This is a genomic window from Nitrosomonas sp. TNE100 (assembly GCF_055387135.1).
Map to the genome: position 1 here is coordinate 2,313,332 of NZ_AP040997.1, position 57,671 is coordinate 2,371,002.

At 46.8% G+C, this 57,671-nt stretch carries 48 protein-coding genes, 3 pseudogenes and 2 riboswitches (2 of these 53 running past the window's edge); of the genes and pseudogenes, 20 read left to right on the forward strand and 31 right to left on the reverse strand.

Annotation, left to right across the window (positions count from 1 at the left end):
* Positions 1–218, forward strand: partial view of an FAD-binding oxidoreductase gene (locus tag ACZ5EJ_RS11125; protein WP_074456129.1) — the end only. 1,150 nt of this gene lie to the left of the window's left edge; the window shows 218 of its 1,368 coding nt (coding positions 1,151–1,368); its start codon lies beyond the left edge, outside the window; the stop codon is at positions 216–218.
* A 92-nt stretch (positions 219–310) separates the two neighbouring features.
* Here ACZ5EJ_RS11125 and cyoE read toward each other — a convergent pair whose 3' ends face one another.
* The 7 genes from cyoE to coxB form a co-directional block, all read right to left on the reverse strand.
* A complete protein-coding gene (gene cyoE / locus ACZ5EJ_RS11130) occupies positions 311–1,207 on the reverse strand; it encodes a heme o synthase (protein ID WP_011635371.1) in 897 nt (298 codons plus the stop codon).
* Between the two features lie 90 nt (positions 1,208–1,297).
* The gene (locus ACZ5EJ_RS11135) at positions 1,298–1,597 is read right to left on the reverse strand and encodes a hypothetical protein (RefSeq protein WP_242500178.1); all 300 of its coding nucleotides are present in this window, start codon (positions 1,595–1,597) and stop codon (positions 1,298–1,300) included.
* A gap of 256 nt (positions 1,598–1,853) precedes the next feature.
* A complete protein-coding gene (locus ACZ5EJ_RS11140; RefSeq protein WP_011635373.1) occupies positions 1,854–2,573 on the reverse strand; it encodes an SURF1 family protein in 720 nt (239 codons plus the stop codon).
* Positions 2,574–2,665: 92 nt separating this feature from the next.
* Positions 2,666–3,511, reverse strand: a complete 846-nt coding sequence (locus ACZ5EJ_RS11145; RefSeq protein WP_011635374.1) for a cytochrome c oxidase subunit 3 — start codon at positions 3,509–3,511, stop codon at positions 2,666–2,668.
* A gap of 192 nt (positions 3,512–3,703) precedes the next feature.
* Positions 3,704–4,222 carry a cytochrome c oxidase assembly protein gene (locus ACZ5EJ_RS11150; protein WP_011635375.1) on the reverse strand — a complete coding sequence of 173 codons (519 nt, stop codon included), beginning with the start codon at positions 4,220–4,222 and terminating at the stop codon, positions 3,704–3,706.
* A 134-nt stretch (positions 4,223–4,356) separates the two neighbouring features.
* Entirely contained in the window at positions 4,357–5,934 is a 1,578-nt protein-coding gene (gene ctaD, locus ACZ5EJ_RS11155) for a cytochrome c oxidase subunit I (protein ID WP_074456127.1), read from the reverse strand.
* A gap of 59 nt (positions 5,935–5,993) precedes the next feature.
* Positions 5,994–6,836: a cytochrome c oxidase subunit II gene (gene coxB / locus ACZ5EJ_RS11160; protein ID WP_074456126.1), complete on the reverse strand. Its 843-nt coding sequence runs from the start codon at positions 6,834–6,836 to the stop codon at positions 5,994–5,996.
* A 600-nt stretch (positions 6,837–7,436) separates the two neighbouring features.
* On the opposite strand from coxB, the pseudogene ACZ5EJ_RS11165 reads away from it, so the two are divergent.
* The 6 genes and pseudogenes from ACZ5EJ_RS11165 (at position 7,437) to rfbD (ending at position 12,875) form a co-directional block, all read left to right on the forward strand.
* A pseudogene (locus tag ACZ5EJ_RS11165) lies at positions 7,437–8,059 on the forward strand (Bax inhibitor-1 family protein).
* A 199-nt stretch (positions 8,060–8,258) separates the two neighbouring features.
* Positions 8,259–8,477, forward strand: coding sequence for a heavy-metal-associated domain-containing protein (locus ACZ5EJ_RS11170; RefSeq protein WP_074456125.1), 219 nt, complete (start codon positions 8,259–8,261; stop codon positions 8,475–8,477).
* 123 nt (positions 8,478–8,600) lie between these two features.
* The gene (locus ACZ5EJ_RS11175) at positions 8,601–9,569 is read left to right on the forward strand and encodes an acetyl-CoA carboxylase carboxyltransferase subunit alpha (RefSeq protein ID WP_011635379.1); all 969 of its coding nucleotides are present in this window, start codon (positions 8,601–8,603) and stop codon (positions 9,567–9,569) included.
* Positions 9,538–10,917 carry a tRNA lysidine(34) synthetase TilS gene (tilS, locus tag ACZ5EJ_RS11180; protein ID WP_074456124.1) on the forward strand — a complete coding sequence of 460 codons (1,380 nt, stop codon included), beginning with the start codon at positions 9,538–9,540 and terminating at the stop codon, positions 10,915–10,917. Before ACZ5EJ_RS11175 ends, tilS begins: the two co-directional genes overlap by 32 nt.
* Positions 10,918–10,920: 3 nt before the next feature.
* On the forward strand, positions 10,921–11,982 hold the full coding sequence (gene rfbB, locus ACZ5EJ_RS11185; RefSeq protein WP_011635381.1) for a dTDP-glucose 4,6-dehydratase: 1,062 nt from the start codon (positions 10,921–10,923) through the stop codon (positions 11,980–11,982).
* On the forward strand, positions 11,979–12,875 hold the full coding sequence (gene rfbD, locus ACZ5EJ_RS11190) for a dTDP-4-dehydrorhamnose reductase (RefSeq protein ID WP_041353591.1): 897 nt from the start codon (positions 11,979–11,981) through the stop codon (positions 12,873–12,875). The genes rfbB and rfbD overlap by 4 nt, the downstream gene beginning before the upstream one ends.
* 9 nt (positions 12,876–12,884) lie before the next feature.
* Here rfbD and ACZ5EJ_RS11195 read toward each other — a convergent pair whose 3' ends face one another.
* From ACZ5EJ_RS11195 to ACZ5EJ_RS11205, 3 genes are all read right to left on the reverse strand, one after another.
* A complete protein-coding gene (locus ACZ5EJ_RS11195; RefSeq protein WP_011635383.1) occupies positions 12,885–13,838 on the reverse strand; it encodes a S49 family peptidase in 954 nt (317 codons plus the stop codon).
* 27 nt (positions 13,839–13,865) lie between these two features.
* Entirely contained in the window at positions 13,866–14,528 is a 663-nt protein-coding gene (locus ACZ5EJ_RS11200) for a YiaD family glycine zipper/OmpA-like lipoprotein (RefSeq protein WP_011635384.1), read from the reverse strand.
* A gap of 211 nt (positions 14,529–14,739) precedes the next feature.
* A complete protein-coding gene (locus tag ACZ5EJ_RS11205; RefSeq protein ID WP_240142311.1) occupies positions 14,740–15,411 on the reverse strand; it encodes an SH3 domain-containing protein in 672 nt (223 codons plus the stop codon).
* 367 nt (positions 15,412–15,778) lie between these two features.
* Between ACZ5EJ_RS11205 and ACZ5EJ_RS11210 the strand changes: the two genes are divergently transcribed.
* Positions 15,779–16,654 (forward strand): alpha/beta hydrolase, encoded by an 876-nt coding sequence (locus ACZ5EJ_RS11210; RefSeq protein ID WP_011635387.1) that lies wholly within the window; start codon positions 15,779–15,781, stop codon positions 16,652–16,654.
* A gap of 14 nt (positions 16,655–16,668) precedes the next feature.
* Here ACZ5EJ_RS11210 and ACZ5EJ_RS11215 read toward each other — a convergent pair.
* A pseudogene (locus ACZ5EJ_RS11215) lies at positions 16,669–16,800 on the reverse strand (IS5/IS1182 family transposase); the annotation flags it as partial.
* 68 nt (positions 16,801–16,868) lie between these two features.
* On the opposite strand from ACZ5EJ_RS11215, the gene ACZ5EJ_RS11220 reads away from it, so the two are divergent.
* Both ACZ5EJ_RS11220 and ACZ5EJ_RS11225 read left to right on the forward strand, forming a co-directional pair.
* Positions 16,869–17,831: an IS481 family transposase gene (locus ACZ5EJ_RS11220; RefSeq protein WP_049753080.1), complete on the forward strand. Its 963-nt coding sequence runs from the start codon at positions 16,869–16,871 to the stop codon at positions 17,829–17,831.
* Between the two features lie 40 nt (positions 17,832–17,871).
* Positions 17,872–18,664 (forward strand): IS5 family transposase gene (locus tag ACZ5EJ_RS11225; protein ID WP_166484975.1). Its coding sequence is split into 2 segments (ribosomal slippage): positions 17,872–18,131 and positions 18,130–18,664, totalling 795 coding nucleotides; the frame shifts between segments, so codons are not numbered across the junction.
* Between the two features lie 20 nt (positions 18,665–18,684).
* Here ACZ5EJ_RS11225 and ACZ5EJ_RS11230 read toward each other — a convergent pair.
* A pseudogene (locus ACZ5EJ_RS11230) lies at positions 18,685–19,231 on the reverse strand (transposase); the annotation flags it as partial.
* Here ACZ5EJ_RS11230 and ACZ5EJ_RS11235 point away from each other — a divergent pair.
* The 3 genes from ACZ5EJ_RS11235 to lolD all read left to right on the forward strand — a co-directional run bounded on the left by ACZ5EJ_RS11235 (position 19,214) and on the right by lolD (position 22,658).
* Positions 19,214–20,605, forward strand: coding sequence for a PEP-CTERM sorting domain-containing protein (locus ACZ5EJ_RS11235; RefSeq protein WP_107818407.1), 1,392 nt, complete (start codon positions 19,214–19,216; stop codon positions 20,603–20,605). The pseudogene ACZ5EJ_RS11230 and the gene ACZ5EJ_RS11235 sit on opposite strands and share 18 nt — an antisense overlap.
* Before the next feature lie 138 nt (positions 20,606–20,743).
* Positions 20,744–21,991, forward strand: a complete 1,248-nt coding sequence (locus ACZ5EJ_RS11240; protein WP_011635460.1) for a lipoprotein-releasing ABC transporter permease subunit — start codon at positions 20,744–20,746, stop codon at positions 21,989–21,991.
* The gene (lolD, locus tag ACZ5EJ_RS11245; RefSeq protein WP_464557095.1) at positions 21,984–22,658 is read left to right on the forward strand and encodes a lipoprotein-releasing ABC transporter ATP-binding protein LolD; all 675 of its coding nucleotides are present in this window, start codon (positions 21,984–21,986) and stop codon (positions 22,656–22,658) included. The genes ACZ5EJ_RS11240 and lolD overlap by 8 nt, the downstream gene beginning before the upstream one ends.
* Before the next feature lie 27 nt (positions 22,659–22,685).
* Here the strand turns inward: lolD and ACZ5EJ_RS11250 are convergent, their stop codons facing one another.
* The 7 genes from ACZ5EJ_RS11250 to sdhC form a co-directional block, all read right to left on the reverse strand.
* A complete protein-coding gene (locus tag ACZ5EJ_RS11250) occupies positions 22,686–23,963 on the reverse strand; it encodes a replication-associated recombination protein A (RefSeq protein ID WP_193565748.1) in 1,278 nt (425 codons plus the stop codon).
* Positions 23,964–23,994: 31 nt separating this feature from the next.
* Positions 23,995–24,615 (reverse strand): outer membrane lipoprotein periplasmic chaperone LolA, encoded by a 621-nt coding sequence (lolA, locus tag ACZ5EJ_RS11255; protein WP_464557097.1) that lies wholly within the window; start codon positions 24,613–24,615, stop codon positions 23,995–23,997.
* Between the two features lie 59 nt (positions 24,616–24,674).
* Complete coding sequence (locus tag ACZ5EJ_RS11260) at positions 24,675–26,981, reverse strand: DNA translocase FtsK (protein ID WP_011635456.1); 2,307 nt, start codon at positions 26,979–26,981, stop codon at positions 24,675–24,677.
* A gap of 216 nt (positions 26,982–27,197) precedes the next feature.
* Positions 27,198–28,172: an ankyrin repeat domain-containing protein gene (locus tag ACZ5EJ_RS11265; RefSeq protein ID WP_011635455.1), complete on the reverse strand. Its 975-nt coding sequence runs from the start codon at positions 28,170–28,172 to the stop codon at positions 27,198–27,200.
* Positions 28,173–28,249: 77 nt separating this feature from the next.
* On the reverse strand, positions 28,250–30,013 hold the full coding sequence (gene sdhA, locus ACZ5EJ_RS11270) for a succinate dehydrogenase flavoprotein subunit (protein WP_011635454.1): 1,764 nt from the start codon (positions 30,011–30,013) through the stop codon (positions 28,250–28,252).
* 1 nt (position 30,014) lies between these two features.
* Positions 30,015–30,368, reverse strand: coding sequence for a succinate dehydrogenase, hydrophobic membrane anchor protein (gene sdhD, locus ACZ5EJ_RS11275; RefSeq protein ID WP_011635453.1), 354 nt, complete (start codon positions 30,366–30,368; stop codon positions 30,015–30,017).
* Positions 30,362–30,754, reverse strand: coding sequence for a succinate dehydrogenase, cytochrome b556 subunit (gene sdhC, locus ACZ5EJ_RS11280; RefSeq protein WP_011635452.1), 393 nt, complete (start codon positions 30,752–30,754; stop codon positions 30,362–30,364). The genes sdhD and sdhC overlap by 7 nt, the downstream gene beginning before the upstream one ends.
* A gap of 181 nt (positions 30,755–30,935) precedes the next feature.
* Here sdhC and ACZ5EJ_RS11285 point away from each other — a divergent pair, with 181 nt between their 5' ends.
* From ACZ5EJ_RS11285 to ACZ5EJ_RS11300, 4 genes are all read left to right on the forward strand, one after another.
* Positions 30,936–32,630, forward strand: a complete 1,695-nt coding sequence (locus ACZ5EJ_RS11285; RefSeq protein ID WP_011635451.1) for a CTP synthase — start codon at positions 30,936–30,938, stop codon at positions 32,628–32,630.
* A gap of 288 nt (positions 32,631–32,918) precedes the next feature.
* Positions 32,919–34,205: a phosphopyruvate hydratase gene (eno, locus tag ACZ5EJ_RS11290; RefSeq protein WP_011635450.1), complete on the forward strand. Its 1,287-nt coding sequence runs from the start codon at positions 32,919–32,921 to the stop codon at positions 34,203–34,205.
* Positions 34,202–34,483 carry a cell division protein FtsB gene (gene ftsB, locus ACZ5EJ_RS11295; RefSeq protein WP_074456065.1) on the forward strand — a complete coding sequence of 94 codons (282 nt, stop codon included), beginning with the start codon at positions 34,202–34,204 and terminating at the stop codon, positions 34,481–34,483. The genes eno and ftsB overlap by 4 nt, the downstream gene beginning before the upstream one ends.
* A gap of 59 nt (positions 34,484–34,542) precedes the next feature.
* Positions 34,543–34,785 (forward strand): PP0621 family protein, encoded by a 243-nt coding sequence (locus ACZ5EJ_RS11300; protein WP_074456064.1) that lies wholly within the window; start codon positions 34,543–34,545, stop codon positions 34,783–34,785.
* Positions 34,786–34,977: 192 nt separating this feature from the next.
* On the opposite strand, the gene rpmE is transcribed toward ACZ5EJ_RS11300, so the two are convergent.
* The 4 genes from rpmE to ACZ5EJ_RS11320 form a co-directional block, all read right to left on the reverse strand.
* Positions 34,978–35,190, reverse strand: a complete 213-nt coding sequence (gene rpmE / locus ACZ5EJ_RS11305; RefSeq protein ID WP_041353600.1) for a 50S ribosomal protein L31 — start codon at positions 35,188–35,190, stop codon at positions 34,978–34,980.
* Between the two features lie 173 nt (positions 35,191–35,363).
* Positions 35,364–36,623, reverse strand: coding sequence for a transcription termination factor Rho (rho, locus tag ACZ5EJ_RS11310; protein ID WP_464557099.1), 1,260 nt, complete (start codon positions 36,621–36,623; stop codon positions 35,364–35,366).
* 213 nt (positions 36,624–36,836) lie between these two features.
* Positions 36,837–37,163 carry a thioredoxin TrxA gene (gene trxA / locus ACZ5EJ_RS11315; RefSeq protein WP_011635447.1) on the reverse strand — a complete coding sequence of 109 codons (327 nt, stop codon included), beginning with the start codon at positions 37,161–37,163 and terminating at the stop codon, positions 36,837–36,839.
* Between the two features lie 281 nt (positions 37,164–37,444).
* Complete coding sequence (locus tag ACZ5EJ_RS11320) at positions 37,445–37,591, reverse strand: hypothetical protein (protein WP_176752587.1); 147 nt, start codon at positions 37,589–37,591, stop codon at positions 37,445–37,447.
* A gap of 143 nt (positions 37,592–37,734) precedes the next feature.
* Between ACZ5EJ_RS11320 and mltB the strand changes: the two genes are divergently transcribed.
* The gene (mltB, locus tag ACZ5EJ_RS11325; protein ID WP_074456063.1) at positions 37,735–38,808 is read left to right on the forward strand and encodes a lytic murein transglycosylase B; all 1,074 of its coding nucleotides are present in this window, start codon (positions 37,735–37,737) and stop codon (positions 38,806–38,808) included.
* Between the two features lie 70 nt (positions 38,809–38,878).
* On the opposite strand, the gene ACZ5EJ_RS11330 is transcribed toward mltB, so the two are convergent.
* The 5 genes from ACZ5EJ_RS11330 to ACZ5EJ_RS11350 form a co-directional block, all read right to left on the reverse strand.
* On the reverse strand, positions 38,879–39,322 hold the full coding sequence (locus ACZ5EJ_RS11330; RefSeq protein WP_011635445.1) for a universal stress protein: 444 nt from the start codon (positions 39,320–39,322) through the stop codon (positions 38,879–38,881).
* A 131-nt stretch (positions 39,323–39,453) separates the two neighbouring features.
* Positions 39,454–41,787 (reverse strand): 5-oxoprolinase/urea amidolyase family protein, encoded by a 2,334-nt coding sequence (locus ACZ5EJ_RS11335; RefSeq protein WP_074456062.1) that lies wholly within the window; start codon positions 41,785–41,787, stop codon positions 39,454–39,456.
* Between the two features lie 53 nt (positions 41,788–41,840).
* Positions 41,841–42,506: an urea amidolyase associated protein UAAP2 gene (locus ACZ5EJ_RS11340; protein WP_464557101.1), complete on the reverse strand. Its 666-nt coding sequence runs from the start codon at positions 42,504–42,506 to the stop codon at positions 41,841–41,843.
* A complete protein-coding gene (locus ACZ5EJ_RS11345) occupies positions 42,503–43,231 on the reverse strand; it encodes an urea amidolyase associated protein UAAP1 (RefSeq protein WP_464557102.1) in 729 nt (242 codons plus the stop codon). The genes ACZ5EJ_RS11340 and ACZ5EJ_RS11345 overlap by 4 nt, the downstream gene beginning before the upstream one ends.
* 14 nt (positions 43,232–43,245) lie before the next feature.
* Entirely contained in the window at positions 43,246–44,784 is a 1,539-nt protein-coding gene (locus ACZ5EJ_RS11350) for an APC family permease (protein WP_464557104.1), read from the reverse strand.
* A gap of 266 nt (positions 44,785–45,050) precedes the next feature.
* Positions 45,051–45,152, reverse strand: a riboswitch (guanidine-I (ykkC/yxkD leader).
* A 212-nt stretch (positions 45,153–45,364) separates the two neighbouring features.
* Positions 45,365–45,468: riboswitch (guanidine-I (ykkC/yxkD leader) on the forward strand.
* Between the two features lie 248 nt (positions 45,469–45,716).
* On the opposite strand from ACZ5EJ_RS11350, the gene uca reads away from it, so the two are divergent.
* Positions 45,717–49,337, forward strand: coding sequence for an urea carboxylase (uca, locus tag ACZ5EJ_RS11355; RefSeq protein WP_074456057.1), 3,621 nt, complete (start codon positions 45,717–45,719; stop codon positions 49,335–49,337).
* Here the strand turns inward: uca and ACZ5EJ_RS11360 are convergent.
* From ACZ5EJ_RS11360 to ACZ5EJ_RS11370, 3 genes are all read right to left on the reverse strand, one after another.
* Positions 49,325–50,689, reverse strand: coding sequence for a transglycosylase SLT domain-containing protein (locus ACZ5EJ_RS11360; RefSeq protein ID WP_464557105.1), 1,365 nt, complete (start codon positions 50,687–50,689; stop codon positions 49,325–49,327). The genes uca and ACZ5EJ_RS11360 overlap by 13 nt on opposite strands.
* A gap of 147 nt (positions 50,690–50,836) precedes the next feature.
* Positions 50,837–51,970, reverse strand: a complete 1,134-nt coding sequence (locus ACZ5EJ_RS11365; RefSeq protein WP_011635437.1) for a ribonucleotide-diphosphate reductase subunit beta — start codon at positions 51,968–51,970, stop codon at positions 50,837–50,839.
* A 51-nt stretch (positions 51,971–52,021) separates the two neighbouring features.
* Positions 52,022–54,895, reverse strand: coding sequence for a ribonucleoside-diphosphate reductase subunit alpha (locus ACZ5EJ_RS11370; protein WP_143032847.1), 2,874 nt, complete (start codon positions 54,893–54,895; stop codon positions 52,022–52,024).
* 246 nt (positions 54,896–55,141) lie between these two features.
* Between ACZ5EJ_RS11370 and ACZ5EJ_RS11375 the strand changes: the two genes are divergently transcribed.
* Positions 55,142–57,671, forward strand: partial view of an acyl-[ACP]--phospholipid O-acyltransferase gene (locus ACZ5EJ_RS11375; RefSeq protein ID WP_464557107.1) — the 5' portion only. Its footprint extends 911 nt past the window's final position; 2,530 of the gene's 3,441 nt are visible here — the first part of the coding sequence; the start codon lies at positions 55,142–55,144; its stop codon lies off the right edge, out of view.

Below are 57,671 nucleotides of genomic sequence, written 5' to 3' on the forward strand. Positions count from 1 at the left end.
ATCCTGGAGAGAGTGGGCGCGCGTATAAATGCCTGAATCAGATATTTGATCTGGTGATCAGCCTTAATGGAACACTTTCTGGTGAGCATGGTATCGGTTCTGAAAAGCGACCTTATATCAATAAAGAACTCAATGAGGCTACTTTGACTTTAATGAAGCAGATCAAATTAACATTTGATCCTTGTAATATCTTGAATCCAGGGAAATTATTTCCTTGAATGTTTTTCAGCCAGATAAACAAAAAAAACAGCTCGATAAAAATTACATCTTTACCGGGCTGTTTTTTTAGAGAATTCGTTTGTTTCTGGTATCAGAAATAAAAATAGTGATCCACCAATAGCGCGGTAAACAGCAACGCCAGATAAATTATAGAGTAGCGGAAAGCCTCCCTGGCAATTTGGTCAGTGTAGTGCAAGTAGATCCTGATAGCGTAATAAAGAAATATTGCATCAAGAATCAGCACACTTACGAGATAAATCAAGCCACTCATCTGAGTGAGATAGGGCAAAACTGTAGCGATACAAAGAATGATTGTATAAAGTAATACATGCAGGCGAGTAAACTCCTCACCGTGTGTTACCGGGAGCATTGGCATCCCAATTTTTGCATAATCTGACTTACGGTAAAGCGCCAGTGCCCAGAAATGTGGAGGTGTCCAGGCAAAAATAATGAGGAACAATAACAAGGCATCAGCTGAGATTTCCCCTGTAATTGCTGCCCACCCCAATACAGGTGGCATAGCGCCAGACGCCCCCCCAATGACGATATTTTGTGGTGTGAGTGGTTTGAGTATTACAGTGTATATAATTGCATACCCTACAAATGTGCCGAGAGTTAGCCACATGGTCAAAGGGTTTATCCATTGGTGGAGAATGAAGAGCCCAAGCCCGCCAACCATTACCAGAAAGAACAGCGTTTCAGGAACACTTACTTTTCCCTGGGGTAAGGGTCGTCCCTTTGTTCGAGCCATGATTGCATCAAACTTATACTCAACCAGGCAATTAAGCGCGGCAGCTGCGCCGGCAACAAGTGATATTCCAATCGTACCCAGGAGCAACTTGTCTAGGGGCACCGCGCCAGGGACCGATAAAAACATACCAATCACAGCAGTGAAAACGATTAGAGAAACTACTCGTGGTTTAGTAAGTCGGTAAAACTGCTGAATACGCACAGTCGCCTGTTGCCAGACTAATGGATTTGTTGACATCACTCACTCCTTATGAAACTAATTCATAGTTACAGATGTTATGGCACCTGTTTGCTTTCTTTCACTAATATGCTATCTGGGAATCTTCAGCTAATACTCGGGATGTGAAAGTTTTAGCAATCTTTTCAAATCTCCAATCATCTTTTTTGGATCTGGATCCTTGGGATATCTCATCATTAAATTCCCCATCGGATCGATAACATAGATGTGATCATCCTGTCTGCTCACAAAGGGGAATTCATCCAATAGATTTCTTCCCTGTGCAAGAACCAATCTAGTACCTTCATATTTATCCATTATTTCAGGATCAGGTTTGATATCGTCATTAATTAACCATATTCGCTGAACCTTATCCTTATCAACATTCTGAGCCAAGCGAATTTGTCTCATTATGTAAAGTTTTTCCTGACAATATCCATCACACTTTCCCGAGTCAATCGTCAATAAACTCCACGTGCCTTTTAATTGACGACTTCGGAAGATTGTGTTGTCTTTGAGATTTGTTGCTGTCCCCTGTAATGGTTTGACTTCCAGTAACTCACCATAATTTACGGTTTGGTCCGGACGGAAATCCCATCGGTGCAAGATGGATGAGATTACGATTGGCGATAATATCACCAGTATTAATATAATTAGAGTAAGTCGACTACGCGTTACTTTTTCGTTTGACATTTAATACAATGTAGATGATAAAAGTCATTGCGGCGAATGAGAACCACTGAAGAGCGTAACCTGTATTTCTTGAAGAACCGGAATCCGGATTTCCCCATTGCCTAATTAAACCATCGTCTGTTGCATCATTTTGCTGCAATAGTAACAAAGGTTGCAAGGTAAGACCGGTCATGCCTTGATAAGTATCCAGGTCAAAATTTTGCCAAACGTTACCTTTAATATCATCGTCTGAAAGCGATAGCGTTTTGATTGATGGTGATACTACGATTCCGAGGATATGAACCAATCCTTTTGGGGTGCGAATATTGGGCAAAACTGACCGGTCATTACCTACAGCTACCCAGCCCCGATTGACCAATATATCTATTGAGCTGTTCGCTAATCGTAGGGGCGTAAGTACATGATAGCCCGCAATTCCCTGATGAATTTTGTTATCAAGAAATATACTCCGCTCCGGATCAAAATACCCATCAACTTCAACTCGACGATATAAATAATCGTTTAGCTTTACAAGTGATTCTGGAATTATAACGGGTGGTTGCTGGGCATAGTATTCTATAAGAGAAAAACGATTATCTTTTTCCTCTGCTCTGGATAATTGCCAAAAACCCAGTTTCAAAAAGACAGCGATCGCAAATATAGTAACTATTGTTGACCATAGCGATGGCTTGAATTGTTGTAGAAAACCAGGCATCAGATAGCCTTGTACACAACCATATAAATTTTTAAGGTTCGATTCTTTATCTGACAGAATCGAACCTTTTCTCCGTTATTTACTTCTACGAGTTACAGTAAATAGACAAATATAAACAATGCCAACCAAACAACGTCAACGAAGTGCCAGTACCAGGCTACCCCTTCAAATCCAAAATGGTGTTCCGGCGTAAAATGGCCGTTCAAACTTCTGAAGAAGATTGCGATCAACATAATTGTGCCAACCGTTACGTGGAATCCATGGAATCCCGTTAACATGAAGAAAGTTGATCCATATGCACCACTGGTCATCTTGAGGTTCAGATCAGCATATGCATGTCCATATTCATATATCTGGAAACCAAGGAACGTGATACCCAATGCTATAGTCGCAAATAACCATAGCTTTAAAGCACCGCGGTCATTCTTTTTTAATGCCCAATGTGCGAGAGTGATAGTGATACCAGAAGTCAGCAACAACGTCGTATTGATGGCAGGGATTCCCCATGCTCCCATAGGGGTAAATTTCTCATCAAATCCCGGCCCGGCTGTAGGCCATCCTCCGGCAAAATCAGGCCAAAGCAGCTCCTGTCCGGATCCAGCCAGCCAAGGTACTGAAAGAACACGCATATAAAACAATGCACCAAAAAATGATGCAAAGAACATAACTTCGGAGAAAATAAACCATCCCATACTCCATCTGAAGGATTTATCTTCTTGAACCTTATACTTGCCTGCTTCACTTTCAAGTGCAACTTCTCGGAACCAGCCATAAATCAGGAAGGCGAGTATGGCCAACCCAGTGAGCAACATGCCATATCCAAGAGGCAATTTACTCATAGTAAATGCAGCCCCAAACGCCATGAAAAAGAGAGCCGCTGTTCCTATGATTGGCCACTTGGATGGAGAGGGTACATAATAACCCGTTCCTTGACTCATATAATCTTCCTCCTCATTATTAAACTTAACCTGCTACAAGCCCGACTATTGATAATTAATTTAAAATAAAACTGCATGCTATGCAAAGTTACTGATTATTGTTGAACTTGGTATAAATAAAGCCAAACAATCTCTGTAACTTGAAATAGAAGAGTACCACTTAATAATACCTTTATTTGTGCACACCCCTGTTTAATTAGCTTTAACTTTGAAAAAGGTATATGAAATTGTCGCGGTATGAATATCGTCAGGCATTTCTGGATCTATCAGAAATCTGACTGGTAATTGCTTGGTCTCCTTACCACCGAGTTCCTGTTGTGAGAAACAAAAACACTCAACTTTTTTCAAATATCTTTCAAGGTTTTTGGGGCTGTAACTTGGGATAGCCTGCCCAATTTGAGGCTCTTCAGATTCGTTACTGATTTCATACATAACTTCTGTAAGTTTGCCAGGATGTAAACGAATATGAGATTGCAGTGGCTTAAATTTCCAGGGAAGTCCACGTATATTTGCATCTAACTGTAAATTGATCTCCCTTGTAATATCTACTTTGATCTTTTTAGATACTGTATCCGGACGTTCTAGCTCGTATATACCGGTTACTTCACAGAATTTCTTGTATATAGGTACAAGCGCGTAACCAAAACCAAACATAACCACACTAAAAATAAGTAATTTTTTTAATATATCTATGTTGCTGGTCTTGGTCACGTCTTGTTTTATTCCTATTTAGATACAGCGGTTACTATAAAAACTACTATTACCAAGATAACTAGAATTGATGCAGTACGTAATTTTCTGCGTTGTAATTCTGTATCCTTATTTTCAGTCATTTCTATACCTGCTTATTTAACGACAGGTGGTGTTTCAAAACTATGGTATGGAGCTGGTGAAGGCAAATGCGTCCATTCCAAAGTATGTGCCCCTTCCCATGTTTTATCTGCAGCCTTTTCTCCACCACGTACACATTTAACAACAATGTATACAAATAGCAGCTGTGTCAATCCGAATCCAAATGCACCAATACTGGAAATCATGTTGAAGTCAGCAAATTGGAGTGCATAATCCGGGATTCTACGAGGCATACCAGCTAATCCAAGGAAATGCTGAACAAAGAATGCTACATTAAAGAAAATCATTGACAGCCAGAAATGCCACTTACCCAATGTTTCGTTGTACATATGACCAGTCCATTTTGGTAACCAGTAGTATGCACCTGAGAATAATGCAAACAATGCCCCCGAAACCAACACGTAATGGAAGTGCGCAATGACATAGTATGTATCTTGTACTTGCACATCGATTGGGACTATTGCGCAAACAACACCGCTGAATCCACCAATAACGAACAGAACGATAAACCCTATTGAAAACAACATCGGTGTTTCAAAGGTCAAAGAGCCTCGCCACATGGTTGCGGTCCAGTTAAAGACCTTAACGCCGGTTGGTACAGCAATCAACATCGTTGCGTACATGAAGAACAGTTGTCCAGTAACAGGCATACCAACAGTAAACATGTGATGCGCCCATACAAAGCAAGATAACAATGCAATTGCGGCAATCGCATAAACCATTGATGTATAACCAAACAAAGGTTTACGTGAAAATGTTGTAATAACCTCGGAAACCACACCAAACGCCGGTAATATCATGATATATACCTCCGGGTGTCCGAAGAACCAGAAGATGTGTTGAAACATAACCGGGTCACCGCCGCCAGCAGCATTGAAGAAGCTTGTACCAAAGTTACGATCTGTAAGGACCATTGTCACAGCTCCAGCCAATACCGGCATTACCAATACAAGTAGGTATGCAGTAATTAACCAGCTCCACACGAACATTGGCATCTTCATCAATGTCATGCCTGGTGCGCGCATATTCAAGATGGTTGTAATGATGTTGATAGAACCCATAATTGAAGACATTCCAAAGACATGCACTGCAAACAACATCATGTCCGTCCCCATACCACCTTGTGTGGATAGTGGTGGGTAGAATGTCCAGCCACCGGCCGCTGCCCCGCCGGGCACAAAAAATGAAGTTATTAATAACAATGCTGCAATCGGCAACAACCAGAAACTCCAGTTATTCAGACGAGCAAAAGCCATATCTGGGGCACCTATCATTAATGGTATCTGCCAATTCGCAAATCCCACCCACGCTGGCATTACGGCACCAAATACCATGATCAGGCCATGCAATGTGGTAAATGAATTAAATACTTCAGGCTCCAATATCTGAATACCAGGCATAAAAAGTTCTGCTCTGATACCCATGGCCAAAAAACCACCAACAAACAACATAGCCAGACTAAAACACAAATAAAGCGTTCCGATATCTTTATGGTTGGTAGTGGTTAGCCAACGCATTATACCGGTCGGATGATCATGTGTATGGCCATGTACATCTTGTATTACCGCCATTATCTTCTCCTTTTTTAATCTAATTTGATCTATATCCCGACTAACCGTATCTGGATATATCAGTTTTTACTCGCCTCATTTTTAACGAGCGCTGTATTCACAACTGCAGCTGATGCGGTTTTTTGCCTCTCCGCAACCCACTGACTATATTTTTCCTGTTCCATTACTTCTACGACTACCGGCATAAATCCATGTTCCTTGCCACAAAGCTCAGCACACTGGCCACGATAGATACCTGGCTTTTCGACTTTAAACCATGCATCACGAATAAATCCAGGTATAGCGTCTTGCTTTACGCCAAGCGCAGGTACCCACCAAGCATGGATGACATCATTGGCTGTCATGAGTACTCTAATTTTCTTGCCAGTTGGTACTACCACACGATTATCCACTTCCAGCAAATAATTTTCCCCCTTAGGCGCCTGGTTACGGATCTGATCCTGAGAAGTAGACAACTGACTGTAAAAACTGATTCCCTCACCTTCTCCTTGAATGTAGTCATATCCCCACATCCACTGATATCCTGTGGCCTTGATGGTAATGTCTGCTTCACTTGTATCTTTCATTGCAATAATTGTTTTGGTTGCTGGCCATGATATTGCGATTAAGATCAATACAGGAATAGCTGTCCACACCAGCTCAACAACCGTGCTGTGATGAAAATTTGCTGCTTTATAGCCAACCGATTTACGGTGCTTGACAATGGAATAACCCATCACACCGAATACACCGACAAATATTATCAGACAGATCCATAAAGCCATTATGTGCTGATCATATATCTCCTGTGCAATCGGAGTCTGTGGTTCAGGCAGGTTATACTTGCTTGATATCGCCAGCCCTGAATAAGAACCAAGAACTACAAAACTTGATAGCAACGCCATCAACTTACTACCCTTCATATCTTACCCCCCACATTAATTACCAAATCAATTTCAGCAGCTCGCCTGTGATCCTGTAGCATCTCCACGCCTCACAATTAGCTGCTCATAAGAATATTTGCCTAGCCGTTTAGCCGAACCAACAAACAGAAGCAGGAGCCGAGTGACGATTTTTTTGGGGCAATCTTAGCATCCAGACGCTGCTTGCACAAGAAGGAAGATGCATGATTTTTATAGAAAAAATATCCATGTAATTATCATGGATATTGCTCTTTTTATCTTCTTGTATCCCAATACCCTTTGCTGCCTTGAGATATTTTTTATTTTGTCATTTTGTATGGAGTTTGTTCGTCTACAAATATAGAGAATTTGATAAATAATTTACTAAAACCCTTGTGATAAAGTGGATATATGCGGCAGCTTGAGAATCGAATTGCAACTTTTGTCTCCTCAAGGTAGCCTAAGTTGCTCACATTCATTTAATTTTTAGTGAAGATAAAGGATATGCAATCTGATTCCAAATATGCAGTTCCTGTATTCCTGATTCCTGTATTAAAGGCATTAAGTCCAAATATACGTAACAAGGTGTTGAGAAATACTTATTTGATGCGTGCATTAACCATGATTCCAACCATAGCTGGCTCAGCTATTGGCGTTAATACAGATTTTTCGTTCTTGGCACAATCTCCAATTATGGGTTCACATATAATGCTGGCCGCAATGATTGGTTTAATGTTTGCTGTCAGTGCTACACGCAACAGCATTGGAGGCGTAATTCTTCTTTCCTTGTTTACCTTTGTTGCCGGGTGGTGGTTGGGCCCTTTGCTTCAGTATGCGCTACAGTTTAACAATGGTACCCAGCTGATTGGTCTTGCTGCTGCAGGAACCAGTATCATTTTTTTACATTGGCAAGCGCGGCAACGGTAACTCGTAAGGATTTCGGGTTCCTTGGTAATTTTTTGCTGGCCGGACTGATATTGGTTATTTTAGCTTCTCTGGTTAATTTATTTCTGGTAATCCCGGCAATTTCACTGGCTATTCCAGCTGTAGCAATACTGGTTTTCTCTGGGTTTATCTTGTTCGATGTAAGCCGGATCATAAATGGCGGTGAAACCAACTACGTTATGGCGGCACCGGGTATTTATCTCAGTCTATATAATTTGTTTATAATAAATCTGGTGCAGTTATTGCTTGCCTTGCTGGGTGAAGAGGCTGAAGTTAATAGCTTGATGAAAAACAAATAAACTGTCTGCATTAATTACTGAAGCGCTGTTTGTTGAGAGGGCGAGGTTTACCGCATGTGCCAAAAATAATCTGTAAGAGTTGTGTGGGGGCGTATGTGATCTTGATTTGGCCGTATCAGCAATCATCAGTTCAGCTCTGTTAAAAATTCTGGCAAGCAGGAACTTTGTTTATTTTATCTTTTAGCAAGAGGAGTTTTTTATGCCAACGACTATTGTTCATATCAAGGGAATGACTTGTGGAGGGTGTGTCAGCAGTGTCAAGGCCGTATTAGAAAAGCTTCCCGGGGTAAGCAATGTTGAGGTATCTCTTAATAATGGACAGGCAGTCGTTCAGCATGATGGCTCGTGCGAAGATATAATTTTTAGCCAGGTAATTGAAGGCGCCGGATTTGAAGTGGTCAGACAGCAACTGTCATAATGATATAGAGGTAATTGGCTTTCGGTGTTGCATGCCCGCTCGATTCTTTTAGACATCAATGAGTGATACAGGTTAATCCTGTATCATCGCGCTTTTTCACTTCTTTCAATCTTATCAATCTGCATGAAAAACGTCTTTCTGGACTTTGAAAAAGGCATTGAGGAATTTGAGGCAAAAATAGAGCAATTGCGCTTTGCCCAGGATAATTCTGCATTGGACATCTCGGCTGAAATCACTCGCTTACAAGCAAAAAGCCAAGGACTGACCAAAAGTGTTTATGCAAAACTAACACCTTGGCAGATTTCACAAGTGGCACGTCATCCTCTACGCCCGTCCACGCTTGATTATATAAAACATCTATTTACAGATTTTGAAGAATTGCATGGTGATAGAAATTTCGCGGATGATCGGGCTATTGTTGGTGGACTGGCGCACTTTAACGGTCAGACTGTTATGCTGATTGGGCACCAGAAAGGACACGATACCAAGGAAAAAATCTATCGTAATTTTGGCATGCCCAAGCCGGAGGGGTATCGCAAAGCACTCCGACTCATGCGTCTTGCAGAAAAATTCTCGATTCCACTGATCACCTTTGTTGATACACCAGGCGCCTATCCAGGTATAGATGCCGAAGAGCGTGGGCAATCTGAAGCTATTGGTAAAAATCTTTATGTTATGGCAGGGCTTAGGATCCCTATTATTTGTATTATTATCGGCGAAGGTGGATCAGGGGGGGCACTGGCTATTGCTGTGGGTGATACCAGTCTGATGCTGCAATATTCAGTCTATTCAGTAATCTCGCCGGAAGGGTGTGCATCTATTTTATGGAAAAGTGCGGACAAGGCATCCGATGCAGCTGAGATACTGGGTATTACTGCCGACCGCCTCAAAGAAATGGCCCTAATCGATACCATCATTCCCGAACCTGTTGGTGGTGCACACCGTGACTACCCGGCTGTGATGCAATCCGTCAGGCAGGCATTGCAAGAATCACTACGGAAATTGCAGGATATTCCTTTGGAAACATTACTGCAGAAACGCCTTGATCGGCTGCTTGGATATGGCAGATTCAAAATCAATAAACCCGATTAATGATATAACCAGCTGTTTTTTCCATAATCTGAATGCACAAATCAGGCCTGGTGATTGTCTGGTAGTTGCTCTGAGTGGTGGCGTAGATTCTGTGGTATTGCTACACCTGCTTATAAAGTTTTCCAAATTAATGCCACTGGATGTATCTGCAATTCATGTTGAACATGGTATCAGCACATATTCAGGTCAATGGAGTGATTTCTGCCAAACACTTTGCGACAGTGTTGCTATTCCCTTATCAATTCATCGATTAAAGATCAGCAAGCAGCCACAGGAAAGCCTGGAAGCGATTGCCAGAGAAGCTCGTTATCAAATATTCAGGCAAATTCAGGCAGATTATGTCTTGTTGGCGCAACATCAGGATGATCAGGTTGAGACATTGCTACTGCAGCTATTGCGTGGTGCAGGTGTTAAAGGGCTCAGTGCTATGCCGACAGTCAGATTATTTGAATCAGGCAAAGCCATCAAATTACTCAGACCCTTACTTAATGTTCCGCGCTCAGAAATCATGAAATATGCAAAGTTGCATGGTTTGTCATGGGTAACCGATGAAAGCAATCTGGATGTTTCTTATGACCGTAATTTTTTACGGCACCGGATTTTACCTTTAATAGAACAGCGCTACCCCTCTTACCGCAAGATATTGTCCAGATCTGCCCGACATCTTGGTGAAGCAGCTCATTTACTGGATGAACTGGCAAAAATAGATGCTGAAAATACTATGATCGTAGATAAATTGAGCTTGCGAGGGCTGCGTGAGCTTGATCTAGCCCGTGCTGGGAATTTGCTGCGTTATTTGTTAGCACAGCAAATGGTGCGGTTGCCAAGTTCCGCAAAACTGGAAGAGATTTTGCGTCAGCTGCATAACATACAAGCTGATACCCATTTTCAGTTCGAGGTAGATGCTTTGGAAATTCGCTGCTACCGTGGACTAATCGAATTTCTGCCTGCTGATTCCCTGTCGGAATCAATATCGCCTGTTATCTGGCAAGGCCAGCAACGCTTGGCTATTGAACCATTGAAAGGCATACTTGAGTTTACTCGGCAAGACAACGCGGGAATTGACCTGGCCAAACTGGATCAGCAGATTGTTACAATCCGTTCACGATCCGGTGGAGAACGATTCCAGCCAGATTGTAAACGTCCTCGTCGCAGCCTGAAAAAAATTCTACAGGAAGCCTCACTTCCTCCGTGGAAGCGCAACACATTGCCGTTACTTTTCTGTGGGGATCAGCTTGTCTGGGTAGCTGGAATCGGCATCGACTGTAACTTTCAGGCACCAATGGGAAGAGCCGGGCTAGTGGTAACATGGCGCCCCGATCAGACCAATCAATCTTCAATTCACTGATATATGTCAACGATCTTGATTACCGGCGGCGCCGGTTTTATAGGAACAAATTTCATACTGGATTGGGTCAAGAATACGGATGAGAATATCGTTAACCTTGACAAATTGACCTACGCTGGAAATCTGCATAATCTTGTTTCACTCACCAATAATCCTCAGCATATCTTTGTGCAGGGGGACATCTGCGATAGTGAGAGAATATCCACTCTCCTTGAACGCTATCAACCTCGTGCCATTATTCATATGGCGGCAGAAAGCCATGTGGATCGCTCTATCCATGGGCCCGAATATTTTATTCAGACCAACATCACCGGCACATTCCGGTTGCTGGAAGCAGCTCGTCATTACTGGGGAGATTTGTCTGTCTCACGCAAGGAAAATTTCCGATTCCTGCATGTTTCTACAGATGAGGTTTTCGGCACATTAACCAAGGATGCTCCTGCATTTACTGAAAATCACTGCTTTCAACCTAATAGCCCTTATTCCGCCAGCAAGGCCTCCAGTGACTGTCTTGTCCGTGCCTACCACCATACTTATGGCCTGCCGGTACTGACTACACATTGTTCCAACAACTATGGGGCATATCAGTTTCCTGAGAAACTGATTCCTCTGATGATCGTCAATGCTCTAGCAGGCAAACCGCTGCCTGTTTATGGGGATGGCCAGCAGATCCGCGACTGGCTGTATGTAAATGATCACTGCCAAGCTATTCGTGTTGTTCTGGAAAAAGGACAACCAGGGGAAACCTACAATATTGGAGGCTGGAATGAAAAAAGTAATCTTGAAATCATACACACCATTTGCGACGTACTTCAGCAATTTCAACAAAAAGATTATCGCGCACTAATTACTCATGTGGCTGATCGCCCTGGCCACGATCGTCGCTATGCGATCAACGCACATAAAATAGAACGAGAACTTGGCTGGAGGCCGCTGGAAACATTTGAGACTGGTATCCGTAAAACTATTCAATGGTATCTGGAAAATCATGACTGGGTTGCAGAAGTGCAATCGGGCGACTACCGGAAATGGGTTGAAATTAACTATACCGGGCGATCACAGTGAAAATATTGCTCTTTGGTAAAAATGGCCAGGTCGGCTGGGAGCTACAGCGTAGCCTGGCTCCGTTGGGCAAATTGATTGCGCTGGATCGACGGGATTTACACTATTGCGGCGATCTGACAAATCTGGCAGGAATGACACATACGCTGCAGGCTATTCGCCCTGACGTTATCGTCAATGCAGCAGCGTATACCGCGGTTGACCAGGCAGAAAATGAGCCAGAACTAGCTTTTCGCATCAATACCGAGGCGCCTGAATTACTAGCGCAACTGGCTGAACAAATGGGTGCCTGGCTGATTCATTATTCTACCGATTATGTATTCGATGGTAGTGGTGAGCGCCCATGGTTGGAAACAGATCCAACTTTACCCGTTAATATTTATGGCCAGAGTAAATTACGGGGTGAAGAATCAATCCGGAAATCAAACTGCAAGCACCTGATTTTACGCACCAGTTGGGTCTACGCAGCTCGCGGAAAGAATTTCATAAGAACCATTTTGCGACTCGCGCAAGAAAAAGAGCAGCTGACAATTATTGATGACCAGATCGGAGCGCCTACAGGTGCGGAACTACTGGCTGATGTAACAGCTCAGGCCATTCCACAATTACTGAGGCATCCTGAAAAATCAGGTATCTATCATGTTACGGCTAATGGAGAAGTTTCCTGGTGCAACTACGCACAATTTTTGCTGAACTTTGCTTGTGAACACAATCTTCTGGTCAAGGTCCGCCCAAGTGCAGTCACTCCGATTCACAGCAAGGCTTTTGTAACGTCTGCCAAACGCCCTTTAAATTCGCGTTTGAATACAGATAAGTTGCGCAATACTTTCAATCTCTATCTCCCACACTGGCAAACCGGAGTGACTCGTATGCTAAGTGAAATTTACTCACAGTAAAACCAGCACTCAGCGGATAAGCCACGCAAATCTAGTATCGGTCAGTAAATCTGTTGCGACCCGACCAAACCGCTTGGCAAAGCGTTCTGTAATCCCTTCCTGAACGGTATAATCAACGATACGTTCTGCCTGAATCACTTCGCGAGCAACATAATCCATGCTGCCTAAGGCATCGGCCAGACCCAACTCTATACTTCTAGCTCCTGTCCAGACCATACCGCTAAAAATCTCAGGATTGTCTTTCAAGCGATCCCCTCTGCCATCCTGAACGACCTGGATAAATTGCTGATGAATTTCCACCAGCATTTTCTTGGCGTGTTCTCTCTGTCCAGGGTCGGAAGGCGAGAAAGGATCAAGAAACCCCTTGTTTTCTCCAGCTGTCAACAAGCGACGCTCTATCCCCAATTTTTCAAGCGTCCCGGTAAATCCGAATCCATCCATGAGTACGCCAATTGATCCTACGATACTGGCCTTATCTACGAAAATTTTGTCCGCTGCAACAGCGATGTAATAACCTCCCGAAGCGCAAATATCTTCAACTACGGCATATAAGGGAATATCAGGATGCTGTGTACGCAACCGATGAATTTCATCGTTAATAGAGCCAGCCTGAACCGGGCTGCCACCAGGGCTATTAATCCGTAATATCACAGCAGCTGTATTTTTATCTTCAAATGCTTTTTTCAGTCCGGTATTAATATTTTCTGCGCTGTTTAAACCATCCGCAGTAATTTCACCGCGCAAATCAACCAGTGCAGTGTGCTTGCCAAAACCACCTGTTGCTTCGGTATCTAACCAACCTAACCCCCAAAAAAGTAGCGTAAATAAATAAGAAAAGGTTAGCAAGCGGAAAAAAATACCCCAGTTGCGTGCTTTTTTCTGCTCCTTCAGAGAGGAAAACACCAAATCCCGCAGTGTTTCTCTCTCCCATTTTTCCTTGTTGGTATTTTCTGTATCAGCCATAAATATTAGTCACTCACCCCGGTCAATTTATTGAACTGATCCACCCCGTGTTTCCGAAACGTAGATCTCTACCCTGCGATTTCTTGCTCGACCTGCGGCGGTATTATTCGAAGCAACCGGCTGATACGAGCCGCGGCCATCAATCTGGATTCTCTGAAAAGGAACGCCACGACCTGCCAGGTATTCACGCGTACTGGCCGCACGATTTACGGATAGAGGATTGTTGACAGCATCGCTACCAGTATTGTCGGTGTGCCCGACGATAGTTACGTGAGTGCCGGGATTATTCAATAAACTAGTTGCAAAACTGTCCAAAATTGGACGAAAACCTGGTTTGATCTGGGCACTCCCTGTATCAAATGAAATATCACTGGGGATGTTCAACATCAGTCGATTATCTGCTGTTTGCGACACCATCACACCTGTACCGGCAGTGGCATTTTCCATCTGAATTTTTTGTTCTTCCATTCTTTTAGACCACAAATAACCGGCACCAGCTCCTAATGCAGCACCAGCACCGGCACCAATCGCGGCACCTTTTCCACCTCCGGCCAATGCTCCTATTGCTGCGCCTGTGCCTGCGCCAAGCAATGCACCTGTGCCGGATCCTCGCTGGGTTGCGGTCATGTCGGCACATCCAGAAACAATAAATCCAACCAAAGATGCTGTTATTACTATTGCTTTATACATAAATCCACCTCTCTTTTTGAAAGAAAATCTAGTTGTACTGTAACAGAAGTAATTGGAAAAATAATTAACTATCATTTTTTCTTTCAGTCTGGTTATTTGACCCGGAATTACTAAAATAAAACCACCAGCTTGAGATCCTCACTAAATATCTAGCTAGCTATTATCCGGAATGGTACAGTCCAGGTAAAAAAATCTGTATTTGGAAAGACATCTATTTTTCAAAATTCTGATCGTTGATCTGTATATCCACCGATAGACTCTGAATCCAGCCGGACAGATTGTCTTTAGTTTGTACATGAAGCCAATTACCGTGGTAGGAAGTGGCGGTTAGATGTGTATTTTTTTTCAGTAAGCTGATCACCTTGGAATGGCTGTCTGGATCTGTTCGCAGGCTGCTGTCCTGGGTGACAAGCAAGAGAATTGGGGCGTGAAAAGATAATACAGCATCTTGTGACTCCAGATTTCTTCTTGCTGAATTGCTTATAGCATCAATAAATTCGCCAGATTGTGCTGCGTGATTCATTGCGTTGCTGTAATCTTTTTGTCTGTAGGCTTCCATCGCCGCATCCAGCGAGCGTTGTGCCAGGGATTGGAAAGCAATATCTGCTTCACTTTGCCTGGTTTGTTTAAGCGCAGCCATGGCCACCTCAACCTCAGCTATTTTTGAGGCAGTTTCTGGTTGTGTAGCCAGTCTGTGCAGCTTGTGTTTGGCACGACTGATTTCACTGGCTGTTTCCTGCAAAGCCTGCACTTGATCCAGCTCGCGGGCATTTAGCTTCCGGATCAACTCATCTCTTTCTTCAAGCATCTGTTTTAGAACAACAATTTCTTCTTGATACAGCCGATGGCAGGGTAACTTCTCCGGGATCGGAATAATTTCCATTTTCTCTGTTTTTTCTGCATTCGCTGATTTAAGATTAATAGATTGTCTTGATACAAGAGGTTTTTGCTGCAGATAAGATGCACACCCTCCCATCCCCGATCCCACGGATATCAAAATTAATACAGTTAGTAATTGTTTGTCTTGGGATTGACAAAACCTTGGCATCTTTGCTTAATCTCTTTAAATTAATATATAACGAAAAGCGCTGATGGACCCACTCATCTAAATCGGCTATCTGAAGTTAAACTTTAGCGAGAAAATAGAAAATATTTCTGACCCAAATATTATTTACATAAAGTTTGCCGTGTTTTTCAGACAACACATCAATTTTTATCATCATTCTAATTTTTAACCACTACAGCTTGAAATGCGCTATCAGATAATTCGCTGGATATTAATCCAGCTTGTCTCGGTATTGGTAATTGTTACTGCTGCAATTATCATACTGGGCGAGATTGTGACTGGATCGGCACCTACTGCCGTGGAGACCTTGCTCCCGGATTTCCCGGTGGAAGCGATCCAGATCCCTGTGAATAATGATTATGTTGTACATGGCTGGCTGGCACGTGGGATAAACGGGCATGGTGCCGTTTTGCTTGTACACTCGATGCGCAGTAACCGGCTTGAAATGCTGGGCCGTGCGAGATTTCTCAATAGCCTAGGCTACCATATACTCATGATCGACCTGCAGGCACACGGAGAGACGCCGGGAGATCGCATCACCTTCGGCGCGCGCGAGTCAGCAGATGTCGCTGCTGCAGTAACCTATCTCCGGGACACTTTTCCGCATGATTGCATCGGCGCCATTGGCGCAACACTTGGCGCAGCAGCTATTGTGCTGGCTGATCCTCCGTTGAAACTCAATGCCATGATACTAGAATCATTACACCCCACTTTCACGGAAGCAGTTGCAAATCGGCTTAGATTGCATTTGGGTGAATTTGGGGAAAGCCTTCAGTTTCTGCTGCTTCCTTATTTTTCCTTTTTGCTTGAGCTGCCGGTGGATAACTTAAATCCCGTCGAACGGATTGGCAACCTCGCCGTTCCCGTGCTGTTCATCACGGGAACGCTTGACGAACATACAACTCAGTCTGAAGCAAGAAGGCTGTACGACGCAGCGCTGCCTCCAAAGGAGCTCTGGATTGTCGAGGGTGCGGGTCACTATAATATGCATACCTATGCAGGTGAAAGTTACGAAGAACATATCGCTGATTTTCTTTCGATTTATCTGCAAAGACGATAATTCTTAGAACTCATTCAAACGCTTTTTGGCAGGATTGCCAGAAATGCCAAATGAATGAACTGTAAGCTGGTATTGAGCAATCGCTCACAGTTTTTCCACAGCCGCCGATTCTTTTCTAGCCACACGAAACTACGCCCCATAATCCATATGACCTTAGATGTTTAGTCCCACGGTGTGCTGGTGTAACATATAACCAGCTACGGAGGGATGATTTATGGGACAGATATTACACGGAAGCGCCCGCACGACAGCGGCGGTACGTCGAGCGATACAAAATAGTCAAGAGAGTCTGAATGTTCTGGCCAAGCGGCATGGGATTAATCCAAAAACGGTAGCGAAGTGGCGGAAGCGGGAATTCACCCACGATGCACCGATGGGCCCCAAAGAGTCGCACTCGACTGTTTTAAGTCTGGAAGAAGAAGCCGCTGTTGTGGCGTTTCGCAAACATACGCTTCTACCGCTGGATGATTGTCTATATGCCTTGCAACCAAGCATTCCGCATTTAACCCGCTCAAGCCTGCATCGCTGCTTTCAACGGCATGGCATCAGTCGGTTGCCGGAGGTTGATGGTGACAAGCCAAAGAAAAAGTTTAATGCCTATCCAATTGGCTACTTCCATATTGATATTGCCGAAGTTCGTACGAAGGAAGGTAAACTCTATCTTTTTGTAGCCATTGACCGGACATCAAAGTTCGTTTTTGTTCAACTCCAGAACAAAGCCAACCGCAACACGGCAACCGCCTTCTTGAAGGCCGTGATCGAGACTGTTCCCTACAAGATCCATACAATCCTGACTGATAACGGTATCCAGTTTACGTTCCCGGCGCGTTATCGGAATGGGCCAACGGCTCAGTATGTAACGCATATGTTCGATAGGTGTTGTCAGATCAACGGCATCGAGCACCGTCTCACCAAACCCAACCATCCCTGGACCAATGGTCAGGTTGAACGCATGAATCGAACCATCAAGGATGCGACTGTAAAACGGTATTATTACGACTCACACGATCAGCTGAAGGCCCATCTCCATCGCTTTGTGATGGCTTATAACTTCGCCAAAAGACTAAAAGCTCTCAAAGGCCTAACACCCTATGAATACATCTGCAAAATCTGGAAAAATGAGCCAGATCGTTTTATCTTTGACCCATTCCAGCACACCGTGGGACTAAACACTTAGAACCTGTTCAAAGTCTAGGGGAGTATGAGAAACTCGGAAGATGAGAAGAAGTTACCCGAGCGACATCAGTCGTGAACAATTCGAGCTTATCAAGCCTTTGCTGGAGAGCGCGCGCAGGAAGACCAGCCCTCGACGAATAGATCTGTACGATGTTTTTTGTGCGGTGCTGTATTTGCTCAAGAGCGGCTGCCAGTGGCGAGCCCTGCCTAATGACTTTCCCAAGTGGCGCACTGTCCACTCATACTGGGCCATCTGGAGTGAGCCGCGCGAAGGAGGCAGCCTGCTGGAGCAGGCATTAAAAAAATCAGGTTGGCGAGGTTCGTACCAGACAGGGGCGCAACGCCTGCACGTCATTCTTGATCGTGGACGCGCAGAGCGTGAAGAACACGGACACGGCGAGCCAGAAGGGCTATGACGCAGGCAAGAAGGTATCGGGCATCAAGCGTCATATCGCGGTCGATACCCAGGGTTTGCCGCATGCCATTGCGGTGACGACAGCGGAAGTGACCGATCGCAAAGGTGCGTTGCAGGCTTTCCGGCGTTGTCGTTCAGGCCTGGGCCGGGTGGTGGCGGTGTTGGCGGACAGCGGTTATGTGGGAGAGCCGTTTGCTCAAGGTGTACGCGATGTGCTGAGCGAGACTGTCGCGGTTCAGATCGCCAGGCGCAGTGAGTTGCATACCTTCGCCGTTATCCCCAAGCGTTGGGTAGTGGAACGCAGCTTTGCCTGGTTGGAGAAGAATCGACGGCTGTGGAAGAACTGTGAGCGCTTACTCAACACCAGCTTGCAGTTTATTCACCTGGCCTTCCTGGCCCTTCTACTCAAAAGACTTTGAACAGGTTCTTAGAGAACCTGCTGCTGCAACCCCTGTTTGCAACGACGCAGCCGCCAGCAAAGCTCCCTTACGGCCTGTCACCTCAGTCATAGTGACTGCTGCGGTTGCATGAGGTAATTCCTGCTGGGTATCTACCGCAATGTGGCGTTGAATCCCCGAAACTCTCTTACCCGCGTCATAACCCTTTCAACCGTGCTGTGTCGGTATTTTTGACACTTTGCGCGTCCACAATCAAGAACATGTTGCTAGCGGTGCGACCCAGTTTCTCTCCAGCGACGCCAACCTGATTTTTTAAAGCCTGCTCTAGCAGAGCTGCCACCTTCGCGTAATTCGCTCCAGATGGAAAAGTACGGGTGTACTTGCGCCATTTGGGAAACTTTTCGAGCAGCATGCGCCATTGGCAGGCACTCCTAAATAAATACAGAGCACCGCTCTAAATACCTCAGACAAGTCTATGCGTCTGGGATAGGTCTTCCAGCACAAGCGCTCCAGCAACAGCTTGATAATTTCAAATTGTTCACGACTGATGTCGCTCGGATAATTTTTCTCATGCCGCAAGCTTCTCATACTTCCCGAAACTTCGAACAGGTTCTGAGATCATCTGGACGGCTTGTCGATTTTTCTTACATGGCGCTCAAGGTAGTAAGGGTCATTCCATTATTACTTAATTTAAATCAGATAGATGCGATTAATGGCACAAAAATTGCATCGTTAATGCATGAGGTATTAATTCCTCAATATTGTTGCGATAGCAGCAAAGGCAAATCCAGGCACCTCATCAGAACACTACCAGGTTATTTCAGTGTTGCTGTGGTGCCTGTCGAAGCCGACAGGTTGCCGGCAAATACCGGGAGGGCCAGCAGCAGGACATTAAAAATGCTTTATCGATATTTATTGTATTTTTATGGAAATTCTGAAATGAAGAAAACAATTACCAGAATAGTCTGTGCCGGAATATTTCTGGCTGCTGCACTGGCCCTCGGACAAAAAATGTTTATGGAGAATCAAATCACTGCTAGCAATCAGGCTGACGCTCGCACCGATCTCACTGCCAGTGAGATCGGTGATGGCTATAGCAGAAACAGGTTGAGTGCCCATAATAGTGTGGAAATAACCAATATTGGTGACAGCATCGGCAGCTCTGCTGTTGAAAGTGACACTACTGCCTTTACTAGTACTGATGAAGATTCTGTCCATAAGAATGAAGATGACGTTATCGGCAACGATTATACCAATAACATATATCACGCTGAAGCCGGTGAAAAAACTACGGGTCATTCCGGCCGCAACAACAATAACTCTAACCATGCCAGTTCAGGCACAAGTGCGGGCATTGGAGCAGGTATTGGCCGCAGAACAGCAGATTCACCTCCAGGAAGCGGTGGCAGCTTTTTTCCAGGCAGGGGTAGTATAGGTGGAGGTGCTGCCCCCCATACTGGGAAAGATGGAAAAAATACGGGCAGCAATGACAATGCCAACAAAGAATACTCTGGTAACGCTGCTGGCACGAGTACCGGTGCAAATCCGAATCAGGACAATACTGCAGATAAAAACAACTCTGACCAAGGTAGCGCGCCCAATAATAACAAGGGCAATCCACCGCCAAATATAAGGGATTTGAATCCAGAGCACAAAGATAAGGATAATTCAGAACAAGGTGATAGGCCTAGTGACAACGATCACGATGACAAGCCGATCGGTTTCAGCTCGCCAGATACAGAAACTCCAAAATATTACGATGGCCCTCCCGGCAATGAGCCGTATGATCCCTCCCAGCCGCACACCCCCACTGCAGGAAATGATCATCCGAGTTACATCGATAAAGGAATGTCTGGAGAAGTTGGCGAAACTGCAGCTAGACCTATCCCCGAGCCTGTCAGCATTTTTCTGATCGGGCTGGGCAGTATGATATTGCTATGGGCGCGCCGACGTAGTACCTGAAACTGATTTAGCCGTGCCAATATTCAAATACCGGTAGATATGCATCAGACATATCTGCCGGGTCAATGACACAAATCTGCTTGAAAGATATGTCATACTCCTTCTTTACTTTACTCTGTTTCGGAGGAGTGTTTTTTCGTGGCCAGCTATGAATTCCTGATCGGCTTACGCTACACACGCGCCAAGCGCCGCAATCATTTTATTTCCTTTATTTCACTGATCTCATTACTAGGGATGACACTGGGTATGACGGCACTGATCACCGTCATGTCGGTCATGAATGGCTTCCATAAGGAAGTGCGTGCCCGAATTCTTGGCGTTGCATCACATGCCCAGATTAGTAGCTATGAAGGGAGCCTGTACGATTGGGAAAAAATTGAGGAAATCGTCACTCGGAATCCGCAGATTGTCGCGGCTGCGCCTTACATTGATGCACAGGGCATGCTTTCCCACGACAATATGGTGCACGGGGTAATGGTACGAGGTATTTTGCCGGATGATGAAAACAAAGTTGCTGATTTTGGCGACAAAATGATCATGGGCAAACTGGATCAGCTGGTACCAGGAGGGTTCGGTATCGTTATTGGCCGGGAGCTGGCACGCAATCTGAATGTTTTTCCAGGTGACAAAATCGTGCTGATCTCGCCCCAAGGGCAAATCACACCAGCCGGGATACTCCCACGCCTGAAACAGTTCACTGTCATAGGTATTTTTGAAGTCGGACACTTTGAATACGATTCCGGGCTGGCATTGATCCATCTATCAGATGCACAAAAGCTTTACCGCATGGCACCTAATCAGGTTTCCGGCATCCGGCTCAAACTGCACGATATGTTTGACGCACCACAAGTCATCCGGGATCTGGCCGAGATATTACCCCCCGATCTCTATTTCACCGACTGGACACAACAACACGCCAACTATTTCCGGGCGATCCAGATTGAAAAACGTATGCTATCGCTGATTCTTGCGTTAATCATCGCAGTGGCAGCATTCAATATTGTTTCCACGCTGGTGATGGCGGTAACTGATAAACAATCGGATATCGCAATCTTGCGTACACTGGGAGCAAGCTCTGGCAGCATCATGAAAATATTCATCATCCAGGGTGCACTGATCGGTATTCTGGGAACTTTGCTGGGATTACTGGGGGGGGTGTTACTGGCCTATAATGTGGGGGACGTTGTTGCATTCATCGAACATATGTCCAACACTCAGTTTTTATCGCAGGAAGTCTATTACATCAGCAAGATTCCTTCTGATCCACAATTGGCCGATATTGCAACCGTTGCGGTTGTTTCCCTGATTTTGACCCTGCTGGCCACGCTCTATCCCAGCTACCGGGCATCAAAAGTCAATCCGGCCGAGGCATTGCGCTATGAGTAAAATTATCATTGCCTGTCGCAACTTGTATAAAAGTTACTATCAGGGTGATCTTGAAGTACCTGTGCTGCACGGTATCAATCTACAAGTAAATGAAGGTGAAATGGTTGCCATTGTTGGTGCTTCCGGCTCGGGAAAGAGTACCTTGCTACATTTGCTGGGCGGCCTGGATAAGCCAACGCGCGGGGAAGTACTTTTGCTGGACAGGGAATTCACCGCGATTAGCGAAGTAGAACGAAGCACGCTACGCAACCATGCACTCGGTTTCATTTATCAATTTCATCATCTGCTACTCGAATTCAGCGCACAGGAAAATGTAGCCATGCCGCTGTTCATCCGCCGCATGGACAAAAAAGCAGCAATGGAACAGGCAGCCGAGATACTGCAGCGAGTGGGTCTGGGCCATCGGCTAACCCATACTCCCGGGGAATTGTCTGGGGGCGAACGCCAGCGAGCAGCTGTTGCCCGTGCACTGGTTACCCGGCCGGCCTGTGTACTGGCTGATGAACCAACTGGCAATCTCGATCGGCACACAGCCGGGGCGATATTTGATCTCATGCTGGAACTTAACCACGAAGCCAATGCAGGACTGGTGATCGTCACCCATGATACCCAACTGGCTAGCCGGGCAGATCGAGTATTACATTTGATGGATGGTACGCTGCAATAATAGAATCAATCTGCGGTAATTCTTACGTCAATCCTGTGTTTTCCTCGCTTTTTCGTCGAGTGAGCGTAAATAAGAGAGCTTCTCGCTTATTCTGATTTCCAGACCATGAGCAGTAGGCCGGTAGAACCGAACGGCGGACATATCATCGGGGAAATAGTTTTCACCGGCAGCATAAGATTCCGGTTCATCATGGGCATAGCGGTACTCACGCCCATAACCCAGCTCTTTCATTAACTTGGCAGGCGCATTACGTAAGTGGACCGGAACAGGATGAGAGCTATTCTCTTTTATGAAGCTCCGCGCCTGCTTATAAGCAGTGTAGGCAGCATTGCTTTTCGGCGCACAAGCCAGATAAAGTGCAGCTTCGGCCAATGCCAATTCACCTTCGGGGCTGCCCAGCCGCTCAAATACCTCACAGGCATTCAGTGCCAGCGTTAATGCACGCGGATCCGCCAGCCCGATATCTTCGGCAGCCGTGCGAACCAGTCTTCTGCCAATATAGCGTGGATCAGCACCGCCATCGAGCATGCGGCACAGCCAATACAGTGCAGCATCGGGAGAAGAGCCGCGAATAGATTTATGTAGCGCCGAAATCTGATCGTAAAACGCATCCCCTCCTTTATCGAATTGGCGTACATTGCGCATCAGCACTCTGTTTAAATAAGCAATATCAATTTTTACAGTTTTTTCAGTATCTGCGGCATGCTTTACCTGCTCCAGCATGTTCAGCAGGCGGCGCGCATCACCATCTGCAAATTTAACCAATAATTCAACAGCGTCTGGATCAAACTGTAAATTGGAGATCGCGATCTTGCAGGCTCGTTCAAACAGCTGATGCAACTCCGGATCAGTCAATGCATTCAGTGTGTATACCTGGGCACGGGACAACAACGCGCCGTTGACCTCAAACGAAGGGTTTTCGGTAGTTGCACCGATGAACGTAATCAATCCCTGTTCCACATGGGGCAAAAAGGCATCCTGCTGAGCCTTGTTGAATCGGTGGACTTCATCCACAAACAACAATGTCGATCTGCCAGTATGCTGCAGCGTAAACCGAGCACGCTCAATTGCTTCCCGAATATCCTTAACACCCGACAATACTGCAGAAATAGCGATAAACTCGGTATCAAATGCCTGTGCCATGAGTCGCGCTAGCGTAGTTTTGCCACTGCCAGGCGGCCCCCAGAGAATCATGGAATGTGGTTTGCCAGATATAAAAGCAAGTCGCAGAGGCTTGCCGGAACCCAACAGATGAGGTTGTCCGATAACATTATCCAAGGTCTGCGGGCGCAACCTTTCTGCCAGCGGAGCTGCTGGATTATGCGTAGAACAAAAATCAGTTACTGATCACGTCCACCCCTTCAGGCGGCGTAAACTGGAATAAATCAGGCGTGAGTACTGGATTTTGTTCTGTCCCGGAAAAAATTAACCATGTCACCTGATCAAAACTGTCGCGCAAAATCATTTCACGCAACATGCCTGTTTGTGAGAAACCCAGCCGGATCAGCTCAAATGCGTTTTCCTGATTTTTGGGAATTGCCTCCAGCCATTCTGTTTCGCCCTGCACATCGATTTCCTGCAGATTAAAATCACGTTCGATGGTATTACCTCCTGCGAGCAGTGCAGCCGGGGTGCTACCCAAAGTTTGATCAAGCCGATGTACTGTAACCTGCGCAAGGTCCTGATCATAAAACCACACCTGCTTACCATCACCGACAATCAGCTGCTGATAGGGCTGGTCGTATACCCAGCGAAATTTACCAGGGCGCTCAAACATCATGCTGCCACTGGCTTTTTTAACGACCTGGAAGTTTTTGTCGAGTAGTGTCTGTGAAAAATCGGCTCGGAAGGTCAGCGCTTTATTGACGAAAGCTTTCAGGCTTTCAACGGCACTTGCCTTTGCTGACACGGGTAACAGACAGATTGATAACGCGAAAACGAACAGTAAACGGGACATGATAAATTATCTGTTTAAGTTGATTGATCGGAAACGAAACTGTATGAACCAGATTTTACTTATTCATTTCGCTCGGGAACCAGTACTTCCCGGTTACCATTACTTTGCATGCTGGAAACGAGACCGGTACGCTCCATTTCTTCAATCAACCGGGCAGCACGGTTGTACCCAATACGCAACTGCCGTTGCACCAGTGAAATTGAGGCGCGACGGGATTTGATCACGATACCGACTGCTTCGTCATAGAGCGGGTCCGCTTCTCCACCAGCAGATTTGCTGTTATCACTGCTATTTTCATCAGTGCCTCCTCCCTCCTCACCAGCCTGAAGAATTTCCTCAACGTAGTTCGCCTCACCATGCTGTTTAAGGTATTCCACCACCTTGTGCACTTCATGATCTGCCACAAATGCACCATGTACACGCTGGGGGTAGCCGCTGCCAGGTGGAAGATAAAGCATGTCACCTTGTCCAAGCAGTGCTTCTGCCCCCATTTGATCAAGAATGGTCCGGGAATCAATCTTACTGGAAACCTGGAATGCGATACGTGTTGGGATATTGGCCTTGATCAACCCCGTAATCACATCCACCGACGGGCGTTGTGTCGCAAGCAGCAAATGGATACCGGCAGCGCGTGCTTTCTGGGCAAGCCGTGCAATCAGCTTCTCGACTTTCTTACCCACAATCATCATCAGATCAGCAAGCTCATCGATCACCACCACGATCAAAGGCATTTCTTCCAGCAGTTCGGGAGAATCGGGTACCGAGCTGAGCGGATTGGTCAGCGGCTCCTCATTCTTTGCCGCTTCTCGCACTTTCTGGTTGTAACCGGCCAGGTTGCGCACGCCCAGAGCCGACATCAACTTGTAGCGTCGCTCCATTTCAGCAACGCACCAGTTGAGCGCACTGGCAGCATCACGCATATCGGTAACTACTGGGGTCAACAAATGCGGAATACCTTCATAGACGGATAATTCCAGCATTTTCGGGTCAATCAAAATCAGGCGGATATTATCCGGTGAAGCTTTGTAGACCAGGCTTAGAATGACAGCGTTGATCGCGACAGATTTGCCGGAACCGGTCGTGCCAGCCACCAGGGCATGCGGCATTTTAGCCAGATCAGACACCACAGGGCGCCCACTGATATCCTTGCCAAGCGCAATGGTCAGAGGAGACGAGTTATCCGCATAGACTTTGGATGCAAGAATCTCATGCAGGCGAACCATCTGGCGTTTCGGATTGGGGATTTCCAGTCCCATGACGGTTTTACCCGGAATTGTTTCCACAACACGAATACTGGCGACCGTCAAGGCACGCGCCAGATCCCTGACTAGATTGACGATCTGATTACCTTTGACGCCAACAGCCGGTTCGATTTCATAACGTGTAATGACCGGGCCAGGGTAGGCAGCTACCACCTTGACTTCCACACCAAACTCCATCAGCCTGCGTTCAATTAGGCGCGAGGTATATTCCAGTTTATCACTGGATAATACTTCAACGTTATCCTGCGGTTCATCCAGCAAATAAAGCGGGGGGAGAATCGCATCGGGTGAATTGGAAAACAACGGAATCTGTTTTTCCTTGTTGCTGACCCGCTGAGATTTGGGAATAGCAGTTTCAGGCATTTCAATATGCAGCGGAACGGAGGGAAGGGATTGCTTCCTGATCTCGCCAGTCTGAAACTCCGACACACCGGACAAAACCCTTCCAGCCCGCTGATCCAGCCATCTCACACATGCATCCCTGACAGAAAAACAGGCGGCCTCGACTGCACCACCGATTTTTTCGGACAGGCGCACCCATGACAGTCCGGAAAACAAACTGAGCCCGATTGCAAAAATAATCATCAGAGCCAGTGTCGCGCCGGTAAAACCGAGCAATAACGATAGCTGTTTGCTGAGCATTTCTCCCAGCAGGCCACCGGGAGCCAGCGGAAGTGATAGGCGCAACGTATGGAAACGTAGCGCCTCAATTCCACTGCTGGCGGTCAGTAAAGTGATAAATCCTGTAAAAGACAGCATGAGTACACGTGGATCATATACGCTGGCAATATCAATGCGTCGATAACCCCACCAGACAGTGGCGAAAAAAAATATTACCCACCACCATGCTGAAATACCGAAAAAATAAAGCATCATATCTGCCAGCCACGCACCGGCACTACCCCCTGCATTACTGATCTGCTGGAATGTGCCGCTATGCGACCAGCCTGGATCGGTACGATCAAAGCTGATCAAAATCAGGGTGAGGTAAAGTGCGATTCCACCCAACACCAGAGAAACTGCTTCACGTAACAATCGGCTGGTTCTGGGTGGCAAAGGATTGCTGGCAATTTTTTTCGCCATCGGTTTGTCCGTGAAACTCATGTATACATCATCTTTAACTTCAAAATTCAGGCCGGTTCACAAAACCAGCTGTGCTTTTATGTGCCACAGAAAAAACTACGCCGCTATGAGAACGATTTTCTGAATGTTTTAACAGCGGCACCAGTATAGATGATCGTGAGTGGTTTTATGACTTGTCTGTATACCATCTGCTCCTGGGGATCGGATCAAGGTTTATTCAATTCCGAATACAAAAAATTAATTTTTGGCAGCCTTGAGCAATTCAATGATGTCAGGAAGTTTAGCAATATCCAACGCAGTTTTGTCGGTGGCAGTTTTAAGTTGTGTATCTGCCCCTTTTTCCAGCAGCAATTTGACTGTATCGATATTTTCATTCAATACGGCCGACATCAGTGCAGTCATTCCATCCTTGTTTTGAAAATCGATATGAGCACCTTTATCCAACAGCGCTTCGATAACCTGATTTTGACCATTCTGCGCCGCCAAGATCAGTGCGGTAAAGTCATTGGAAGCTTTCAGATCCGGTCGCGCACCCTGATCGAGCAATTTCTGGACAATTGCTAAATGACCGGATAATGAAGCCAGAATCAATGCAGAAGCCCCGTTGGCATCCTGCAGGTCAATTTTGGCGCCCTTTGCCAGCAGCATGTCAACGATATCCGCATAATCGTTCATTGCAGCCATATGTAATGCCGTAGTCTTGGCGTCGTTTTGCAAATCTGGTTGAGCCTGGTGATCAAGCAGGGATTTGGCTATACCGGCATAACCTTTCACGGCCGCTAACATCAGAGGCGTCAGTCCACTTTTATCCTGCAAATTGGGATTGGCACCCTTTGCCAGCAACAAATCAACAATCTCCTGGTGATTATTTTTACTGGCCAGTAGCAGAGCAGTTCCTCCCTGGACATTGGCCAGGTCAACTCCAGCCTTTCGTTCCAGCAGTAGCTTGACGACATCCTGATGGCCATTCTGTGCCGCAACTGATAATGCAGTAAAGCCCTCGGGGGATTGCAGATCTATTTTGATGCCTTCGCTCAACATCTTCTCCACACCTGCGACATCTCCCGTCAAGGCCGCCTTAAGAAACTCTACATCCTTGTCAGTATCAGCATACGCATGCGGGATTAACAGGAGAAGGAATAAAGCTGCAATGCCTGCCAAGCAGGATTGTTTCAATACGGCAAAAAATAATATGCTTTCCGTTGATTTCATTTGAATGTTGGTATTTTTTATAAAGAAATAGGTTCTGTTGATAAATAAGCCAAGGTTGCTTTTCAGAGGATGGTTGTTCAATAGGTTCTCGCTTTGGGCGGGAAAGATTCAACGGTCAGCGGCTTTAGTCGTACCGGTTTATAATCCAGGTGTTTATCCTTGCTGAAAAACAGAGAGTGCTTGAGCCATTTCTGGTCATCCCGCTCGGGAAAATCATCACGAGCATGCGCTCCCCGACTTTCATGGCGTGCTTCCGCTGAAATCATGGTAGCTACAGCTACTTCAATCAAGTTATCCAACTCAAGCGCTTCCACTCTGGCGGTATTGAACACCCTGCTTTTGTCCTGAATTTCAGTGTACTTAACCCGTTCGGCGATTTCGTTAATTTTTTCCACACCCTCTTTCAATACGTCAGAAAAGCGGAAGACACCACAATGCGTCTGCATGGTTTTACGCAGTGCCGCATTCGTTGCAGCAACACTTTCTCCATTCTTCTGGGTTTCCAGACGTGAAAGCCTTGTCAGTGTTTGTTCTGCTACATCCTGTGGCAATGATTTGTGATGACTATTTTTGGTCAGATCTTCAATAATTTGATTACCGGCAGCACGTCCAAACACGACAATATCCAGCAGCGAATTCGTACCCAGCCGGTTTGCACCATGTACTGACACACAGGCGCATTCGCCGACCGCATAAAGCCCCGGCACGGCTTCTTCCGGACTGGTTTTATAGGGAGCGACCACCTGGCCATGATAATTAGTGGGAATACCCCCCATCATGTAGTGCGCAGTCGGGACAACCGGAATGGGTGCCTCAATAGGATCGATATGCGCAAATCTGAGCGAGATTTCCCGGATGCCGGGAAGTTTGGATTGGATGGTTTCTGCACCTAGATGATCCAGCTTTAACAGCAAGTGATCACCGTCCGGGCCGCACCCTCTGCCTTGCATAATCTCCGTAACCAGCGCACGCGATACAACATCCCGGCTGGCCAGATCCTTGGCATGGGGTGCATAACGCTCCATAAAACGTTCACCCTCAGCATTCAGCAGATAGCCACCTTCTCCGCGCACTGCCTCACTAATCAGCATGCCTGCACCATACACGCCTGTTGGGTGAAACTGCCAGAATTCCATGTCTTCCAGTGGAATACCTGCTCGCGCAGCCATTCCCAAGCCATCGCCCGTATTAATGAGCGCATTGGTACTGGCCTCAAAAATGCGACAAGCTCCTCCCGTGGCTAGTAGCGTTGCACGAGCCTGCAAGATCATGACTTCACCAGTTTCCATTTCCAGTGCCGTGATTCCCAGCACTTCGCCTTCATGATCGCGGATCAAATCCAGCCCCAACCATTCCACGAAAAACTGGGTGTTGGAGCTGACATTACGCTGATACAGAGTATGCAGCATGGCATGGCCGGTACGATCAGCAACTGCACAGGAACGGCTGGCCTGCTCTTCACCAAAGTGTAGGGATTGTCCGCCAAACGGGCGTTGATAAATCTTACCATTCGCCAATCTGTCAAATGGCATTCCGAAATGTTCCAGCTCATATACAACTTCAGAAGCGTGGCGACACATAAATTCAATCGCATCCTGGTCGCCGAGATAATCCGAACCCTTGACGGTATCATACATGTGCCACCGCCAGTCATCTTCAGTTATATTGCCCAATGCTGCAGCAATCCCCCCTTGTGCTGCCACGGTATGTGACCGGGTCGGGAAAACCTTGGATAAAACCGCAACCTTGAATCCAGCCTCGGACAACTGCAATGCGGCACGCATACCTGCTCCGCCCGCGCCGACAATGACCACATCAAATTTCCTTTGTTTAACTTTCACGTCAGCCCCACAAAATATCCAAGAACCATATCAGATAGCCCAATAATGCCACGATACACATGACTTGCAGTGTCAGACGAATAAACATCGGGTGAACATAATCCATCAGGACATTGCGCACGCCCACCCAAGCATGCCAGCATAGACCGGCAAAACAAAGCAATGAAGCAATTTTTACCCACTGAATGGAAAATAGCGATTTAAATTCTTCGTAACCTTCAGGTTGGTAAACAACCACAAGTACAATCAGTAATCCGGTATAGACCGCCATTATTACAGCGGTCACTCGCTGCACAAGCCAGTCCCTTAAACCATAATGTGCCCCAGTTATAATACGGTTTACAGGTTTTACCATAACCATATTCCCGCCAATACTGTTAAAATCGCCCCGAAAATCAGCACCAGTTTGCTACTCAGGCGAGCGTGCTGTAATTGCAAGCCGTAATGCATATCAAGCCCCAGATGACGAATACCGGCAAACAGATGATGTAGGAAAAACCAGGTTGCGAACAGCAGAAACAGCCTGCTCAGCGGATGAATTAGAATTGATTGCAAGCGGGCAAAACTCTCCGGTGATTCCAACATCATTTGCAGCCCGCAGAGAAATAACGGGATTCCCGGAAAAAAAAGCAATACGCCGCTAATGCGATGCAGAATGGAAACGATGGCGGGAAGAGGTTCTCTGATTTTAAACAGATTCAGATACTTGGGGCGTCGTCTCCCCGGATATTGAGTTTCCATAAATAATCAATCAGACCAGATAAATTTATCGGTGGGTGGATAACCCCAGCAGCTACTCAAGTTTTCTAGTTTAATCCGTTCCATGCCAGCAGACAACTTAACCTGTCAGCTGGAAATTTACCTTTGCCAGAGCTGGTGTGCGCATTGTTTCGATATATCAATACTGTTAAAATCACCTCCCATGACTAAATTTGTCTTTGTGACTGGTGGCGTGGTGTCTTCCCTGGGCAAGGGAATTGCTGCCGCTTCTCTGGCAGCCTTGCTTGAAACCCGTGGTATCCGGGTAACCATACTCAAGCTGGATCCTTATATCAATGTTGACCCCGGGACTATGAACCCGTTTCAGCACGGAGAGGTATTTGTAACAGACGATGGTGCTGAAACCGATCTGGATCTGGGACATTACGAACGTTTCATTAGTACCAAAATGACCCGGCGCAATAATTTCACTACCGGGCAGATTTATGAAAGTGTAATTCGCAAGGAACGTCGCGGAGATTATCTTGGCGGGACTGTGCAGGTGATTCCGCACATTACGGATGAAATCAAACTGTTTATTCGCAATGGTGTTTCCGATGCACAAGTTGCAATTGTAGAAATTGGCGGCACAGTTGGCGACATTGAGTCTTTGCCGTTTCTGGAAGCAATCCGGCAAATGTCAGTCCAGCTCCCGCATCACGATACCTGCTTCATTCACCTGACACTCCTGCCTTACATCAGCTCGGCCGGCGAACTTAAAACCAAACCTACTCAGCACTCGGTCAAGGAGCTCCGTGAAATCGGCATTCAGCCGGATGTGTTGCTTTGCCGCTCCGATCGCCCGCTTCCACTGGACGAGCGGCGAAAAATCGCACTGTTTACCAATGTTCGCGAGGAATCGGTTATTTCCGCCATTGATGTGGATAATATCTACAAAATTCCGGCACTATTACACGAACAAATGCTGGATGAAATTGTGTGTCACAGACTGGGTATCCTGGCAAAACCAGCCAATCTGACAACCTGGAAAAAATTGATCCACGCACTGGAACATCCGGAACATGAAGTTTCTATAGCGTTAGTCGGAAAATATGTTGATCTGACCGAATCGTATAAGTCGCTGTCGGAAGCATTGATCCATGCGGGGATCCATACACGCTGCAAAATAAATATTCATTACATCGATTCGGAAAATATCGAACGACATGGAACCGGCTGCCTGGCAAACATGGATGCAATCCTGGTGCCCGGGGGATTTGGTAAACGCGGGGTGGAAGGTAAAATCATGGCAATCAGCCATGCCCGCAATCATCAGATTCCTTATCTAGGCATCTGCCTCGGAATGCAGCTTGCAGTCATTGAATTTGCCCGCAATTGCCTGCAGCTTGAAAATGCTCACAGCACTGAATTCAACCCGGATACACCCTATCCTGTTCTCGGTTTGATCACTGAATGGCGTGATCGTCGCGGGCAAATCGAGAAACGTTCTCCCCAGACGGATCTGGGAGGAACCATGCGCCTGGGAGGGCAGGAATGTCTGCTGAAACCACACACCCTGGCGCGCAAAATCTATGGAACAGATAAAATTATTGAGCGTCACCGGCATCGCTATGAGGTTAATGCCGAGTTTATTCCGCAGCTGGAACAAGCCGGCCTGCAGGTAAGCGGCCTATCTGCTGCTGAAAATCTTTGTGAGATGATTGAGTTACCACAATCCAGACACCCTTGGTTTGTTGCTTGTCAGTTTCACCCGGAGTTCACCTCTACCCCCAGAAACGGCCACCCTCTATTTAACGACTATGTCCGGGCTGCCATCAGTTTTGCCGATAAATCCGGCCACGCAAAACTTCGTGACCATAACATGCAGAAAAATGTCGCAACAGACAGTACACACTGATTCATCAAAGAAAATGGCTGCATGAATATTTTATTTTGACAACCCCTTTTATCTTAAATAGATAAGCAGCAATAACCTATCAACCTTATTCTCCAGTTGAATGAAACAGCCTGTTTCCGACAGTAAACAAGATAAGTAAAATAAGCGCAATTACGCTGTCATTTTGTGAAATCTCAAAAAATCATGAAGTACGTCATAATAACAATGCTCCCGGAACATATAGCAGCAAGGTAGTTTGTATATTCTAAAAATTCTCCCATCACTAATGAATAACACAAGGAAAGCAGCATGAGTGCAATCGTAGATGTAATCGCCCGTGAAATTATCGATTCTCGCGGCAACCCGACCATAGAGGCCGATGTATTGCTAGAATCGGGTGTGCTCGGGCGTGCTTCAGTGCCATCCGGTGCATCTGTCGGGACACGAGAGGCTGTCGAGCTGCGTGATGGCGATACACAACGCTATTATGGAAAAGGTGTACTAAAAGCGGTTGAAAACGTCAACGGTGAAATTTCTGAAGAAATCATGGGGCTGGACGCCACAGAACAATGTTTCATTGATAAAACGTTAATTGAACTTGATGGCAGTGAAAATAAATCCAGACTTGGTGCCAACGCGATCCTTGCCGTTTCACTCGCAGTAGCAAAGGCAGCAGCAGAAGAATCCAGCCTTCCCCTTTATCGTTATCTGGGTGGGACTAACTCCAAGTGGTTGCCTGTTCCAATGATGAACCTGATTAATGGTGGTGTACACGCAAATAATCGCCTGGATATGCAGGAATTTATGATTATACCGCTGGGTTTGCCAAGCCTGCGGGAAGCTGTGCGTTGTGGTGCAGAGGTATTCGGCAAACTCAGAACATTGCTCCACAAAAAAAACTTGCCAACGACGGTTGGTGATGAAGGTGGATTTGCCCCTGGTTTCGCACATAATGAAGAAGCATTGGGCTTGATTGTACAGGCCATAGACGAAGCGGGTTATCAGCCTGGTTCAGAGGTGGCAATCGGAGTGGATTGTGCCAGTTCAGAATTTTTCCGGGATGGTAAATATCACCTTGCTGTAGACGGCCTCAGTCTTACTTCGGCTCAATTCATAGATTATCTGGCGTCCTGGGTGGAAAAATATCCGATCATCAGCATTGAAGATGGCATAAGCGAACAAGATTGGGACGGTTGGAAACTGCTGACTGAAAGACTTGGACAAACGGTTCAGCTAGTCGGTGATGATATATTTGCCACCAATACAAAAATTTTGAAGAAAGGTATCAATCGCAATATCGCCAACTCTATCCTGATCAAGATCAATCAGATTGGTACGCTTACTGAAACGCTGAATGCCATCGAAATGGCAAAGTGCGCAGGCTATACTGCCGTAGTCTCTCATCGTTCCGGCGAAACTGAGGATACAATGATTGCTGATATAGCAGTAGGCACTAACGCCTTACAGATCAAAACAGGCTCACTTTCGCGCTCGGATCGACTGGCCAAGTACAACCAGCTGTTACGTATTGAGGAAGATTTGGGTGATGTCGCACAATACGCTGGAAGGTCAGCGTTTTACCAGTTAAAACCATGAAAATCACAACCGGACTATTGGTTCTTATGATTGCGTTGACGCAATACCCATTATGGTTCGGCAAGGGTGGCTGGTTGGAAATTATGGAAATGCATGAACAAATCACTGCATTGCATGAAACCAACCAGAGCCTTCAGAATAGAAACACAGTGTTGGAAGCAGAAGTTAATAATTTAAAAAAAGGGCTTGATGCGATCGAAGAGCTTGCAAGAAGTGAGCTGGGAATGATTCGCAGGAATGAACTGTTTTTTCATGTAGTAGAGTACGAGAATAAATAAACATCTCGTCATAATAACTTGGTATTTATCGCAGTAAAACAGCTTGAAGGTGAAGATTCATGATCTTCAAATGGATAATTCTAATCGCTCTTGGTTTTTTAGTTTTCTGGTTGCTCAAACCATTCCGAGGGAAACAAAAACACTCAGTGGATACAACCCCAGGAGCAATTGAAGATATGGTGCGTTGTACGTATTGCGGTGTACACCTTCCAGAGAGCGAAGGTATTATTGGGGATGGTCAGCATTTCTGTTGTGTGGAGCACCGTCAATTATATTTACAATCCAGGTCTTGTCACAAGTAGAAAAAGACAGGGGAATTCATGATCTGAAACTCAAGCAGATCAATGATGTTTCTGATATATGGGTAATGATACTCCAGTACAGACAACAACTAGAAATGCTGCTCCCGGCTAATAATATTTAGCCGGTACGGTATTTGCAACAGAGAAACTCTCAGCCCGGCATAAAAAATGCTTTGCTGATTTCCCCTGATATTACTTCTGTAAATATCTTCCGTATTTCTGATTGAATTTCTCAACCCTGCCTGCTGTATCTACGATTTTCTGTTTACCTGTGTAAAACGGATGGCAGGACGAACAAACCTCAATATGCAAAGGCCTGCTCAAAACGGATCGTGTCTTGAATTCGCTGCCGCAGCTGCATGTTACGATTATTTCATGGTACTCCGGGTGGATGCCTTCCTTCATTTGATATCCTTATTTTATCTTGTAAGAGCTAAATAAAAGGCAGCTATTATCACTTAAGATAAGTATGGCTGCAACTAACTACAGCTGCGTTAACTGAAATAAAAACCTCCCCACAAGTAGTAAGGTATTAAATTTCCACCCAAATTGAATTGGCCAACGTGGTCTTCGCGGTATTACACGCGCCGCATGGAATCAAAAAAATCAGCGTTATTTTTTGTGGCCTTAATTTTATCCAGCAGAAATGACATTGCATCCATCTCGTCCATCGGGTAAAGCAATTTACGCAGAATCCATATTTTTTGCAGGATTTCCGAGGATATCAAGAGTTCCTCTCGACGAGTTCCTGAACGATTCACATTGATGGCAGGGTAAATACGCTTTTCTGCCATGCGCCGATCAAGATGAATTTCCATGTTACCAGTTCCTTTGAACTCCTCATAGATCACATCATCCATACGTGAACCGGTATCCACCAGCGCAGTGGCGATAATGGTAAGTGACCCCCCTTCTTCAATATTGCGTGCAGCACCAAAGAAGCGTTTGGGACGTTGTAATGCGTTTGCATCCACCCCACCGGTCAGCACCTTGCCGGAGGCAGGTACGATCATGTTATATGCACGCGCCAGGCGGGTAATTGAATCAAGCAGGATGACGACATCTTTCTTGTGCTCAACCAATCGTTTAGCCTTTTCGATCACCATATCGGCTACCTGAACATGACGAGCAGCCGATTCATCAAAAGTTGATGATATGACTTCCCCCCTCACGGAACGTACCATTTCTGTAACTTCCTCAGGGCGCTCGTCAATCAAGAGCACTATTAACACCACATCCGGATGATTGGCTGCAATAGAATGTGCGATGTGCTGAAGCATCACCGTTTTACCTGATTTTGGACTGGCCACCAATAACCCACGCTGACCTTTCCCAATGGGTGCAATTAAATCAATAATCCGACCCGTAATATTTTCCTCGGATTTATTATCGCGCTCCAACGTCAGACGCTCAGTTGGAAAAAGTGGCGTCAGATTTTCAAATAGTATTTTGCGCTTGGAGTTTTCAGGTGGCTCATTATTAACCTTGTCTATCTTGACCAGTGCAAAATAACGCTCTCCTTCTTTCGGGGGTCGTATTTCACCATCGACTGAATCCCCCGTATGCAAATTAAAACGACGGATCTGACTGGGGGAGATGTAAATATCGTCAGGCCCGGCAAGGTAGGATGTGTCTGGAGAGCGTAAAAACCCGAAGCCATCCTGCAGGATCTCCAATGTACCCTCTCCGAATATGCTCTCACCTTTACGTGCCTGGTTTTTCAGGAGGGCAAAAACCAGGTCTTGCTTGCGCATTCGGTTGGCACCCTCAATATCATTCGCGATAGCCATTTTTACCAACTCTGAAACATGAATGCTCTTTAAATCAGATAAACGCATGAAAGTGACTCTTGAAGATCAAAAAAAGTGCAGGTGAATGGAGGGAATATTCAGAGCGTGCTATGAGATGTATGAAATTATTGCCGGCTTACTCAATATCGGATAATAAAATCGCGATTTGTAAAGACCGCTCACGCTCTAATGAAATAGAGTCAGCCGAATGTAAAATTGCACGTAACTCACTCGGCCTGTATCAGTACTTAAAATCTGGTTTTACAGATGGTCATCAACAAACGCTATCAACTGCGATTTTGATAAGGCCCCAACCTTTGTGGCCTCAATATTCCCGTTCTTGAACAGCATCAAGGTCGGAATTCCACGAATACCGTATTTCTGTGGAGTTGATTGATTTTCATCAATATTAAGTTTAGCTACTTTAAGGCGACCATTATATTCATTTGCAATTTCATCCAGAATGGGTGCAATCATTCTGCATGGTCCACACCATTCAGCCCAATAATCGACAAGTACCGGGAGGGGACATTGCAATACCTCTGCCTCAAAAGTTGCATCTGTAACATAATGGATGTGTTGGCTCATGAAATCCTCTTTTAAAGTTTGCTGGATCAAAGTGAACGCTGACGGCAGTTGCAGTCTGTTGCAACTGACCAATTAACTGAATTCAAATGATAGTGTTCTAAACAGCCACTAAAGACAACTTGAATTCTAAAATGACTCTATATTTGTATACTACAGAAAGAACGGGCGGGTAATAAGTAAACTATGCAGTGTTTTTGTTTTTTAAAAATGTAGCTTTTACCGTAACTGTGAGGCAAAACTAAAAGATCTGAATATTTTATATATTATACTTACAATAACATTCAAATCAATAAATTTGTCAACATTTTTGAATTTTTTGCAAGTATTCCAGCAGGACAATCCCGGGGATTATCGGCACAAGCAGACTTTGAATCATCTTGTAATAGGTCCAATAATACTGCAAGTCTGTAAATTATTTCTTTATTCATTATGTTTGCGCACTTAGATTAACCCATATGAAAACCTGATTTTAAGCTGACAACTTTCAATGAAACACCTCTCTTTACCTGATCAAAGCAAATACTTCGAACTGATTCGCAGCACTCTGAAACATTTATCAGGATTTTTACAAATGAACTACGATTTCTGCTCAACTCGTCCGGCATTCCTGAACTTCTTGGTTAAAAATCTATTCAGGCTGATAAATTCCAGTTATTTTCCGGATCGCCTGCTTTTATTTATGCCAATAATCCTGATTGCTTATTCTTCAGTTTGTCTAGCCGCACAACCAACTCCCATTTCGCGCTCAGAAGTCAGAAATTTTATAACGTATATGGTGAACCACCATCAATATGAAATGAACGAATTAGAAAAAATATTTTCTCAGACAAATTTCCGGCCCGATATTCTCAAGCTGATCTCTACCCCAGCCTCAGCAATTACCTGGGATGAATATCGGAAACGATTTGTCAACATACAGCGCATTAGAGGTGGAATTAATTTCTGGAACAAGCACGCCAGCGAATTGGAACAGGCAAGAAAAATCTACGGTGTCCCTGAGGAAATCATCGTCGCGATTATCGGTATTGAGACTGCTTATGGTTCATCAACCGGCACCTACCGTATCATGGATGCATTGACAACACTAGCTTTCGATTTCCCCAGAAGAGCAGACTATTTTCGTGAAGAGCTGGAGCAGTATTTATTGCTGGCAAGGGAGCAAAAATTTGGTTTGCTGGACATCAAAGGCTCTTATGCCGGGGCAATTGGCATCCCTCAATTTATGCCCGGAAGCTACAGGCGCTACGCAGTTGATTTTAATCATGATGGAAAAATTGATTTATCCGGGAGTGCTGCCGATGCGATTGGCAGTATAGGCAATTATCTGAAGGAATATGGATGGGAAGCAGGCAAGCCGATTGCTGTTCGTGCGCGGATCAGATCAGAAAACTTTCAGAAGTTTCTGGATGCGGGCATAGAACCGTTACATTCAGTTAAAAAATTACGCGAAGCCGGCATCATCCCACTCGATTCAATTACAGATGACACTCTGTCAGCCTTGCTGGAATTGAACAGCCAAGGTAACCGCCAGTTCTGGCTGGGATTCAGAAATTTTTATGCAATCACACGCTACAACCGCAGCACTTTTTATGCCATGTCCGTTTTTGAGCTGGCCAGAGCAATTCGCGTTGCCAGATCTTCATAGCCAGCAGGTTGATAACCATCAAATAGACCCTTCGAGGCGGTGCCCAAGATGATAGTCTCACTGGCGACGATTAATCGTCCTGTAAGCGTACCGCAAGCACATCACATTTTGCATGATAAAGCACCCTGTTCGCAGTGGAACCCAATAACAATGCGAGTCCGTGTCTTCCACGCGAACCAACCACGATCAGATCAATCCTTTCCTGCTCAGCGATACGAATAATTTCCTGTCTGGGCTCTCCCCAAATCAGCCAGCGGCAACCAGGATTGATTTCCAACTCATCACCTATTTCATTCAATTTTTGTTTCTCTGTCTCCAGCATTGCATAAGATATTTTGGTATCCAACAGAATCACGGTGCCGTAAGGCGTATCAGGCATGGGAATATTATCCAGAACATGAATAAGACTGAGCTTTGCCCCAGTTTGCAGCGCCAAACTCCTAGCTTTCTGCGCAACCTGGCTGTCCTGTGGTGAAAAATCCACGGCAAGTAAAATATGTTGGTAAACAGACATGATTTTCCTGACAAGTTAATAAAGCAGAGTTAAGGAATCTCCGTACCAATAACCATCATTAATTTTCAAAACTAGCGATATTATGTTTCATTAGAATTAAAACAGATAGCTCAACAGGCATTATTCTGCGCTCATTCTCTGATTAGGAATAATATCTGTCTGGCGGAGACCTTGCTTCCCGCCGGGCTGAATATCTGGTGTACTACGCCGCTGACAGGTGCCTTGATCGTAAATTCCATCTTCATTGATTCCAATACCGCTAAAGCATCACCCGTGTTCACATGCTGTCCTTCACTTACCAGCAATTTCCATACAATACCGGTTAAATGTGTGTTTACCACACAAGTTCCTGTAGGTATGGTGATATTGTACGGTACGCAGTTGTTTTCCGGGGGTTCACTGGTCGTATAATTTTCCTGCCCATCCGCTTTCCAGCGTTCACGCTCAGCTATGTAGGCAGCTTTCTGCTTTGTTTTGAAGGCATCAATCGATACAGCATGTTCTTTCAGAAAGTTGTTGTATTGTTTGAGATTGAAACGATCTTCTTCAATGTACGGACTAAATCTTCCATTCGGAAAATCTTTGCGTATCTTGGCCAGCTCTGCCTCTGTCACAGGGTAGAAGCGCACCTGATCAAAGAAACGGAGCAACCAAGGTTTGCCCTCTTTAAAATCTTTTGTCTGAATATGGCTGTTCCACATCTGTATGGTACGTCCCACCAGCTGATAACCACCCGGGCTCTCCATACCGTACACACACATATAGGCGCCGCCAATCCCTACCGCATTCTCTGGTGTCCAGGTACGGGCTGGATTGTATTTGGTCGTGACCAAGCGATGTCTTGGATCCACAGGCGTGCCCAGTGGCGCACCCAGATAGACATCCCCTAATCCCATCACTAGATAGCTGGCATCAAAAATAATGTTCCTGACTTCATCAATACCGTTCAATCCATTGATTCGTCGTATAAATTCGATATTGTCCGGATTCCATGGTGCATCCTTACGCACAGATTGCATATATTTTTTCATAGCCAGCTGAACGGATGAATCGTTCCAGGAAAGCGGCAGATGCACGATCCGTGTCGGTACTTCCATATTTTCAACGGAAGGTAGTTTTTGCTCTGCAGAAATCAGCGTGTCCAGCAATCTGCTGCGTGGCAATATTCTGGAATCAAAGCGGATATGCAGTGAGCGGATGCCGGGCGTCAAATCCACGATTCCCGGCAGATCACCGCCATCCACAGCCTGCTGCAACCATTCCATCAGCGCATGGATACGAAAACGCAGGTTGAAATCAAGCGTCATCGAGCCATATTCTACCAGCAGGTTTTTATCTCCCGCCTGCCGATACACAACCTGCACCTGTTCGCCTGCTTCTGGAATGGTATGCAAGATGGGAGTATCGGGTGATGTTGATGTCGCCGTCTTTATCGTAGTTGGCGCCGATATTGTTTCCGGGAGATGCAAACTGCGGACGAATGCATCTTGAGATGCCTCTAGTGCTGTTGCATCATCGGCTGTGATGCGCTGAAAGGTAATGCGATCACCAGGCCGGAGTTGCCCCATTTTCCACTGCTCAGCATACGCAACTGTTACCAGACAGACGAACCCACCCAGGCTGGGACCATCCGGCCCAAGAATAACCGGCAGATCTCCAGTAAAGTCCACCGCGCCAATTGAATAGGGAACATCGTGCACATTGGAAGGATGCAGTCCAGCCTCTCCACCATCTGTCCTTGCCCATTCTGGTTTCGGGCCGATCAGACGCACGCCGGTACGATCAGAGTTATGGTGCACGACCCATTCGGCAGCAAAGAAACCCGTGACGCTTTTTTCTGTAAAGAAATCTGGCGCGCCATGCGGGCCATATAGCACTGCGATTTTCCAGTGATGGGTATATTGCGGTACAGCTGCTTGCGGCAGTTCATGCGGAACATACTCTGCATAGAGGTCTGCTGCGATGTTCAACATATCGCCTGCCTGTAGGATGCGACCTTCATGCCCGCCGAACTGGCCCAGCATGAAGGTGGATTTGCTGCCGAGATAATCCGGGACGTCAATACCACCCTGTATTGCCAGATAAACCCGGCTGCCCTGATCCAGCACATCGCCAAAAACAAGTAATGTCCCTGCTTCAACCTTGTGCGATTTCCATTGCGCTAATGGCTTTCCGTTCAAGGTTACTTCGACGGGAGCGCCCGTCACTGCGATGACACTGTCGCAATGAATACGCAGGGTTGGCCCCGCAAAAGTGATTTCAATAGCAGCCTGCCCTTCCTCATTTCCCACCAGGCGATTAGCGAGCCTGAATGCCAGGCTGTCCATCGGCCCGGAAGGTGGTACACCGATATTCCAGTAACCTCGTCTTCCAGGGTAGTCCTGTATCGTAGTTTGTATTCCAGGTGTGACTACTTCAATAACAGGTTTGGCGGCTTTACTCGTACTTAACGTTTTATCGGACATTCTGTTCTCCATGCTCGGTAATGTCTGGCTCAGGGGGCAGGGTTCGGCTATTGTTACATTCTTGGCCAGATCAGCAGACGGATAGGGGTGGGGTTGTAGGCATTACACGGATTATTCAATTGCGGACAATTTGAAATCAGTACCACCACATCCATTTCGGCGTGCATTTCCACATATTTGCCGGGCGCTGATACACCATCGGCAAACTCCAGATTACCTTCTTTAGTCACTGGAACATTCATGAAGAAATTGATGTTGGCGGGGATATCGCGCTTGCTCATACCGAGTCGTTCACACACCGGATCATGCGCCAAGGCATGCAGAAAATTATCCCGACAGCTGTGCATCGGGTATTTATCCAGCGCATAGCGAGTGGTATTGCTTTCGGCCGCGCAGGCACCGCCTACCGTATCATGTCGCCCGCAGGTATCCGCTGTAATGGTGAGCATGACATTACCGAAATTGGAATACAGCTTGCTGCCGGTTGTCAGATACAGACTATGTTGCCGGCATATGGTGTCGGATGCGCTGTAACGCTCCATTGCATCCTGTACATTGTAAAAAAGTGTATCGACTGCCTGATTTCCTTCAAGATCAACGATGCGGAATGTTTGCCCTTTTTTTATTTCCTTGACCCATGGCTCACCTGCAGCACAAATTTCATTGATAACGGCAAGATCGGGATTTAGTGTGCTTTTAACCAGATTTTTTGTGCTCATTTTTCACCTCCATAAGCATAAAGACGTCGGGTGTTTTCCAGTGCGCGTGCATTCTCCGCAATGTGGGCACATGCATTCTCTGCGGTAGAGGACGATGGGAATACCGCCAGATCAATCGCACCGGGGTGATAGGTTTCCGCCGGATCCAGTGGATGCGAGGCTGCGGATAGCACGATCAGTGTATCCATTACAAAAGCCAGATCCACATGGCCTCCTGCTTTGCTGTGATTTACATGAAATTGCAATTCTCCAGACAGGCCAGCAGTCACCTTGCTGAAAAAATTGATGTTGGGTACTACGTCACGCCTGCCCAACCCCCATTTTCCCAGCTCAATCAGCATGCCATCGAGTCCGCTGCGATACATATCGTTACGCAGTTCCTGATATCGGCCCAGGCCAAATTTCTGGCGTATCAGCCCGGCGTCACTCAGACCACAAACCGTATCGTTCCAGCCTGCAGTATCTTCAGTGATGCAACAAAAAACCCGTCCCATATCGGAATGGCAAGCATGGCCTTTGGTTAAGTGGAATGTATGCTGTGTTTTAAGCGTATCTGCCATGTTGTAACGCTCCAGTTTTTCTTCCATGTTGTAAAACAGAACGGCGGCATTGGCGCCTCCTGCCGCGTCTGTCAGGCGCAACGTGGTTCCTCGACGTACAATTCCCGACCAGTGACACCCGCCGGGAATATGTGTTTCCCAAAGATACCGAGCAATCTGATTCATACCTTCACTCCTCGTTACAGTGTGTTTTTATCAACCTGCTTCCGGATATCTCCCGGAGCAGTAATGTCCAAAACCTTTTTTATCGCACGCTTGTACCCTGTTTGCACATGCAATGTTGTTAGAATCAACAGGGTGCCCAACACCAGTGGTACCGCCCAGAGCTGCCACCAGCTTGCCCCCGGGGCGGCTATATAGTCGCGTGGCCAACCAATGTTGATCAGCTCGAATAGTGCCCAGACAAAAGCTACGATATTGATTGCCAATCCCCATTTCCCCAGTCGAAGCGCGCCCAATGCGGGATTCCACCGGCCAGTTAGCCGTGCATACAGACCAACGCCTGTTGTCATGGAAAACATGGCATATAACCCGCCCGTTCCGAAAGCAATAATGGTTGCAACTGCGCCATCATTCAGCCCAAAAAGCAGCCCGAGACTGGCCATAAGCACGGTTCCAGCGATTGCATTGCGCGGCAGTTGCGTTTTTCTTGTGACATGCGAAAAGAAGGTAGGCAGATTCCCTTCGCGCGCCATCGAGAAAACGATGCGTGCAGCGTAATTAACTACCGATGATCCACAGGAAAGAAAAGCTGTCATCACAATTATCAGAAATGGCTTGGCAGCCCAGACTCCGATGGTGCTGGCAATAATCGGTGAAATGGGGTCAGAAGTAGCACTGGATTCGATTAACGTAGCGTGACTAACCGACAACATCAATGCGGAAGAATTGAAAAGCACTATGCTGCCCACTGCCAACAGGGACAGGAAGATTGCACGTGGAATAATTCTCTCGGGGTTATGGGCCTCTTCAGCAATAGTGGAGCAGGAATCGAATCCGATAAATGCCCAGCCTGCAATGGCTAGTGCCGCCAGGAAAGCAGTTATGCTGGTAGGTGCCAGCCCCGTTCCCAAATGCTGGAACAATTCGGAAACGGGATTGATACGGAAGAAGAAAAACAGAATCAGTGCGACACATATCGAGCCCAATACTTCAGCACTGACCCCGAGTAAGTTGATTATCTTGTAAATTCGCTGGTTAACGATATTAACTAGTGTACAAATCAATAGGAACACACCGCCCCAGATAACTGCTGAGGCACCTTGTGTGTCTCCACCCATGACTACTGCAGAAAGCCACATCCCCCCTGTATAGGCAGTCGTGGTCAGCATCGCAATTACCGAGCTGACATAAATGATTCCCGCATACTGGCCTGTCTTTGGCCCTATCAAATGCCTGGACCATTTGTAGGCGCCACCGGCAATGGGAAATTGTGATGAAAGCTCGGCATAGACAGTTGCTACTGTAAGCTGCATGAATAGACTCAGAATAAGTGCGGCAATCCATCCTCCGCCTGTTACCTGATTCTCGACACCAAAAATAGCGTATAGCCCTACTACCGGTGATACGACCGAGAATCCCAGGGTGCAACAGTTCCAGACACTCATACAGCGACGAAGCTGTCCTGTTTCACGGGTGTTTCCGTATTCTGTTTCAGTTCCGTCAGCCGAACTGCTATCTGCTGCAGAAAATAAGTCTTTCTTTTCTACTGCTGTCATATAGTTCTTCTCTTGAAGGTTAAGGGCATTTTGTGCTGCTGGAAACAACAAAATTTACTGCTGGAAAATTAATTGCAGCTGCGGAAGCCCGCAACCTGGGAGTATCTGAACAGGGAAAACGGATATGTAACAGCGCCCCAACTGCTAAATAATAGCCAGCGGTTGATGCAAAAGGATAAATGAATGAAGGATTTGAATATTGAACAGAAGTACATGCGTGCGATAACTTTTCCATTGTGGGTTCCGGGAGTTAATGTAAAAACATAACCTCCCGGGCTTTTATCCCTCCGTGGAACCCCCTTGAAAGGGCCCGAAACCCTTGGACCAGTCGCTTCCCTTGGAAAGCCGGAACCCTAGTTTCGTAAAGCAACTGTACCTCTAATTATTTTGTTTACCGTGAGAATCCTGATTGGATTCAATCTTGACAAACAAGAACACAATCTCATTATATACATCAAGATTTTTGAAATACAAGAGAAATATTGTGATTTCAGCAAAGATTCGCTACTCTTGACGTTGTATTTTTGTTTCAACGAGCAGGACAAGGTTGCTGCCATGAATTTGTTGCCAGCTGCTTGAAATTACTTCGGGCTAGGGTTCCGGCTTTCCAAGGGAGGCGACTGGTCCGAGAGCCCGAGGCTTCTCCATAACGAAGCGCCACGGAGGGATAAAAGCCCGGGAGATTACATAATGCCAGGTGCATTATTGGTTCTAGTTATTTCCGACCGTCTGGAGATTTGTTATATGTATCGCCTGCTTTTTTACCTTTCTTTCCAGCTTTATTCCACACCTCCTGTTTTCTTTCCAACAACTCGTCCATTTACTTGATGATCAGGTGCTTTTAGATTGCCTTTATAGCACCGGTATTTATTTTTGCTGACATACCATGATATGGCTTGTTTAATCATATGGAGCCTACAGTAGGAGAACCTATGTTTACAAAAATTCTGATTGCCAATCGTGGCGCTATCACCTGCCGTATTATCCGCACATTACGCCGAATGGGAATCAGTAGCTTGGTGGTTTTTACCAAAGCTGATGCGTTATCACAACATGTGCTGGATGCCGATGAGAGTATTTGCATCGGCGAAGGACTGGCCAGTGAAAGCTATCTGCGTACCGATAAAATACTGGATGCTGCGTATCGGACAGGTGCCCAGGCAATCCATCCCGGGTATGGGTTTCTAAGCGAAAATGCCCAGTTTGCAGAACAATGTGCGACGCAAGGAATTTGTTTTCTGGGCCCCACACCCGAGCAGATGCGTATCTTTGGCCTGAAGCATACTGCCCGCATGCTTGCACAGCAGCTTGATGTGCCCATGCTGCCGGGTACCGGATTACTGGAAAGTATCGAAATAGCCTGTCAGGAAGCACTTCGGATTGGCTACCCGGTTATGCTGAAGAGTACGGCGGGGGGAGGTGGTATTGGCATGCGCTTGTGCCACAGCCAACAGGAACTGGTTGATGCATACGAATCCGTCAGGAATCTGGCACAAAGCAACTTTAGCAATGCCGGTTTGTTTCTGGAAAAATATATTGATCAAGCCCGTCATGTTGAAGTGCAGATTTTTGGTGATGGCCGGGGGAAAGTGATTGCGCTGGGAGAGCGCGATTGCTCCATGCAGCGGCGTAACCAGAAGGTAATCGAAGAAACCCCTGCGCCAGGCCTGTCGCCAGTAACTCGCACAGCGCTGCAGGAAACAGCCGTGCGCTTGGGTGAATCGGTTCAATACCAGTCTGCTGGCACAGTGGAGTATGTTTACGACGCCGCTGCCGATCAGTTTTATTTCCTGGAGGTTAATACCCGACTGCAGGTGGAACATGGTGTGACCGAGATGGTGACCGGCATTGATCTGGTTGAATGGATGATTCTGCTTGGTGCTAATGCATTACCGTCGCTGGAATCATTCAACATTCAACCACAGGGGACTTCCATTCAGGCGCGTGTATATGCGGAAAACCCGGCGAAAGATTTTCAGCCCTCCAGTGGTTTGTTGAGTGCAGTCGAATTTCCGGAAACTGCACGGATTGAGACCTGGGTGGCCGCAGGCTGCGAAGTATCGGCGTTCTATGATCCGATGCTGGCCAAAATCATCGTGCATGCTGCAGATCGCGATCAGGCCATTGATCGTTTAGTCGCCGCACTGGATAAAACCACCCTTTATGGCATTGAAACCAATCTGGATTACCTCAGACAGGTGTTATCCGGGACAGTATTTCGCAGCGGACAAGTCAGCACGCAATACCTTGCCGGGTTTCGCTACCAGCCTCATTCCATGGATGTGCTGAACGCTGGTGTGCAAACGACGGTACAGGATTATCCTGGCAGAACGGGTTATTGGAACGTAGGTGTGCCGCCTTCCGGACCGATGGACAGCCTGGCTTTTCGTTTGGCTAATCGGCTGGTCGGAAATCCGGATGGTGCTGCAGGACTGGAAATCACCCTGTCCGGGCCCACACTGCGCTTCAACTGTAACAGCCTCATTGCAGTATGCGGCGCTCCTATCAATGTTTGGTTGGATGACAAACCTCTGGCGCAATGGCAGTCACACTTCATCAAAGCGGGCTCGCTGTTAAAGTTTGGCAAAATCCGCCAGGCTGGTAGCCGCTCCTACCTGGCTATTCAAGGCGGAATTCAGGTGCCGGATTACCTAGGCAGTAAGTCTACCTTTACGCTGGGACAGTTCGGCGGACATGCCGGACGTGCGCTACGCACCGGGGATGTGCTGCATATTCGGTTTGCAGAAGAAGCTGAACCCAGCATATTGCCTGTCGAGTGTATTCCACATTACACCAACCATTGGGAAATTGGCGTGTTGTACGGCCCGCATGGCGCACCGGATTTCTTTACGGAAGCAGATATTGATATGTTTTTTACGACGGACTGGAAGGTGCACCACAATTCCAGCCGCACCGGCGTGCGTCTGATTGGTCCCAAGCCACAATGGGCGCGCAAGGATGGAGGGGAAGCCGGACTGCATCCATCGAATATCCATGACAATGCCTACGCGGTCGGCACGATTGATTTTACTGGTGATATGCCCATCATTCTTGGTCTGGATGGCCCTAGTTTAGGTGGATTTGTCTGTCCTGCCGTGATTGTACAGGCGGAATTATGGAAAATCGGCCAACTCAAACCAGGTGATAGTGTGCGCTTTTATCCGCTGACAGTGGAATATGCACTGCTGCTGGAACAGCAACAGGACAAGATGATTCAGGAACCGGATGCCTTTACACTCGCGGCGTCTGATATGCCTATGCTCCCGGTTGATCGAGGGAATCCTATATTACACCGGATTCCTGCAACTGACAGGCAGGTGCAGGTTGTTTACCGACAATCAGGAGACAAATATCTGTTGATTGAATATGGTGAAGCGGTACTCGATATCACATTGCATCTCCGCGCACACGCCTTGATGACCTGGCTGCAACAGCATATCGATCAAGGGAATTTGTCCGGAATTCTTGATATTACGCCCGGTATTCGCTCTTTACAGATCCATTTTGATTCGCGACTACTGGCGCGTGACCAGCTCCTGGACAGGCTCATTGCTGCCGAACAAGATTTGCCGGCCATTGACGATATGGAAATCCCCTCGCGTATCGTACATCTGCCACTCTCCTGGGATGACGCTGCTACAAGACTTGCGATTGAAAAGTACATGCAATCAGTCCGGCAAGATGCGCCCTGGTGCCCGAGCAATATTGAATTTATCCGACGCATCAACGGACTGGAGAATATTGATGAGGTCAAACGTATTGTTTTTGATGCCAGCTATCTGGTCCTGGGGCTAGGAGATGTTTATCTGGGTGCCCCGGTTGCCACACCGGTCGATCCACGTCATCGTCTCGTCACCACCAAATACAACCCGGCACGTACCTGGACGCCGGAAAATGCAGTCGGAATCGGAGGAGCCTATTTGTGTATTTATGGCATGGAGGGCCCGGGTGGATATCAGTTTGTCGGGAGAACGGTGCAGATGTGGAACCGTTATCGTCAAACGCGCGATTTTACTGCCGGCAAACCGTGGTTGCTGCGTTTTTTTGACCAGATCCGGTTTTATCCTGTTTCCGAGCATGAGCTGCTTGAATTACGTCAGGATTTTATTACGGGTCGCTTCACGCTGCGCACAGAGGATACGGTCTTCAGTCTGCGCGCTTATCAGGCATTTCTCCAGCAGCATGCAGATAGTATCAAGACATTCAAATCCCGGCAGCAAAAAGCGTTTGAGGCCGAGCGTGAATGCTGGCAGACAGAGAATATAAAGGATGATATTGGCGAAAATATGCTCGATAGCACTCACACAGAAAACGAGGTCAGCTTGTCGGATGGTGCGCACGCTGTCAGTTCGGATGTGACTGGCACCGTGTGGAAGCTGTTGATTGAAACCAGGCAATCAGTCAATATTGGAGATCCAATTATCGTCATTGAATCCATGAAGATGGAAATCACCCTGAGTGCGCCTGTCAGCGGGATCGTGCAACAAGTCAGCTGCAAGCAGGGAGATTATGTATGTTCCGGTCAGCTGTTGCTGATTGTTCAGGAGGAATAAGGGCTATTGAAGGGTGCGGTCAGCTTGAGCGTCAATTTCTGTCCAATAGAAAGCCGGTCGCTCCCCTTGTTCCACGAACGAACGGTGTTGATATCAATTCCGTAGCGTCTGGCAATCGCCTGAAGTGTATCTCCCTTTCTGACGGTGTATACGAAGTGTTCTGGCCGGGGAGACTTCGCTGATGTCTTGAGTAGGTTATGCGCCAGATAGGTTCTTTCCCTGATGCTGTTGCCGTCACGTGGCACCAGCAGTGTCTGCCCTTTTTTCAGCACTGCTCGCTCGGAGATACCATTGGTCTCGGCCAGTTTTGCAACCGGGATGCGATACCGATTGGATAAATCCTGCAAGGTATCTGCTGGCTGAGCCTGATAAACACGCCACGAAACCAGCGCTTTATCATAATTTTCAAGATTATCTACAAAAGTTTTGACCTTGGTGATGGGCAACAGCAAGGCGCGTGGAGATCCTTCTGCCTTGATGACGGGCCGGTGATACGCCGGATTCAAGGCATTAAATTCATTTTCTGAAATTCCGGCAAGCCTGGCGGCCAGTTGAACGTCGATCTGCTGGGTGATTGTAATTTGCTCGAAGTAAGGCCGGTTCGCGATGGGTTTCAGCTTGATGCCGTAACGGTTAGGATGGGCAATGATATTTCTGATGGCAATCAGCTTGGAGACATAGTTTCTGGTTTCGGAGGGAAGGTCGATCTGCTGGTAGCTGATTGATTTATTCCCACCATGATTTTCGTCAATCGCTTTTTTCAGAGACCCCTGGCCCCAATTGTATGCGGCCAGCGCCAACTTCCAGTTACCAAACATTTTGTGGAGCATCTGCAGGTAATCCAGCGCCGCCTGAGTGGCGGCGATAATATCGCGTCGTTCGTCATGCCACCAGTTTTGTTCCAGCCCAAATGCTTTTGCTGTCGAGGGGATAAATTGCCACAATCCTGCTGCATGTCTGTGGGAGTAGGCGTCCGGGTCAAAAGCGCTTTCAATGATCGGCAGTAACGCAATCTCGGCCGGCATATGTCGTCGCTCCACTTCTTCGATGATATAAAACAGATAGCGCTGACTGCGTTCAACGACATGATCTATAAACCGCTGGTTTTTACTGAAATTACTTTCGTGGAGTCGAACTTCCTGGCTTTGTGTATTGGTCAGAGAGAATCCAGCCCGTACGCGCATCCATAGATCATCTTGCTGTTTGTGTAATGGTGCCTGATACGGCTTTGTTTCCAGAACGGTAATACCGTTATTTTTTTCTAAAGATCTATCGGCTTGCGCCGTAACAGGAGAAAACGTTAATACTATTGCGGCAATCAATGCCAGTAAGGTATTCGATTTTGTCTTCATCCGGAATAAAACGAACGGTTCACTCGCATAATTTTTTTCTGAAAATAAAAAAGGCTGGTCACCTCTATTTTTGAATTTTAAAGTGAACCAGCCGGCCCGTCCAATATTCTACACCATTTTTCAATCAGCAATCGATTGATCAGTATTTCAATCCCAGCTTAATACGCCTCCCGTCTGGTATTCAATTACACGAGTTTCAAAGAAGTTTTTTTCTTTTTTCAAATCAACCATTTCTGACATCCACGGAAAAGGATTGCCTGCTTCGGGAAATAATGGATCAAGCCCGATCTGATGGCTACGGCGATTGATAATGAAGCGCAGATATTCCTTGAACATGGGTGCATTCAATCCCAGTACGCCGCGCGGCATGGTATCTTCCGCGTAACGGTACTCCAGCTCCACCGCCTTGCGCATGAGTGCACTGATTTCTTCCCGAAACTCGCGCGTCCATAAATGTGGATTTTCCAGCTTTATCTGGTTGATAACATCAATGCCAAAATTACAATGCATGGATTCATCACGCAGGATGTACTGATACTGCTCAGCAGCCCCGGTCATCTTGTTTTGCCGGCCAAGGGACAGAATCTGCACAAATCCAACATAGAAAAACAGCCCTTCCATAATGCAGGCAAACACAATCAGACTTTTTAGCAGCTGCTGATCAGTTTCCAGCGTGCCTGTCTGAAACGTGGGATTCGTCAATGTGTCGATGAAGGGAATCAGAAATTCGTCCTTGTCACGAATCGATTTGATTTCATGATAGGCATTAAAGATTTCGCCTTCATCCAGGCCAATCGATTCGACAATATATTGATAAGCGTGCGTGTGGATTGCTTCCTCAAAAGCCTGACGCAATAAATACTGGCGGCATTCGGGATTGGTAATGTGCCGGTAGGTTCCCAGCACGATATTGTTGGCCGCCAGTGAATCAGCCGTGACGAAAAAACCGAGGTTACGCTTGACGATACGGCGCTCGTCCTCAGTCAACCCATTGGGATCTTTCCACAGGGCAATATCACGCGTCATGTTGATTTCTTGCGGCATCCAGTGGTTGGCACAGGCTGACAGATATTTTTCCCATGCCCATTTGTATTTAAATGGCACCAGCTGATTAACATCCGCCTTGCAATTAATAATGCGCTTGTCTTCTACGGAAACCCGGCGATGATTTTCTGCTGATATTTCTTCGTGCAGCCCTTGCTGTTCAGCAGTTGTTTTTTGTGTGGGGACGCTTGCTGGGATATTTCTCGGCTGAAATACTTCATCTTCAAAATTCAACATCCTTTTATTCCTCTTTATATTTTTGAATTATCTGGGGAAATTTTTCAATACTTACTGACACGCTTCACATTCAGGATCGTCGATCGCGCACTGTTTTGTGGCGGAATGGATTTGCCCTGAGCTGTCCGTATGCCCATTTTGCTGTGCAGGGACCGCGTTCAGCGTGCCGGTATGCACTGTTGATTTTTCTGCAGTGGTCGCCCCCATGGCGCGCAGATAATAGGTTGTCTTGAGACCACGCAACCAAGCCAATCGATATAAATCATCCATTTTCTTACCGGAAGCACCTGACATATAAAGATTGAGGGATTGCGCCTGATCAATCCATTTTTGTCTTCTGGCAGCTGCTTCAACCAGCCATCGGGGATCGATCTCAAATGCGGTAGCGTAAAGAGCACGCAGATTTTCAGGAATCCGGTCGATCTTGCTGGCAGCGCCATCGTAGTGTTTGAGATCTGCGATCATGACTTCATCCCATAAATCCTGCTTCTTGAGGTCATTAACCAGCGATTGATTGACGACCGTAAATTCGCCGGAAAGATTGGATTTAACATATAGATTCTGGTAGGTGGGTTCGATGCTGGCCGAAACACCAATAATATTGGAGATTGTCGCAGTGGGTGCAATCGCCAGGCAATTGGAATTGCGCATGCCGTATTGCTTGATCCGCTCACGTAATGGGGTCCAATCTAGCGTGGATGAGGTATCAACCTCCACATGGCCACCACGTTCCTCCTGCAACAACGCCAGCGAATCCTGTGGCAGGATGCCGCGCTCCCACAAACTGCCGTGATAGGTGGCATAGGTGCCGCGCTCTTCAGCCAGTTCAGTAGATGCCCAGTAGGTGTGATAGGCAACTGCTTCCATTGAACTATCAGCAAATTCAACCGCTTCGCGGGATGCATAGGAAATCCCTAGTTTATGCAGGCAATCCTGAAATCCCATGATGCCCAGCCCGACCGGCCGATGGCGTAAATTGGCATTGCGCGCTTTTGCTACTGCGTAAAAATTGATATCGATCACATTGTCCAGCATGCGCATGGCCGTGGCGACTGTCTGCTTGAGCTTAGTCAGATCCAGTTTGCCATCCACAATATGTGCCGGCAAATTAATCGATCCCAGGTTGCATACGGCAATTTCCTTTTCATTGGTATTCAGCGTAATCTCGGTACACAGGTTGGAGCTGTGTACGACGCCAACATGATTTTGTGGCGAGCGGATATTGCATGGATCCTTGAACGTGATCCACGGATGGCCGGTTTCAAACAGCATCGTCAGCATCTTGCGCCACAGTTGCCGGGCCGGGATACGTTTATGCAGCGCCAATCTGCCCTGCGTCGCCTGCTCTTCATAGGCAATATAGGCTTCTTCAAATGCCTTGCCATATTTCTCGTGCAGATCCGGTGTGTCGGAAGGTGAAAACAGCGTCCATTCCTGATCTTCCAGCATACGCTTCATGAACAGATCCGGTACCCAGACAGCGGTATTCATGTCATGCGTCCGCCGTCGATCATCACCAGTATTTTTGCGTAACTCCAGAAATTCTTCGATATCAAGATGCCAGGTTTCCAGGTAGGCACAGACTGCGCCTTTGCGCTTGCCGCCTTGGTTAACGGCCACTGCTGTATCCGAAACCACCTTGAGAAAAGGTACCACGCCCTGCGATTTGCCGTTAGTGCCCTTGATGCGCGCTCCCATTGCCCGGACCGGTGTCCAGTCATTACCCAGCCCGCCCGCGAACTTGGACAGCAAGGCATTCTCCTTGATGGCTTCGTAGATACCATCAAGACTGTCCGGCACCGTGCTCAGATAGCATGAGGATAGCTGCGAGCGTCGTGTGCCAGAGTTAAACAATGTTGGCGTTGAACTCATGAAATCAAATGTCGACAGCAGATGATAAAACTCGATAGCACGCGCCTCACGATCAATTTCATTCAGCGCCAGTCCCATGGCAACACGCATGAAGAATGCCTGGGGCAGCTCGATACGCCGTTCGGAAATATGCAAAAAATACCGGTCATACAGGGTTTGCAAGCCGAGGTAGCCAAATTGCAGATCACGATCTGCCATCAGTGTTTCTGACAACCGTGCCAGATCAAACTGGCCCAGACGCTCATCCAGCAGCCCGGCCTCCATCCCCTGTCGGATAAAACCTGGAAAATAATCGGCATAGCGTGACTGCATGGCCTCATGGGAAACATCTTCACCCAGAACTTCATGGCGAATGTTGTCCAGCAGCAGCCTGGCTGTCACAAAGCTATAGGCAGGTTCTTTTTCGATCAAGGCGCGCGCAGATAAAATGGCGGATTTCCTGACTTCTTCCGCAGGCACGCCATCATATAAATCTCTCAGCATTGCCTTGACGATCAACCCTGCATTGACGACATTCCCCAGATGCTGGCAGGCCGATTCAATGCGTGCTGTCAGTCGGGATGGATCCAGCGGAATTCTTTGTCCATTTTCCACAATATGCAACACCGCTGCCTGGGTAGAAGTCGGCTGCTCTTTCTGCTGCCTTGCCCGTTCCCGCGCCCGCTCCTCACGGTACAGCACATAGGCGCGCGCAACGTCATGATCACCCGAGCGCATCAGCGCCAGCTCTACCTGATCCTGAATATCCTCGATATGAAACGTGCCTCCTCCCGGGCGGCGGCGAGTCAGCGCATGCACCACTTCGCCGGTCAGCTGTGCCACGATCTCACGCATACTGGAGGAAGCCGCACTTTGTCCGCCTCGTACCGCAATAAACGCCTTGGTCATCGCGATGGAAATTTTGCCCGGCTCAAATGCCACTACAGCACCATTGCGGCGGATCACTTTATATTGGGAATAATCCTGCCGGGTTGCTGGCGAATCGGTCATCTCTCCCAGAAAATTTTTCTGGAGAATAGAGGAGGATGAAGGGGCGTCTGTAGCGAGCTGCATGATCAATTTCTCCTGTTCAATCCGGGCGTACTGCTGATTGAAAAAATGACTAAAAACAAGTAATTGCAATGAAAATGACGATAACCGTCAAATAGCTTGAACCACAATATATTGTGGTATGAATGGTTAAATAATGGTACCTGTTGTGCATGCCGATTGTCAACAGCAGATGATGCCGTATTAGAGGCTATGGTTTCCGGGAAGAGTTCCCTATAATCAAAAGATCACTATCCGAGAAGGTTTACCATGCATTCAAGTCAGTGGAAACTGCTTTCAAGCAGACGTTTTTTACCCTTTTTTGTTACCCAGTTTCTGGGTGCATTCAATGACAATGTTTTCAAGAATGCACTGGTGATCCTGATTACCTATGCCGCTATGGACAACGCGGGCCTGAGCCCACAGATCATGGTTACGCTGGCGGCCGGTATTTTCATCCTGCCATTTTTCATTTTTTCTGCGCTTGCCGGTCAACTGGCGGATAAATGGGACAAGGCAAGGCTGATCCGCTATGTCAAATTCGTCGAAATCATTCTGATGGGGGGGGCTGCTACAGGATTTTATCTGGACAGCGTACTGTTTCTGCTGGGGATATTGTTTCTGATGGGCGCTCAGTCTGCTTTCTTCGGTCCGTTAAAATACAGCATCCTGCCAGATCAGTTGCGTGAAGATGAGCTAATTGGCGGTAATGCGCTGGTTAGTGCGGGAACATTTATTGCCATCCTGCTCGGTACAATCATAGGGGGATTACTTATTCTGGCTGAACAAGGGGGATGGATTGTATCGGCTATCGTAATCAGCGTGGCATTGGCAGGCTGGTTATTCAGCCTGTTTATTCCCCCGGTTCAACCGGCTGCTGCAGATACAACAGTCAGTTGGCATCTCCTCCAAGACACGCGCACAATCATTCAGCAAGCTCGGCAGAACAGCACAGTGTTTCACGCCATTCTCGGGATATCGTGGTTCTGGCTGTTTGGTGCTACGTTTTTGTCGCAGTTTCCCACCTTCGCCAAGGAAATTATCGGTGGAAACGAACAGGTTGTTACGCTGTTCTTAACGCTCTTTTCAGTGGGGATCGGTATCGGTGCACTGCTGTGCGACAAGTTGCTCAAGGGGAAAGTGGCTGCCACTTATGTGCCTTTGGGTGTACTGGGCATGACGTTCTTCACCGTCGATTTATATTTTGCCAGTGTTGCTGTCGTCCCCGCATCAGATCAGGAATTCATCGGTGCCCTGAGTTTTCTGGAATCATTCGCCCACTGGCGAATTCTGCTGGATTTGCTGGTCATCTCAATCAGTGGCGGGCTTTACATTGTGCCGCTGTATGCCATTGTACAAAACTACGCAGAAGCTTCTCAGCGATCGCGCGCCATTGCTGCCAATAACATCATGAATGCGCTATTCATGGTGGTTTCTGCACTGGGAATCAGTGTGATGCTGGCACTGGATTTTACTGTTCCCGAGGTATTCCTGACGATCGCGTTGCTCAATGGTCTGGTGGCAATCTACATTGCAAAATTGTTGCCGTATGAATTGGCCAGATCCATTTTGCATTGGATCTTTCATACCTTTTACCGTCTGAAGATCAATGGGCTGGAACATTATCAGCAGGCGGGAGAAAGGGTATTGATCGTTGCCAATCACCTGTCATTCCTGGATGCCGCACTGCTGAGCGTATGTTTTCCTGAGCGCCTGTGTTTTGCCATCAATTCTGATATTGCCCGGAAATGGTGGGTTCGGCCATTCCTGTTTCTGGCGGATACGGTGACGGTGGATCCGATCAATCCCCTTTCCACACGCCTGCTGATCAAACGAGTCAGAAACGGTGAAAGAGTGGTGATTTTTCCGGAGGGTCGAATGACAATGACTGGAGCGCTCATGAAAATCTACGAAGGCCCAGCCATGATTGCAGATAAAGTCGATGCAAAATTGCTTCCAGTTAGCCTGTCAGGCCCACAATACACGCCTTTTTCCAGATTGAAAGGCAAAGTGAGAATACGCTGGTTTCCCAGGATCACCATCACCGTCATGCCGCCAGAAAACTTTAATCTGCCGGACTCAATCCGTGGCAGGCGCCGCCGCCGAACAGCCGGGCTAAAGCTATACGACATCATGGCCACCACTGTCTTTCAGAGCAATGCCATGCAGCAAACCCTATTTCAGTCTCTGCTCGACGCTGCTGCTACACATGGCGGAAAACATACCATCGCAGAAGATGTTGAACGTCATCCGCTGAATTATTCGCAACTGATCACCCGCAGCTTCATACTGGGTGCTATTTTGCGCCACCGTACGCATGCGCAAGAAAACGTGGGGATCATGCTGCCCAATATGGTGAGCAACCTGATTTGCTTTTTTTCACTACATGCTTTCGGGCGTGTGCCCGCTATGCTGAATTTTTCTGCCAGCTCCAGAAATCTGGTGATGGCTTGCCGGATTGCACAAATCCGGACAGTCATTACTGCACGCAAATTTATCGAAGTGGCAAAACTGAGCAGGCAGATCGACAGTCTGAAAGCACAGCAGATCCATCTGATTTATCTGGAAGATCTGCCGCACCAGGTGCACTGGTGGCACAAGCTGATGGGACTGGTGGCAGGCTGGCTACCCGGAATAAGTTATCGTCTGACGGATTCCCGGCGCGATCCGGATGCACCGGCTGTGGTTCTGTTTACTTCCGGCTCCGAAGATACGCCCAAGGGGGTTGTACTCAGCCATACCAATCTACAGGCAAATCGCTTTCAGGTATCTGCCCGGATTGATTTCGGCCCGAGCGATC

Coding starts and splice junctions, on each gene's coding strand:
- cyoE (WP_011635371.1), bottom strand. CDS start 1,207: ATGTCAACAAATCCATTAGTCTGGCAACAGGCGACTGTGCGTATTCAG.
- coxB (WP_074456126.1), bottom strand. CDS start 6,836: ATGAAGGGTAGTAAGTTGATGGCGTTGCTATCAAGTTTTGTAGTTCTT.
- ftsB (WP_074456065.1), top strand. CDS start 34,202: ATGAAAATCACAACCGGACTATTGGTTCTTATGATTGCGTTGACGCAA.
- ACZ5EJ_RS11135 (WP_242500178.1), bottom strand. CDS start 1,597: ATGAGACAAATTCGCTTGGCTCAGAATGTTGATAAGGATAAGGTTCAG.
- ACZ5EJ_RS11145 (WP_011635374.1), bottom strand. CDS start 3,511: ATGAGTCAAGGAACGGGTTATTATGTACCCTCTCCATCCAAGTGGCCA.
- rho (WP_464557099.1), bottom strand. CDS start 36,623: ATGCGTTTATCTGATTTAAAGAGCATTCATGTTTCAGAGTTGGTAAAA.
- lolA (WP_464557097.1), bottom strand. CDS start 24,615: ATGTCCCGTTTACTGTTCGTTTTCGCGTTATCAATCTGTCTGTTACCC.
- ACZ5EJ_RS11265 (WP_011635455.1), bottom strand. CDS start 28,172: ATGAAATCAACGGAAAGCATATTATTTTTTGCCGTATTGAAACAATCC.
- ACZ5EJ_RS11205 (WP_240142311.1), bottom strand. CDS start 15,411: ATGGAAATTATTCCGATCCCGGAGAAGTTACCCTGCCATCGGCTGTAT.
- ACZ5EJ_RS11285 (WP_011635451.1), top strand. CDS start 30,936: ATGACTAAATTTGTCTTTGTGACTGGTGGCGTGGTGTCTTCCCTGGGC.
- ACZ5EJ_RS11200 (WP_011635384.1), bottom strand. CDS start 14,528: ATGTATAAAGCAATAGTAATAACAGCATCTTTGGTTGGATTTATTGTT.
- ACZ5EJ_RS11260 (WP_011635456.1), bottom strand. CDS start 26,981: ATGAGTTTCACGGACAAACCGATGGCGAAAAAAATTGCCAGCAATCCT.
- ACZ5EJ_RS11360 (WP_464557105.1), bottom strand. CDS start 50,689: ATGAAGACAAAATCGAATACCTTACTGGCATTGATTGCCGCAATAGTA.
- ACZ5EJ_RS11175 (WP_011635379.1), top strand. CDS start 8,601: ATGAAAAACGTCTTTCTGGACTTTGAAAAAGGCATTGAGGAATTTGAG.
- tilS (WP_074456124.1), top strand. CDS start 9,538: ATGGCAGATTCAAAATCAATAAACCCGATTAATGATATAACCAGCTGT.
- mltB (WP_074456063.1), top strand. CDS start 37,735: ATGAACTACGATTTCTGCTCAACTCGTCCGGCATTCCTGAACTTCTTG.
- sdhC (WP_011635452.1), bottom strand. CDS start 30,754: ATGGAAACTCAATATCCGGGGAGACGACGCCCCAAGTATCTGAATCTG.
- sdhD (WP_011635453.1), bottom strand. CDS start 30,368: ATGGTAAAACCTGTAAACCGTATTATAACTGGGGCACATTATGGTTTA.
- uca (WP_074456057.1), top strand. CDS start 45,717: ATGTTTACAAAAATTCTGATTGCCAATCGTGGCGCTATCACCTGCCGT.
- ACZ5EJ_RS11345 (WP_464557102.1), bottom strand. CDS start 43,231: ATGAATCAGATTGCTCGGTATCTTTGGGAAACACATATTCCCGGCGGG.
- trxA (WP_011635447.1), bottom strand. CDS start 37,163: ATGAGCCAACACATCCATTATGTTACAGATGCAACTTTTGAGGCAGAG.
- ACZ5EJ_RS11370 (WP_143032847.1), bottom strand. CDS start 54,895: ATGCAGCTCGCTACAGACGCCCCTTCATCCTCCTCTATTCTCCAGAAA.
- ACZ5EJ_RS11350 (WP_464557104.1), bottom strand. CDS start 44,784: ATGACAGCAGTAGAAAAGAAAGACTTATTTTCTGCAGCAGATAGCAGT.
- ACZ5EJ_RS11365 (WP_011635437.1), bottom strand. CDS start 51,970: ATGTTGAATTTTGAAGATGAAGTATTTCAGCCGAGAAATATCCCAGCA.
- ctaD (WP_074456127.1), bottom strand. CDS start 5,934: ATGGCGGTAATACAAGATGTACATGGCCATACACATGATCATCCGACC.
- eno (WP_011635450.1), top strand. CDS start 32,919: ATGAGTGCAATCGTAGATGTAATCGCCCGTGAAATTATCGATTCTCGC.
- rpmE (WP_041353600.1), bottom strand. CDS start 35,190: ATGAAGGAAGGCATCCACCCGGAGTACCATGAAATAATCGTAACATGC.
- ACZ5EJ_RS11320 (WP_176752587.1), bottom strand. CDS start 37,591: ATGAATAAAGAAATAATTTACAGACTTGCAGTATTATTGGACCTATTA.
- rfbB (WP_011635381.1), top strand. CDS start 10,921: ATGTCAACGATCTTGATTACCGGCGGCGCCGGTTTTATAGGAACAAAT.
- ACZ5EJ_RS11300 (WP_074456064.1), top strand. CDS start 34,543: ATGATCTTCAAATGGATAATTCTAATCGCTCTTGGTTTTTTAGTTTTC.
- ACZ5EJ_RS11235 (WP_107818407.1), top strand. CDS start 19,214: ATGCCGCAAGCTTCTCATACTTCCCGAAACTTCGAACAGGTTCTGAGA.
- ACZ5EJ_RS11220 (WP_049753080.1), top strand. CDS start 16,869: ATGGGACAGATATTACACGGAAGCGCCCGCACGACAGCGGCGGTACGT.
- ACZ5EJ_RS11335 (WP_074456062.1), bottom strand. CDS start 41,787: ATGTCCGATAAAACGTTAAGTACGAGTAAAGCCGCCAAACCTGTTATT.
- ACZ5EJ_RS11330 (WP_011635445.1), bottom strand. CDS start 39,322: ATGTCTGTTTACCAACATATTTTACTTGCCGTGGATTTTTCACCACAG.
- ACZ5EJ_RS11170 (WP_074456125.1), top strand. CDS start 8,259: ATGCCAACGACTATTGTTCATATCAAGGGAATGACTTGTGGAGGGTGT.
- lolD (WP_464557095.1), top strand. CDS start 21,984: ATGAGTAAAATTATCATTGCCTGTCGCAACTTGTATAAAAGTTACTAT.
- ACZ5EJ_RS11195 (WP_011635383.1), bottom strand. CDS start 13,838: ATGGCTGATACAGAAAATACCAACAAGGAAAAATGGGAGAGAGAAACA.
- ACZ5EJ_RS11210 (WP_011635387.1), top strand. CDS start 15,779: ATGCGCTATCAGATAATTCGCTGGATATTAATCCAGCTTGTCTCGGTA.
- ACZ5EJ_RS11340 (WP_464557101.1), bottom strand. CDS start 42,506: ATGAGCACAAAAAATCTGGTTAAAAGCACACTAAATCCCGATCTTGCC.
- ACZ5EJ_RS11140 (WP_011635373.1), bottom strand. CDS start 2,573: ATGCCTGGTTTTCTACAACAATTCAAGCCATCGCTATGGTCAACAATA.